55 protein-coding genes (2 of these 55 cut by a window edge) are annotated in these 56,137 nt (G+C 69.1%); 30 read left to right on the top strand and 25 right to left on the bottom strand.

What is annotated here, in order from left to right:
* The 7 genes in view from HHUB_RS02455 to mce are tightly spaced (at most 59 nt apart) and all read left to right on the top strand, a layout consistent with a single transcriptional unit that may run on beyond the window.
* On the top strand, nt 1–463 hold the end of the coding sequence (locus tag HHUB_RS02455; RefSeq protein ID WP_059055908.1) for a LolA family protein. The gene continues 731 nt to the left of window position 1, outside the view; only the last 463 of its 1,194 coding nucleotides appear in the window; its start codon lies off the left edge, out of view; it ends in the stop codon at nt 461–463.
* Between the two features lie 32 nt (nt 464–495).
* Nucleotides 496–1,149, top strand: a complete 654-nt coding sequence (locus HHUB_RS02460; protein WP_059055910.1) for a preprotein translocase subunit SecD family protein — start codon at nt 496–498, stop codon at nt 1,147–1,149.
* Between the two features lie 48 nt (nt 1,150–1,197).
* The gene (locus HHUB_RS02465; protein ID WP_059055912.1) at nt 1,198–1,782 is read left to right on the top strand and encodes a GNAT family N-acetyltransferase; all 585 of its coding nucleotides are present in this window, start codon (nt 1,198–1,200) and stop codon (nt 1,780–1,782) included.
* Nucleotides 1,783–1,827: 45 nt separating this feature from the next.
* Nucleotides 1,828–2,013: a hypothetical protein gene (locus HHUB_RS02470; RefSeq protein WP_059055913.1), complete on the top strand. Its 186-nt coding sequence runs from the start codon at nt 1,828–1,830 to the stop codon at nt 2,011–2,013.
* Between the two features lie 37 nt (nt 2,014–2,050).
* Nucleotides 2,051–3,736: an acyl-CoA mutase large subunit family protein gene (locus HHUB_RS02475; RefSeq protein WP_059055916.1), complete on the top strand. Its 1,686-nt coding sequence runs from the start codon at nt 2,051–2,053 to the stop codon at nt 3,734–3,736.
* A gap of 59 nt (nt 3,737–3,795) precedes the next feature.
* The gene (locus tag HHUB_RS02480) at nt 3,796–4,752 is read left to right on the top strand and encodes an oxidoreductase (RefSeq protein WP_059058160.1); all 957 of its coding nucleotides are present in this window, start codon (nt 3,796–3,798) and stop codon (nt 4,750–4,752) included.
* 54 nt (nt 4,753–4,806) lie between these two features.
* Complete coding sequence (gene mce / locus HHUB_RS02485) at nt 4,807–5,196, top strand: methylmalonyl-CoA epimerase (RefSeq protein WP_059055917.1); 390 nt, start codon at nt 4,807–4,809, stop codon at nt 5,194–5,196.
* Here mce and HHUB_RS02490 read toward each other — a convergent pair.
* Nucleotides 5,193–5,711, bottom strand: coding sequence for an NUDIX hydrolase (locus tag HHUB_RS02490; RefSeq protein WP_059055919.1), 519 nt, complete (start codon nt 5,709–5,711; stop codon nt 5,193–5,195). The two genes, mce and HHUB_RS02490, sit on opposite strands and share 4 nt — an antisense overlap.
* 85 nt (nt 5,712–5,796) lie before the next feature.
* Nucleotides 5,797–6,438: an FAD-dependent oxidoreductase gene (locus tag HHUB_RS02495; RefSeq protein ID WP_059055921.1), complete on the bottom strand. Its 642-nt coding sequence runs from the start codon at nt 6,436–6,438 to the stop codon at nt 5,797–5,799.
* A gap of 274 nt (nt 6,439–6,712) precedes the next feature.
* On the opposite strand from HHUB_RS02495, the gene HHUB_RS02500 reads away from it, so the two are divergent.
* The 5 genes from HHUB_RS02500 to HHUB_RS02520 all read left to right on the top strand — a co-directional run bounded on the left by HHUB_RS02500 (nt 6,713) and on the right by HHUB_RS02520 (nt 12,943).
* Entirely contained in the window at nt 6,713–8,455 is a 1,743-nt protein-coding gene (locus tag HHUB_RS02500; protein WP_059055923.1) for a 2-oxoacid:acceptor oxidoreductase subunit alpha, read from the top strand.
* A gap of 4 nt (nt 8,456–8,459) precedes the next feature.
* Nucleotides 8,460–9,329: a 2-oxoacid:ferredoxin oxidoreductase subunit beta gene (locus HHUB_RS02505; protein WP_059055925.1), complete on the top strand. Its 870-nt coding sequence runs from the start codon at nt 8,460–8,462 to the stop codon at nt 9,327–9,329.
* A gap of 213 nt (nt 9,330–9,542) precedes the next feature.
* Nucleotides 9,543–10,616: a succinylglutamate desuccinylase/aspartoacylase family protein gene (locus tag HHUB_RS02510; protein WP_059055927.1), complete on the top strand. Its 1,074-nt coding sequence runs from the start codon at nt 9,543–9,545 to the stop codon at nt 10,614–10,616.
* A 203-nt stretch (nt 10,617–10,819) separates the two neighbouring features.
* Nucleotides 10,820–12,058 carry a digeranylgeranylglycerophospholipid reductase gene (locus tag HHUB_RS02515; RefSeq protein WP_059055929.1) on the top strand — a complete coding sequence of 413 codons (1,239 nt, stop codon included), beginning with the start codon at nt 10,820–10,822 and terminating at the stop codon, nt 12,056–12,058.
* Nucleotides 12,059–12,115: 57 nt separating this feature from the next.
* Nucleotides 12,116–12,943: an aldo/keto reductase gene (locus tag HHUB_RS02520; protein WP_059055932.1), complete on the top strand. Its 828-nt coding sequence runs from the start codon at nt 12,116–12,118 to the stop codon at nt 12,941–12,943.
* A 200-nt stretch (nt 12,944–13,143) separates the two neighbouring features.
* Here the strand turns inward: HHUB_RS02520 and HHUB_RS02525 are convergent, their stop codons facing one another.
* Both HHUB_RS02525 and HHUB_RS02530 read right to left on the bottom strand, forming a co-directional pair.
* On the bottom strand, nt 13,144–14,115 hold the full coding sequence (locus tag HHUB_RS02525; protein WP_059055934.1) for a phosphoadenosine phosphosulfate reductase family protein: 972 nt from the start codon (nt 14,113–14,115) through the stop codon (nt 13,144–13,146).
* Nucleotides 14,116–14,217: 102 nt separating this feature from the next.
* Entirely contained in the window at nt 14,218–15,222 is a 1,005-nt protein-coding gene (locus HHUB_RS02530) for a phosphate signaling complex PhoU family protein (RefSeq protein WP_059055935.1), read from the bottom strand.
* Between the two features lie 226 nt (nt 15,223–15,448).
* Here HHUB_RS02530 and HHUB_RS02535 point away from each other — a divergent pair, with 226 nt between their 5' ends.
* The 6 genes from HHUB_RS02535 to HHUB_RS02560 are packed head-to-tail and all read left to right on the top strand — an operon-like array spanning nt 15,449 to nt 21,421.
* A complete protein-coding gene (locus HHUB_RS02535; protein ID WP_059055937.1) occupies nt 15,449–16,459 on the top strand; it encodes a phosphate ABC transporter substrate-binding protein PstS family protein in 1,011 nt (336 codons plus the stop codon).
* A 55-nt stretch (nt 16,460–16,514) separates the two neighbouring features.
* The gene (gene pstC / locus HHUB_RS02540) at nt 16,515–17,474 is read left to right on the top strand and encodes a phosphate ABC transporter permease subunit PstC (protein ID WP_059055939.1); all 960 of its coding nucleotides are present in this window, start codon (nt 16,515–16,517) and stop codon (nt 17,472–17,474) included.
* Nucleotide 17,475: 1 nt separating this feature from the next.
* Nucleotides 17,476–19,122, top strand: a complete 1,647-nt coding sequence (gene pstA, locus HHUB_RS02545) for a phosphate ABC transporter permease PstA (RefSeq protein WP_059055941.1) — start codon at nt 17,476–17,478, stop codon at nt 19,120–19,122.
* 2 nt (nt 19,123–19,124) lie between these two features.
* Nucleotides 19,125–20,003 carry a phosphate ABC transporter ATP-binding protein PstB gene (gene pstB / locus HHUB_RS02550; RefSeq protein ID WP_059055943.1) on the top strand — a complete coding sequence of 293 codons (879 nt, stop codon included), beginning with the start codon at nt 19,125–19,127 and terminating at the stop codon, nt 20,001–20,003.
* Nucleotides 20,004–20,008: 5 nt separating this feature from the next.
* Nucleotides 20,009–20,689 carry a phosphate signaling complex protein PhoU gene (phoU, locus tag HHUB_RS02555; RefSeq protein WP_059055945.1) on the top strand — a complete coding sequence of 227 codons (681 nt, stop codon included), beginning with the start codon at nt 20,009–20,011 and terminating at the stop codon, nt 20,687–20,689.
* Nucleotides 20,690–20,731: 42 nt separating this feature from the next.
* Nucleotides 20,732–21,421, top strand: a complete 690-nt coding sequence (locus HHUB_RS02560; RefSeq protein ID WP_059055947.1) for a TOBE domain-containing protein — start codon at nt 20,732–20,734, stop codon at nt 21,419–21,421.
* Nucleotides 21,422–21,471: 50 nt separating this feature from the next.
* On the opposite strand, the gene HHUB_RS02565 is transcribed toward HHUB_RS02560, so the two are convergent.
* From HHUB_RS02565 to HHUB_RS02575, 3 genes are all read right to left on the bottom strand, one after another.
* Complete coding sequence (locus HHUB_RS02565) at nt 21,472–21,882, bottom strand: glutaredoxin family protein (RefSeq protein ID WP_059055949.1); 411 nt, start codon at nt 21,880–21,882, stop codon at nt 21,472–21,474.
* Nucleotides 21,883–22,070: 188 nt separating this feature from the next.
* A complete protein-coding gene (gene gfcR, locus HHUB_RS02570; protein ID WP_059055952.1) occupies nt 22,071–22,706 on the bottom strand; it encodes a transcriptional regulator GfcR in 636 nt (211 codons plus the stop codon).
* Nucleotides 22,703–23,770: a glucose 1-dehydrogenase gene (locus tag HHUB_RS02575; protein ID WP_059055953.1), complete on the bottom strand. Its 1,068-nt coding sequence runs from the start codon at nt 23,768–23,770 to the stop codon at nt 22,703–22,705. The genes gfcR and HHUB_RS02575 overlap by 4 nt, the downstream gene beginning before the upstream one ends.
* Before the next feature lie 107 nt (nt 23,771–23,877).
* Here HHUB_RS02575 and HHUB_RS02580 point away from each other — a divergent pair, with 107 nt between their 5' ends.
* Complete coding sequence (locus HHUB_RS02580) at nt 23,878–25,092, top strand: HAD family hydrolase (protein WP_059055955.1); 1,215 nt, start codon at nt 23,878–23,880, stop codon at nt 25,090–25,092.
* Here HHUB_RS02580 and HHUB_RS02585 read toward each other — a convergent pair whose 3' ends face one another.
* The gene (locus HHUB_RS02585) at nt 25,093–25,362 is read right to left on the bottom strand and encodes a ubiquitin family protein (RefSeq protein ID WP_059055957.1); all 270 of its coding nucleotides are present in this window, start codon (nt 25,360–25,362) and stop codon (nt 25,093–25,095) included.
* 102 nt (nt 25,363–25,464) lie between these two features.
* Between HHUB_RS02585 and HHUB_RS02590 the strand changes: the two genes are divergently transcribed.
* Both HHUB_RS02590 and HHUB_RS02595 read left to right on the top strand, forming a co-directional pair.
* Nucleotides 25,465–26,406 carry a dihydrodipicolinate synthase family protein gene (locus HHUB_RS02590; RefSeq protein ID WP_238323993.1) on the top strand — a complete coding sequence of 314 codons (942 nt, stop codon included), beginning with the start codon at nt 25,465–25,467 and terminating at the stop codon, nt 26,404–26,406.
* A gap of 10 nt (nt 26,407–26,416) precedes the next feature.
* Nucleotides 26,417–27,655, top strand: a complete 1,239-nt coding sequence (locus HHUB_RS02595; RefSeq protein WP_059055959.1) for a mandelate racemase/muconate lactonizing enzyme family protein — start codon at nt 26,417–26,419, stop codon at nt 27,653–27,655.
* A gap of 178 nt (nt 27,656–27,833) precedes the next feature.
* On the opposite strand, the gene HHUB_RS02600 is transcribed toward HHUB_RS02595, so the two are convergent.
* The 7 genes from HHUB_RS02600 to HHUB_RS02630 form a co-directional block, all read right to left on the bottom strand.
* Nucleotides 27,834–28,604, bottom strand: a complete 771-nt coding sequence (locus tag HHUB_RS02600) for a PHP domain-containing protein (protein ID WP_059055961.1) — start codon at nt 28,602–28,604, stop codon at nt 27,834–27,836.
* Between the two features lie 92 nt (nt 28,605–28,696).
* Complete coding sequence (locus HHUB_RS02605) at nt 28,697–29,464, bottom strand: universal stress protein (protein WP_059055963.1); 768 nt, start codon at nt 29,462–29,464, stop codon at nt 28,697–28,699.
* Nucleotides 29,464–30,891, bottom strand: coding sequence for an APC family permease (locus HHUB_RS02610; RefSeq protein WP_059055965.1), 1,428 nt, complete (start codon nt 30,889–30,891; stop codon nt 29,464–29,466). The genes HHUB_RS02605 and HHUB_RS02610 overlap by 1 nt, the downstream gene beginning before the upstream one ends.
* A 48-nt stretch (nt 30,892–30,939) precedes the next feature.
* Nucleotides 30,940–31,662, bottom strand: a complete 723-nt coding sequence (locus tag HHUB_RS02615; protein WP_059055966.1) for a diphthine--ammonia ligase — start codon at nt 31,660–31,662, stop codon at nt 30,940–30,942.
* A 36-nt stretch (nt 31,663–31,698) separates the two neighbouring features.
* Nucleotides 31,699–32,853, bottom strand: a complete 1,155-nt coding sequence (locus tag HHUB_RS02620; RefSeq protein WP_059055968.1) for a DUF373 family protein — start codon at nt 32,851–32,853, stop codon at nt 31,699–31,701.
* Nucleotides 32,854–32,901: 48 nt separating this feature from the next.
* Nucleotides 32,902–33,900 carry a signal peptide peptidase SppA gene (sppA, locus tag HHUB_RS02625; protein WP_059055970.1) on the bottom strand — a complete coding sequence of 333 codons (999 nt, stop codon included), beginning with the start codon at nt 33,898–33,900 and terminating at the stop codon, nt 32,902–32,904.
* A gap of 113 nt (nt 33,901–34,013) precedes the next feature.
* Nucleotides 34,014–34,916 (bottom strand): coiled-coil protein, encoded by a 903-nt coding sequence (locus HHUB_RS02630; RefSeq protein WP_059055972.1) that lies wholly within the window; start codon nt 34,914–34,916, stop codon nt 34,014–34,016.
* 302 nt (nt 34,917–35,218) lie between these two features.
* Here HHUB_RS02630 and HHUB_RS02635 point away from each other — a divergent pair, with 302 nt between their 5' ends.
* Together HHUB_RS02635 and HHUB_RS02640 are read left to right on the top strand one after the other, a co-directional pair.
* On the top strand, nt 35,219–35,632 hold the full coding sequence (locus HHUB_RS02635) for a DUF371 domain-containing protein (RefSeq protein WP_059055973.1): 414 nt from the start codon (nt 35,219–35,221) through the stop codon (nt 35,630–35,632).
* A gap of 74 nt (nt 35,633–35,706) precedes the next feature.
* Nucleotides 35,707–36,036: a hypothetical protein gene (locus HHUB_RS02640; protein WP_059055975.1), complete on the top strand. Its 330-nt coding sequence runs from the start codon at nt 35,707–35,709 to the stop codon at nt 36,034–36,036.
* On the opposite strand, the gene HHUB_RS02645 is transcribed toward HHUB_RS02640, so the two are convergent.
* Nucleotides 36,037–37,251, bottom strand: coding sequence for an inorganic phosphate transporter (locus tag HHUB_RS02645; RefSeq protein ID WP_059055977.1), 1,215 nt, complete (start codon nt 37,249–37,251; stop codon nt 36,037–36,039). It abuts the gene before it with no gap.
* A gap of 107 nt (nt 37,252–37,358) precedes the next feature.
* On the opposite strand from HHUB_RS02645, the gene HHUB_RS02650 reads away from it, so the two are divergent.
* Nucleotides 37,359–38,222, top strand: coding sequence for an endonuclease III domain-containing protein (locus HHUB_RS02650; RefSeq protein ID WP_059055979.1), 864 nt, complete (start codon nt 37,359–37,361; stop codon nt 38,220–38,222).
* Here HHUB_RS02650 and HHUB_RS02655 read toward each other — a convergent pair.
* From HHUB_RS02655 to HHUB_RS02665, 3 genes are all read right to left on the bottom strand, one after another.
* On the bottom strand, nt 38,219–38,578 hold the full coding sequence (locus HHUB_RS02655; protein WP_059055981.1) for a hypothetical protein: 360 nt from the start codon (nt 38,576–38,578) through the stop codon (nt 38,219–38,221). The two genes, HHUB_RS02650 and HHUB_RS02655, sit on opposite strands and share 4 nt — an antisense overlap.
* Nucleotides 38,579–38,622: 44 nt before the next feature.
* The gene (locus HHUB_RS02660; RefSeq protein WP_082687152.1) at nt 38,623–39,072 is read right to left on the bottom strand and encodes a DUF7332 family protein; all 450 of its coding nucleotides are present in this window, start codon (nt 39,070–39,072) and stop codon (nt 38,623–38,625) included.
* Between the two features lie 83 nt (nt 39,073–39,155).
* Nucleotides 39,156–41,081, bottom strand: a complete 1,926-nt coding sequence (locus HHUB_RS02665) for a beta-CASP ribonuclease aCPSF1 (RefSeq protein WP_059055983.1) — start codon at nt 41,079–41,081, stop codon at nt 39,156–39,158.
* A 257-nt stretch (nt 41,082–41,338) separates the two neighbouring features.
* On the opposite strand from HHUB_RS02665, the gene HHUB_RS02670 reads away from it, so the two are divergent.
* Nucleotides 41,339–41,827 (top strand): hypothetical protein, encoded by a 489-nt coding sequence (locus HHUB_RS02670; protein ID WP_059055985.1) that lies wholly within the window; start codon nt 41,339–41,341, stop codon nt 41,825–41,827.
* A gap of 50 nt (nt 41,828–41,877) precedes the next feature.
* On the opposite strand, the gene HHUB_RS16995 is transcribed toward HHUB_RS02670, so the two are convergent.
* Both HHUB_RS16995 and HHUB_RS02675 read right to left on the bottom strand, forming a co-directional pair.
* Nucleotides 41,878–42,018 (bottom strand): hypothetical protein, encoded by a 141-nt coding sequence (locus HHUB_RS16995; protein WP_169793384.1) that lies wholly within the window; start codon nt 42,016–42,018, stop codon nt 41,878–41,880.
* A gap of 56 nt (nt 42,019–42,074) precedes the next feature.
* Nucleotides 42,075–42,797 (bottom strand): helix-turn-helix domain-containing protein, encoded by a 723-nt coding sequence (locus HHUB_RS02675; protein WP_059055987.1) that lies wholly within the window; start codon nt 42,795–42,797, stop codon nt 42,075–42,077.
* A gap of 206 nt (nt 42,798–43,003) precedes the next feature.
* Here HHUB_RS02675 and proS point away from each other — a divergent pair, with 206 nt between their 5' ends.
* The 5 genes from proS to HHUB_RS02700 all read left to right on the top strand — a co-directional run bounded on the left by proS (nt 43,004) and on the right by HHUB_RS02700 (nt 51,969).
* On the top strand, nt 43,004–44,506 hold the full coding sequence (gene proS, locus HHUB_RS02680) for a proline--tRNA ligase (RefSeq protein WP_059055989.1): 1,503 nt from the start codon (nt 43,004–43,006) through the stop codon (nt 44,504–44,506).
* A 228-nt stretch (nt 44,507–44,734) separates the two neighbouring features.
* Complete coding sequence (gene gltB / locus HHUB_RS02685; RefSeq protein ID WP_059055991.1) at nt 44,735–49,186, top strand: glutamate synthase large subunit; 4,452 nt, start codon at nt 44,735–44,737, stop codon at nt 49,184–49,186.
* A gap of 76 nt (nt 49,187–49,262) precedes the next feature.
* On the top strand, nt 49,263–50,252 hold the full coding sequence (locus tag HHUB_RS02690; protein ID WP_059055992.1) for an SDR family oxidoreductase: 990 nt from the start codon (nt 49,263–49,265) through the stop codon (nt 50,250–50,252).
* A gap of 156 nt (nt 50,253–50,408) precedes the next feature.
* Nucleotides 50,409–50,879 carry a GNAT family N-acetyltransferase gene (locus HHUB_RS02695; RefSeq protein ID WP_059055994.1) on the top strand — a complete coding sequence of 157 codons (471 nt, stop codon included), beginning with the start codon at nt 50,409–50,411 and terminating at the stop codon, nt 50,877–50,879.
* Nucleotides 50,880–50,910: 31 nt separating this feature from the next.
* Nucleotides 50,911–51,969, top strand: a complete 1,059-nt coding sequence (locus HHUB_RS02700) for an NAD(P)-dependent glycerol-1-phosphate dehydrogenase (protein ID WP_059055997.1) — start codon at nt 50,911–50,913, stop codon at nt 51,967–51,969.
* On the opposite strand, the gene HHUB_RS02705 is transcribed toward HHUB_RS02700, so the two are convergent.
* The 4 genes in view from HHUB_RS02705 to HHUB_RS02720 are tightly spaced (at most 42 nt apart) and all read right to left on the bottom strand, a layout consistent with a single transcriptional unit that may run on beyond the window.
* Nucleotides 51,966–53,000, bottom strand: coding sequence for a lysylphosphatidylglycerol synthase domain-containing protein (locus HHUB_RS02705; protein ID WP_059055998.1), 1,035 nt, complete (start codon nt 52,998–53,000; stop codon nt 51,966–51,968). The genes HHUB_RS02700 and HHUB_RS02705 overlap by 4 nt on opposite strands.
* 37 nt (nt 53,001–53,037) lie before the next feature.
* Nucleotides 53,038–54,090, bottom strand: coding sequence for a M48 family metallopeptidase (locus HHUB_RS02710; RefSeq protein ID WP_059056000.1), 1,053 nt, complete (start codon nt 54,088–54,090; stop codon nt 53,038–53,040).
* A 42-nt stretch (nt 54,091–54,132) separates the two neighbouring features.
* Nucleotides 54,133–54,318: a hypothetical protein gene (locus HHUB_RS02715; protein WP_059056002.1), complete on the bottom strand. Its 186-nt coding sequence runs from the start codon at nt 54,316–54,318 to the stop codon at nt 54,133–54,135.
* Nucleotides 54,319–54,348: 30 nt separating this feature from the next.
* Nucleotides 54,349–56,137 carry the 3' portion of a S9 family peptidase gene (locus HHUB_RS02720; RefSeq protein WP_059056004.1) on the bottom strand. The gene runs 5 nt beyond the window's last position, so 1,789 of the gene's 1,794 nt are visible here — the last part of the coding sequence; its start codon lies off the right edge, out of view; it ends in the stop codon at nt 54,349–54,351.

The following is a 56,137-nucleotide window of genomic DNA, read 5'->3' on the forward strand; positions in this document are numbered from 1 at the left end:
CACGAACGTCACCTTCGACCCCGGCCTCGGCGAGGACGCGTTCACGTTCGACCCGCCTGCGGACGCGACCGTCGAGCGCGTGGACACCCCGGAGACGACGACCTACCAGAGCGCGGCGGCGCTCCGCGACGCGACGAACGTCTCCGTGCCGTCGCCCGACGTTCCGGCGTCGTTCCGACCGACGTACGCCTCCGAGACGACCGGCGAGGTCCACGGCGTCGGCCTCCGGTACGTCAACGAGACCTCGCGCATCACGGTCGCGAAGTACAACCGCACGTTCCCCGTGGACGGCCACCGCACGGTCGAAGTCGGGGACCGTGAGGCCGCGGTGACGTACGGCCCGACGGCGTCGGTGTCGTGGAACTGCGGCGAGTACCGGTACACGGTGCGCGGACAGGGGGTTCCCGCGTCGGTGCTCGTGGAGGTCGCGCGCTCGGTCGGCTGCGACGCGTCGGCGGCGTGATATTTTAGTCCCGTGGCCGCGAACGGCCGCGCGTGACCCGAGCCCTCCTCACAGCCCTGTTGGTCGCCAGTATCGTCGCCGCCGGCGGTGGTGCGGCCGCCGCGCCCGACGCCAGCGTGGTCGCCCGCTACCCCGCGGAGAACGGGTCGATGACCGAGACGCCGGTCGTGACTCCCGACGACGTCGCCACCGCAGAACAGACGCGGACCGCGAACGGCGGCGTGGGCGTCGAGGTCACGCTCACCGACGCGGGCGCGCAGTCGTTCGCCGACACCCTCGTCGACGCCGGGTTCACGTCCGAGAACGGGACCGGGAACTGTCCCGCCGACGGCGCCGAGCGCAACGACGGGGGCTACTGCCTGCTCACCGTCGTCGACGGCGACGTCGTCTACGCGGCGGGACTGGCGCCGACGCTGGCGGAGAACGTCGAGAGCGGCGGGTTCGAGGACGACCCGCGGCTGTTGCTCACCACCGCCACCGAAGCGAACGCCACGCGGCTGGCGCGAGCGTTCGGCGCGTCACCGGAGAACGCGACCACGGCGCGCACGCAGACGGCGACGACCGACGACTCGACGGCGACGAGCGCGGCCACGACGAACACGACCGGAACCAACAGCCCCGGGTTCGGCGTCGGGGCGGCCGTGGTCGCGGTCGCGCTCGCCGCCGGCGCGCTGTTCCGCCGGTGACCGGCGGCCCCGCAAACCCTTTTCCGGGGGGCGTCCGAGGGTAGGAGTATGTACGCCCGCGACGCGAAGAAACACGAGGAGGTGTGGCTGCTCGACCGCCTCGACGAGTTCGGGTTCGAGGACCCGGCGTTCCGCTCGCGGGACTACGTGCTCGCCATCGACGGGGAGACCAACGAGCGCGCCGGGTTCGCGCGGCTTCGCGTCCACACGACCGACGACGGGTCGGTCTGCGAGTTCACGAACATCGGCGTCCGCGAGGAGTGGCGCGGCCGCGGCGTCGGCGCGCACCTCCTCGAACACCTCGTGGAGGACGCCCGCGACCAGGGCTTCGAGGCGGCGTACGCGCTCACCGACGAGCCGGCGTACCTCGCGCAGTTCGGGTTCGAGTGCGTGCCCGCCGAGGACCTCCCGGAGCCGCTCCCGGACCGCCTCGACGCCACCCGCGAGTACCAGCCCGACGCGGTGCCGGTGCGGCTGGCGTTCGCGGACTTCGAGATTCCCCAGCGGCTCCGCGAGCGGTTCGCCGAGAGCGAAGCGGACAGCGACGACGAGACCGAGCCGCCGGAGTCCGCGGAGGACTTCGGCATCGACCCCGACTCGGCGACGTACAAGTACGACACGGGCGGAACGTAACAGCAGACCGACAGCTACTTCTCCGGCGGCCGCGACCCGACGGCCATGAGCGAGTCCTCCGCGCTCGACGGCGTGCGAACCGCGCTGTCCGGCATCGCGTTCGCCCTGCTCGGTCTCCAGGTGACCCTCGTCGGCCTCTTCGACGGCGGGAGCTTCCTCGTGGTCGTCACCGGGCTGGCGCTGTCGCTGGGCGGCGCGCTCCGAACGATGGGGTCGTCCGGTCCCCGATAACGCACGAACTAAGGCGCCGTCCGCCGTCGCTCCAATCATGTTCGACGACGAGGACCTCGCGGAGATTCGCGAGTCCCGCGAGGAGTGGGAGGCGGAGTCGCTGTCTCCCACGCTCGACCGGTTCGGAGAGCGCAAAGACGAGTTCCGCACGGACACCGGCGGGCAGTCCGTCGACGCCCTCTACACGCCGGCGGACGTCGCGGACCTCGACTACGAGGAAGACCTCGGGTTCCCGGGCGAAGACCCGTACACGCGGGGCGTCTACCCGACGATGTACCGGGGGCGGCTGTGGACGATGCGCCAGTACGCCGGCTTCGGCACGCCCGAGGAGACCAACGAGCGCTTCCACTACCTCCTCGACGAGGGGCAGACCGGCCTCTCGATGGCGTTCGACCTCCCGACGCAGATGGGCTACGACTCCGACGCCACGATGGCCCAGGGCGAGGTCGGGAAGTCCGGGGTCGCCATCGACACGCTCCGGGACTTCGAGAAGGTCTTCGACGGCATCCCGCTGGACGAGGTGTCCACGTCGATGACCATCAACGCGCCCGCCAGCGTCCTGCTGGCGATGTACATCGCGGTCGGCGACCAGCAGGGCGTCGACCGCGAGGAGCTGCGGGGGACCATCCAGAACGACATCCTCAAGGAGTACATCGCGCGCAACACCTACATCTTCCCGCCGGAGCCGTCGATGCGCATCATCACGGACATCTTCGAGTTCTGTGCTCGGGAGACGCCGAAGTTCAACACCATCTCCATCTCGGGGTACCACATCCGGGAGGCGGGCGCGACCGCCGCCCAGGAAATCGCGTTCACGCTCGGGGACGGCATCGAGTACGTGGAGACCGCGCTGGACGCCGGCCTCGACGTGGACGAGTTCGCGCCACAGCTCTCGTTCTTCTTCAACGCCCACAACAACATCTTCGAGGAGGTCGCGAAGTTCCGCGCCGCCCGCCGGATGTGGGCGAAGATTATGGAGGAGCGCTTCGACGCGCAGAACCCCAAGAGCAAGCAGCTGAAGTTCCACACGCAGACCGCGGGCTCGACGCTGACCGCCCAGCAGATCGACAACAACATCGTGCGCGTCGGCTACCAGGCGCTGGCGGCAGTGCTGGGCGGCACGCAGAGCCTCCACACGAACGGGAAGGACGAGGCGCTGTCGATTCCGACCGAGGAGTCCGTGCGGACTGCGCTGCGGACCCAGCAGATTCTCGCCCACGAGTCCGGCGCCGCGGACACCATCGACCCGCTGGCGGGGAGCTACTACGTCGAGAGCCTCACCGACGAGGTGGAGGCGGAGGCCCGCGAGATTCTCGACGACGTGGAGTCCCGCGGCGGGATGCGGCAGGCCGTCGAGGACCAGTGGGTGCAACGCCAGATTCAGGACGTGGCGTTCGAGCGCCAGCAGGAAATCGAGGAGGGGGAGCGCGTCATCGTCGGCGTCAACGAGTTCGAGGTCGAGGAGGACGAGCCCGAGGTGGACATCGAAGAGGTCACCGAGGAGGACGAGCGCCGGAAAGTCGAGCAGGTCGAGTCCGTGAAAGCCGAGCGCGACGAGGAAGCCGTCGAGGCCGCGCTCGCCGCGCTGAAAGAGGCCGCGGAGGGCGAGGAGAACGTGATGCCGTACATCGTGGACGCGGTGAAGGCGTACGCCAGCGTCGGCGAAATCTGTAACGCGCTCCGGGACGTGTTCGGCGAGCACCAGCCCGGCGCCGCGCTGTAGACCCGGCCGGCGTCGCCGCGACACCCCGTATTATGTGGCTCGCGCGCGGGATTGAATACATGTTCAACGACAGCGGCTGGACCGCCGACGACCTGCCCGACGAGTCTGGGCGCACCGTCGTCGTCACGGGCGCGAACAGCGGCATCGGCTACGAGGCGACGAAGGCGTTCGCGGCGCGCGGCGCGCACGTCGTCATGGCGTGTCGCAGCGTCGAGCGCGGCGAGGACGCCAAGCGGGAAATCGAGGCCGAGTACCCGGGCGCGTCGCTGACCGTCCGCGAACTCGACCTCGCGGACCTCGACTCCGTGGCGGCGTTCGCCGACTGGTACGAGACGGAGTACGACTCGCTGAACGTGCTCGCGAACAACGCCGGCGTGATGGCGATTCCGCGCTCGGAGACCGCCGACGGCTTCGAGACGCAGTTCGGCGTCAACCACCTCGGGCACTTCGCGCTCACCGGCCGCCTCCTCGACGTCCTGCGGCGGACCAGCGGCGAGACGCGCGTCGTCACGCAGTCCAGCATGGCCCACGAGAACGGCGAAATCGACTTCGAGGACCTCCAGCACGAGCAGGCGTACGACAAGTGGGAGGCCTACGGCCAGTCGAAGCTCGCGAACCTCCTGTTCGCGTACGAACTCGACCGCCGGCTGCGCGCCGCGAACGCCAGCGTCACCAGCGTCGCCTGCCACCCCGGGTTCGCCGCGACGAACCTCCAGCTTCGCGGCCCCGAGGCCGAGGGGTCGCGGCTCCGCCTGCTCGCGATGAAGGCCGCCAACGCCGTGCTCGCGCAGAGCGCCGAAGCCGGCGCGTGGCCGCTGCTGTACGCCGCAGCCCACTCGTCTATCGACGGCGGCGAGTACGTCGGTCCCGGCGGCCTGCTGAACGCGCGCGGCCACCCCGAGGAACAGGAATCCAACGAGCGCTCCCGCGACGAGGGGACCGCGCGCCGCCTCTGGTCGGTCTCCGAGGATCTCACCAGCGTCTCCTTCGACCTGCCCGAGCCGGCCGACGACTGACGCGACCGGGCGCGCGTCGGAGCCTTGATTGTCCGCGGCCGGCCACGTTCCCGCATGCACGTCGACCACATCGGCGTCGTCACCGACGACGCGGACGCCCTCGCGGAACTGTACGGGACGCTGTTCGACGCGCCCGCCGTCCACGAAGAACTGCTGGACGGCCTCCGGGTCGTCTTCCTCGAACTCGGCGAGAACAGCTACTTCGAGCTACTCGAACCGGTCGAAGCCGACACCGACGTCGGCGCGTACCTCGACCGCGAGGGGCCGGGCATCCACCACGTCGCGCTCGCGACCGAGGACATCGAAGCCGCGCTCGCGACGGCCCGCGAGGCGGGCGTCGCTCTCATCGACGACGAGCCACGGGAAGGCGCGTGGGGACACGAAATCGCGTTCCTCCACCCGCGGGACACGGGCGGCGCGCTCGTGGAGTTCGTCCAGCACTAGCCGTCGAGAATCGCGGCGACGTGCGGGCCGACGGCGTCCGGCGGGTCCGCGGCGTCGAACCACCGCGCTTCCAGAATCTCCTCGGACAGCGCGAGGTCGCGCTCGGCGGTCTCGCCCTCGAAGAACACCCACAGGCCGGTGACGCCGTCACCGTCCTCCACGAGCGCGAACGACTGCTCGATGACGCGCGCGACGCCGGTCAGCGAACACGTCGCGCCGACGTCGTCGTGCACGCGGAACTTCGCCGTGTCCTCGTGGGACTCGCCGCGCTCGGTCGAGCCGCCCGGGAAGTCCCACGCATCGGGGTGGTCGCCGTAGCGCACGAGCAACACCTCGTCGTCGTGGCGGAGGACGACGCGCGCGCCACCCAGCGACCCCGCTTCGGCGGCCTGCAGGCAGTCGGTGTAGACGGCGCGCGGCACGACCGTCTCCTCCTCGACGACGTCGAACGCCCCGTAGTCTCGTTCGAGGCCGGCGAGCCGTCGGCGAACCCGGTTCCAGCCGCTAGACGACACGGGAGCACCAAAGGAATCCTCCGGTTTAGTTCGTTCGGCTCCGAGAGACGCTTACGATTCCGTCTGCGGGCGATTCCTCGCGGGGCTACGGCGCCGGCCCGAAGCTCTCGACTTTCGCGGCGTCGGTGTCGAAGCCGGCGGCGTCGAGCGCGTCCACCGCGGCCTCGCAGAACCCCGCGAACCCGTAGACGAACGGCACGGCGTCCGCGGGCCCGGTCAGCGACTTGACCGCGGCGTCGACGCCGTCCGCGACGAAGACGACGCGCGCCCCGGCGTTCGCGAGCGCCGCGAGCCGGTCCTCGTGGACGGGTTCGTCGTCCTGATAGACGACGGTGACGTCGGCGCCGTCCGCGAGCGCGCGCTCGCCCACCGCGACCGCCGGCCCGACGCCGGGACCGCCCGCGAGCACGACGACGCTGTCCTCGCCCTCGTAGTAGTCGTCGCCGAACGGCCCGGAGACGACGACCTCGTCGCCGGGGTCGCGCGAGGCCAGCCACGGGCCCAGCGTCCCCTCGGGGTCGACTTCGACCGTAATCTCGAAGGTCTCCTCGACGTCCGGCGAGGAGAGCGTGTAGAAGCGCCCCTCGCGCTCGCCCTCGAACTCGCCGAACACCTGTACGAACTGGCCGGGTTCGGCCGCGAACCCGTCGGGACTCTCGAACACCACGGCGACGGTGTGCGCGCCCGCGTCGCGGACCGCCCGAACCGAAACTGCTGTCTCGTCCATGCGCCGAGTTCGCGCCGACGACCCAAATGGATTCGCTTCCCGGCCGACCGACCCCGCGCGCGCCGCCGTCGTGACAGAACGACAACCCGAGAATCGGAAGTTCCCGGTAGACACGCGGGCGTAACGCGCGCGTGCAGCGGCCGTCCATCACGCCCCCCGAATCTATCATGGACGAATGATCAATTATATCGCTCTCTCGCCGAGAATCGGCTGTTTCGGAGGGTCGTACGGCTTCAGAAGCCTTTTTGCAGGGGGCACGGCTACCCCCACTCACATGCACGACGACCTGAACTGGGCCATCGGCGGCGAAGCCGGCGATGGAATCGCGTCCACCGGGAAAATTTTCGCGCAGGCGCTGTCCCGCGCGGGTCGCCACGTCTTCACCTCGAAGGACTTCGCGTCCCGAATCCGCGGCGGCTACACCGCGTACAAGGTTCGCACGTCCGTCGACGAGGTGCAGAGCGTCGTCGACCGACTCGACGTCCTCATCGCGCTCACCGAGCGCACCGTCGACGAGAACCTCGACGAACTCCACGACGACTCCGTCATCATCTTCGACGGCGACCGCACGGAGTTCTCGGACTTCGAAGCCCCCGACGACACGGTCGGCCTCGACGTCCCCCTGAAGTCGCTGGCCGAGGACGCCGGCGGCGCCATCATGCGCAACATCGTCGCGCTGGGCGCCGTCTGCGCGGTCACCGACTTCCCCATCGAGAACCTCGACGAGTCCCTCGAGAAGCGCTTCGGGAACAAGGGCGAGAGCATCGTCGAGAACAACAAGGAGGCCGCCCGGCTCGGCCACGAGTACGTCAACGAGGAGTACGCCGACGTCCAGGCCACCTACGAGCTTGAGACCACGGACAACGACTACGTCCTGCTGAACGGCGACGAAGCCATCGGCATGGGCGCCATCGCCGCCGGCTGCCGGTTCTACGCCGGCTACCCCATCACGCCCGCGACGGACGTCATGGAGTACCTCACCGGCCGCATCGACCAGTTCGGCGGCCACGTCGTCCAGGCCGAGGACGAGCTCTCGGCCATCAACATGGCGCTGGGCGCCGCCCGCGCCGGCGCTCGCGCGATGACCGCGACCTCCGGCCCCGGCATCGACCTGATGGCGGAGACGTTCGGCCTCGTCGCCACCAGCGAGACGCCGCTGGTCATCGCGAACGTCATGCGTTCGGGCCCCTCCACGGGGATGCCCACCAAGCAGGAGCAGGGCGACCTCAACATGATGCTGTACGGCGGCCACGGCGAGATTCCGCGGTTCGTTCTCGCGCCCACGTCGGTCGCGGAGTGCTTCCACAAGACCGTCGAGGCGTTCAACCTCGCCGAGAAGTACCAGCTCCCCGTCTACCTCACCGCCGACCTCTCGATGGCGGTCACCGAGCGCACCTACGAGCCCGACGAGTTCGACATGGACGAGGTCGAAGTCGACCGCGGGAAGCTCGTCGACGAGGACGAGATTTCGGCGTGGCAGAACGAGAAAGACCAGTTCAAGCCCCACGCCGTCACCGCCGACGGCATCAGCCCGCGCGCGGTCCCCGGGACCGAGGGCGGCGTCCACATGTCCACCGGCCTCGAACACGACGAACTCGGGCGCCGGACCGAGGACACCGAGGTGCGCGTCGAACAGGTCGACAAGCGCAACCAGAAAGTCGAGACCGCCGAGGAACGAGAGGACTTCGACTACCGCGAGTTCGGCGACAGCGACGCCGACAGCCTCGTCATCTCGTGGGGCTCCAACGAGGGCACCATCGTCGAAGCGCTCGACTACCTCGACGACCTCGACGTGCGCGTGCTCTCGGTGCCGTACATCTTCCCGCGACCCGACCTCACCGACGACGTGCAGGCCGCCGACGACGTGGTCGTCGTCGAGGCCAACGCCACCGGCCAGTTCGCGGACGTCGTCGAACACGACACCCTCGAACGCGTCGACCGCATCAACAAGTACGACGGCGTCGACTTCAAGGCGGACGAACTCGCCGACGAAATCAAGCAGACACTGGAGGCCTAACCCAATGAGCTCAGAGAACGTCCGATTCACCGACTTCAAGTCCGACAAACAGCCGACGTGGTGTCCGGGATGCGGCGACTTCGGCACCATGAACGGCATGATGAAAGCGCTCGCGGAGACCGGCAACAGCCCCGACGACACGTTCGTCGTCGCTGGCATCGGTTGTTCCGGCAAAATCGGGACGTACATGCGCTCGTACGCGCTCCACGGCGTCCACGGGCGCGCGCTCCCGGTCGGCACCGGCGCGAAGCTCGCCAACCCCGACCTCGAAGTGATGGTCGCGGGCGGCGACGGCGACGGCTACTCCATCGGCGTCGGCCACTTCATCCACGCCGTCCGCCGGAACGTCGACATCACGTACGTCGTGATGGACAACCGCATCTACGGCCTCACCAAGGGGCAGGCCTCCCCGACCAGCCGGCCGGACTTCGAGACCTCCACCACGCCGGAGGGCTCCAAGCAGCAGCCGGTCAACCCGCTCGCGCTCGCGATGTCCGCCGGCGGCTCGTTCATCGCCCAGAGCTTCTCCTCTGACGCGATGCGCCACACGGAAATCGTCAAGGAAGCCATCGAACACGACGGGTTCAGCCTCGTCAACACGTTCAGCCCTTGCGTCACGTTCAACGACGTCGACACCTACGACTACTTCCGCGACAGCCTCGTTGACCTCTCCGAGGAAGACGACTACGACCGCCACGACTACGACCAGGCCAAGGACGCTATCCTCGACGCCGACAAGGAGTACATGGGCGTCCTCTACCAGGACGAGAACTCCACGCCGTACCACGAAGCCCACGGCGTCACCGAGAACATGGCCGAGATTCCCGACGGCGCCCCCGACGGCGCCACCGACCTCGTCCGGGAGTTCTACTAGTACCTTTTTGCTGCGCTCGCTCGGGCGCTGACGCGCCCTCGCTCGCTGGCAAAAAGCTACGCTAAAAAGCGCCGTCGGACCCCCTGCGGGGGTCCTCGGCGCCCGAGCGCTTCGCGCTCGGTGAATCGCGCGAATACTTCTCGTTGCTTTCTCTCTTTCCACACCGCACAGCACCGCCGCCGTGTTTATCGTTGCCGGCTACGTGAAGCGAGTATGACAGACAGCGAGCCGGAGTCGTTCCGGTACGAGGGCGAGGTGCCGCCCGGGGAGAAGCGCCACGTGCGCTACGAAATCGGGGAGACGTACCTCGGCGACCCCGTGGAGATGCCGGTGACGATACTCAACGGCGAGGCCGGCGGACCGACCGTGGGGCTGGTCGCTGGCATCCACGGGGACGAACTGAACGGCGTGAAAGTGCTCCAGGAGGTCGCCGCCGAGTACGGCCCCGGCGACCTCCACGGAACGCTGGTCTGCCTGCACGTCGTCAACGTCCCGGGGTACCTCGCCCAGCAGCGCGACATCCCCATCTACGACCAGGACCTCAATCGCTCGTTTCCCGGGCGGGAGCGCGCGAACACCGCCGAGCGGATGGCCCACGAGGTCTACCGGCGGTTCGTCAGTCAGTGCGACCTCGTCGTGGACTTCCACACCTCGACGCGGAACCGGACGACGATGTACCACGTGCGGGCTGACACCTTGAACCCGGACGTCGAGCGCCTCGCGGCGGCGTTCGGCGCGAACGTAATTCTCGCGGGCGCGGGCGACGACGGGTCGCTTCGTGGGACCGCTACTCGGGACGGAATCCCCACCATCACCGTGGAGATGGGGAAGGCCCACCGCTTCCAGCGCCCGCTCGTCGAGAAGGCGCTGGAAGGCGTGGAGAGCGTGCTCGCGGCGTACGACGCGCTCCCGGACGGCGAGGTCGCACAGCCGCGGTGGCAGGAAGTGCTCGGCGGCAATCAGGAGAAGCGGTGGCTTCGAGCCGATACGGGCGGCCTCGTGCAGATGGAGTGGGGGCCGACGCCGCTGGTCCACGAGGGCGAGACCATCTGCACCATCAGCGACCACTTCAGCACCGAGGAGCACGTCGTCGAGGCGCCGTTCACGGGAATTCTCGTCGGGATACTGGAGAACCCGGTGGCGGCGCCCGGCCACCCGCTCTGTCACCTCGCGCGCATCGACGCCGACACGCACGCCGAAATCGAGCGCGAGATCGAGACCGGGGAGTTCGACGGCTACCGGCTGCTCGGCCTGCGGTGGATGGGCGACGGCGAGGAAGCCGAGTGACCCCGATTCCGCCCTCTCGCGGGCGTCAGGAACGTTCCCGCGTGTTTTTTACCTGCGACGCGACTTACGTCGAGTAACAGTGACCGCGGACGCCGACGCAGCTCCCTGCGGAGACGGGCGCCAGTCCGAGCACCGACGCCCCCCGCGCGTCCGCGAAACCACGGCGGCCGGACGGCCGCACCCACACACCGACCCTCTACGCCATGTCTGAGCACTACGACGTCGTCGTCGCCGGCGCCGGCCCGGCAGGAGCACAGTGCGCACGAGACCTCGCCCAGCGGAACTACGACGTCCTCGTCCTCGAAGCCGAACCCGAGGACGGGTTCCCGCGCCAGTCGAACAAGTCCACCGCGGGCACGTTCGCGTCGATGACCGGCGCGTTCGGGATTCCCGACGACGTCGTGATGCAGTACACCGACGAGGTCGTCCTCGAATCCCCGAACGAGCACTTCGTGCAGACCCAACCCGGCGCAGTGCTGGAGTTCGCGGAGTTCAAGCAGTGGCTCGTCGCGGAGGGCCGCGAGCATGGGGCCGAGTACCGCTTCGACGCGCGCGTGAACAACCCCATCATGGACGACGGCGACATCGTCGGCGTGCAGTACGACGGCGACGAGGAAGTGTACGCGGACATCGTCGTGGACGCGACGGGGCCGGCGGCGCCGCTCGCGAAGAAGCTCGGCGTCTGCGACCTCCAGCGGCAACACCAGGCGGTCGGCATCGAGTGGGAGATGGAGGGCGTCGATGTCGATCACCCGGACTTCGCGGACCTCTCGAACGCGATGATGTTGCGCCTCGACCACGACGTCGTCCCCGGCGGCTACTCGTGGATCTTCCACACGGGCGAGGACACGGCGAAGGTCGGGCTCTGCTACATCCAGCACGAGCGCTACCAGCAGTACGGCGACACGTCGCGGAGCATCGACGAACACCTCGAAGCGTGGCTCGACGAGGACCCGCGCTTCGAGAACGCCGAACGCATCGCGGACAAGCAACAGCACCGCGGCTCCGCGCACATCCAGATGCCCGACAGCTTCAGCACGGACAACTTCATGGCCATCGGCGACACCGTCCCCACCATCGACCCGCTGTGGGGGGAGGGCATCCACAAGGGGATGGAGTCCGCGCGCGCCGCCGCCATCACCGCGGACCGCTGCCTGATGGGGACGGAAACCGACACGTCCGCCGACGCGATGTCGATTTACGACGACCTCTGGAAGAGCCGGGTCGCCCCCGACATGCGCCGCCGGCTCGCGATGACCCAGCTCCTCTATCTCGCGCCGAACGACCGCTACGACCGCCTCATGGACGACCTCAACGCGATGGACGTGGAGACGCTCAGCGAGGCCAACGAGGGCGGACTGCGCGGAATCTCGAAGCTCGTTCACTTCGACGACCTCCCGCTGCTCGCGCGGTTCGCGAAGCAGCGCCTCGCGGAACGATAGCCCGCGGGCGCCGCCGCCTCCCCAAGCACTAACCCCGCGGCGGCCCTGCATTCGGACATGTCTCAGAACGAGCAGCGACGCGCACCGCTGGCGAACGAGATGCCGATGCTCGGGCTCGGCACGTGGCAGAACGACGACCCCGAGCAGTGCGTCGAGAGCGTCCGCACGGCGCTGGAAGCCGGCTACCGCCACATCGACACCGCGCAGACGTACGGTAACGAGGAGGACGTCGGTCGCGGCATCGCCGAGGCCGACGTCGACCGCGAGGACGTCTTCCTCGCGACGAAGGTGTGGATCGAGAACCTCGCGCACGACGACGTGATTTCGACGACCGAGGAGAGCCTGGAGAAGCTCGGCGTGGACGCCGTGGACCTCCTGTACGTCCACTGGCCGGCCGGCGAGTACGACGCCGAGGAGACGCTGTCGGCGCTCCAGCAGCTCAAAGACGACGGTCTCACCGACCGCATCGGCGTGAGCAACTTCGAGCCCCGTCATCTCGATGAGGCCCGCGACATCCTCGGCGAGGACCCGTTCGCGAACCAGGTCGAACTCCACCCGCTGCTCCCCCAGGAGGAGCTCCGGGAGTACGCCGAGGGTCGGGACCTCGAACTCGTCGCGTACTCGCCGCTCGCGCGCGGCGAGGTCTTCGACCAGCCCGAGATTCAGGCCGTCGCCGACAAGCACGGCGTCAGCGAGGCGCAGGTCAGCCTCGCGTGGGTTCGCGAGAAGGGCGTCACCGCCATCCCGAAGGCCACCAGCGAGGCCCACATCGCGGACAACTTCGAGAGCCTCGGCGTCGACCTCGACGACGAGGACGTCGAGAAAATCGACGGCATCGACGCCCGCGAGCGCGAAGTCGACCCCGGCTTCGCCCCGTGGAACTGACGACGTAGCCGCTCCGCTATCGGATTCTTCTTTCGCCGATACCGCGAGAAGCCGTAGCAGCGAGCATCGGCGCGCGGAGCGCGCCGTTCACCGCGCGAGCGAAGCGAGCGCGGGAGTTTTTAGCGTAGCTTTTTGCAAGCGGGGGTTCCCGCAGTGAGCGCGTAGCGCGAACGAGGAAACCCCCCGCTTGCAAAAAGGTACTACATGTACCCGAGGTCGCGGAGGCGCTCCATGAGGTCTTCTTTGTCTTGGGCGCGGCCGGCGCGCTCGGTCGTGTTCGCCAAGTCCTGGAGCCAGGCAGGCTCCTCGGAGGCCTTGTCCGTGGAGATCTCGCTGCCGAGCGAGCGGAAGCCCTTGAAGTACTTCGGGGAGACGGGGATGTCCTCGTGGGTGAGGCCGTTGGGGAGGTCGTCGTAGTCCTGGGGGACGTAGCCGTCGTCCGGGAACTCCTCGACGGTTTCGGGGACGACGTAGAACCAGAAGGCGTCCCAGACGGCGGCCTCGTCGAACTGGAGGATCGGCTGGATGCGGTCGTGGGGCGGGTAGACGTCGGGGTCGTGGCGGGGGCTGAAGAACGTCTCGTCGGCGCGGGCTTCCTGCTCGTCCCAGCGAATCCCGCTAAGAATGCCGTCGACGTCGTGCTCTTCGAGGGCGTTGTTGAGCGCGACGGTCTTCAGGAGGTGGTTGCCGACGTAGGTGTCCAGCAGGAACGGGAAGGTGTCCTCCTCGTACTCGAGGAGGTCGCGGACGTGGTGCTGGTTCTGTTCGTTGAGGGCGTCGATGGGGATGTCGTCGCCGGGGTCGAGGCCGTTTTCGTCGACGTAGTCGCCGACGTCCTCGTTGCGGGCGTAGATAACGTCGAGGTCCCACTCCTCGGCCCAGCGGTCGACGAAGTCGTGGAGTTCGTCGAAGTGCTGGAAGTGGTCGATGAAGATGGTCGGCGGGACTTCGAGGTCGAACTTCTCGGCGACCTCCTTGACGAAGTACAGCGTGAGCGTGGAGTCCTTGCCGCCGGTCCACATGATGGCGGGGTTCTCGTACTCTTCGAGGCCCTCGCGGGTGACTTCGATCGCCTTCTCGATTTTGTCTTCGAGCGTGGGGTAGTCCTCGGGGGACTCGCCTTCGCCGTCCGTGTAGTCGACGTCGAGGTAGTCGGGGAATTCCTCGCTCATACGCTCGGAATCGACACAGTCACGTATAGGTTTGTGGATATCGAGTCCCGTTGTCAGTGCTCGCGAACCGCGGCAGAACTTACGCGCACGTGGCTGTACGGGTCACGGGCCGGGCGTGGGCGCGGACTTCTGGAGCGCGGTCTCGGCGATGTTGCCGCCGTAGTCGGCGCTCCGGGACAGCGAGTCGACGACGAGGCCGAGGTGCTGAGCGTGCTGGGGGTCGAGGTCGTGGAGGAGGTCGTCGATGGCGCGCGTGTGCTCGTCGATGCCGCGGACGTCCGCGCGTGCTTCGTTGGCGAGCCGGGTCGCTTCCTCCGGGTCGTCGGTAAACAGTGCCTCCATCGCGGTGCCGACGATGTCGGTGGCGTCGGCTTCGAGGTCGCCGAGCGCGTCCGCGACTTCCCCGGGGACGTCGTCGTCGAGGTCGCGGGTGACGTTGGCGATTTTCGCGGCGTGGTCGGCGACGCGTTCGAGCTGGCGGGCGCTGGAGTGGTAGTCGAAGGCGGTCTCGCGGCCGAGCCCGATCTCCTGGGCGACTTTCGGGGAGCGCAGCGCGCCGCGGAAGATGCGGGAGACGACGTACCAGAGGCGGTCGACGTCGTCGTCGCGCTCGATGACGTCGGTGGCGACGTCGAGGTCGCGGTCGCCGAGCGCGTCGACGGCGTCGCCGAGCATCGACGTGGAGATGAGGTGCATCCGACGGACGGCGTTGTGAATAGAGAGCTCCGAGGAGTCCAGGAGGTCCTGAATGACGACGCGATTGCCGGTCTCTTCGAGCACTTCGAGGCCGACCAGTCCCTGCGTGGCGTTGCGGATGACGCGGCGCTGGTCGGCGGTGATGCGGTCGGCTTCCAGCGCGAGCACGTCGAAGCCGCTGACGTACATCGTCATCACCGCGCGCATGAGTTCGTCGCCCTCCATCCCGGAGATGTCAAGCGTCCCCTCCTCGGTCTCCGTGGGGGAGACCGGCGTCAACAGAAGCGACCCGCTGTCGGGGTGGAAGCCGACTTCGTCGCCGGCCTCGACGTCGTGGTCTCGCGCCCAGTCTTTCGGAATCGAGACGGTGAACGTCGATCCGCCCGTGACTTGGACCTTCCTGCGTTCCATACTTCGCGGTTGAGAGTGTACCAATATAAATTCTTCCACCCATATATATTTCTTATACCGTGTCGTGAGATGTCCGGAAGTGCCGATATAGCGACGTATACTCGCTTCCTACCCAGTATTCGGTCTCGAACGACCACCGCAAAGTACCCGTGGCAACGTCTACATAGGTATATCTATATAGATAACATAGTAGGGTATTTATCTACTTCTCCCTCACCATCAGTTGATGGCTCACAATGAGTCGGCTGTTCGTACGCGTCGTCAATTCCTGACCGGTGTCGGTGTCGTCGGAGCCGCAGCCCTCGCCGGCTGTCAGAGCACCGGCGACGGCGGTTCCGGCGACGGGCTCTCGGGCTCTATCGACATCGCGGGGAGTTCGACGGTCTTCCCGCTCGCGACGACGATGTCGGAGGCGTTCCGCGGCGACGACTTCGGCGAACCCCACTCCAACGTCGACTTCAACATGCAGTCGACGGGCTCCGGCGGCGGGTTCGCGAACCACTTCTGTCCGGGCAGCACGGACTTCAACAACGCCTCCCGGCCCATCCGGGAGCAGGAACGCCAGCAGTGCGCCGACAACGACGTCGAACCCGTCGAGCTGACCGTCGCGACGGACGCGCTCACCGTCATCGTCAACAACGACCTCGACATCGACAGCATCACCGTCGAGGAGCTGGCGACCATCTGGTCCGCCGACGAGCAGCCCGAACTGTGGAGCGACGTCAACTCCGACTGGCCCGACGAACCCCTCGAACTGTACGGCCCGTCGGACGCTTCGGGCACCTACGACTACTTCATCGAGTCCATCCTCCACAGCGGTGACGAGGAACGCAGCCACCGCCAGGACTACTCGGGCACCGAGCAGGACCGCACCATCATTCAGGGCGTCGAGGGCTCCCAGTACGCGATGGGCTACATGGGGTACGCGTACTACTCCACGAACAAGGACCGCGTGAAGGCGCTCGCTATCGACGACGGCGACGGCGAACCCGTCGAACCGAGCCTCGAAACCGCGCGCACCGGCGAGTACCAGCCGCTGTCGCGGCCGCTGTTCACGTACCCCGCGAAGTCCTCGCTGGCCGAGGAGCACGTCGCGGAGTTCGCGCGCTTCTGGCTGGAGAACTCCACCAGCGAGCAGCTCGTCGCCGAGGAGGTCGGCTACGTCCCGCTCGACGAGGAGACCCAGCAGGAACAGCTCGACGTCCTCGAGACCGCAATCGAGGAAGCGCAGAGTTAACCGCCCACACGGCCGAACAAAGAGCTTATAGGTTCACGATGACCGGAACAAATTAATGAGCGGCGACAGCCTGGCGGACGACCTCACTCGTCGGACCCAGAACGCGCCACCGGAGTTACTCTCGCGGACGTTCTTCTTCGTGTGTGCCGCGCTCTCGATAGCCACGACCATCGGTCTCATCGTCCTGTTGACGACGGAGGCCGCGAAGTTCTTCACGTTCTCCGCGCCGCTGGTCGGCGTGGAGGGCGAGACCGCGACTGTCGTCGAGTTCCTCACTGGCACAGAGTGGCAACCGACCAGCGGGCAGTTCGGCGTGCTCGCGCTCGTGACGGCGACGCTGATGGTGATGATCGGCTCCTCGCTCATCGCGTTGCCGCTGGGCGTCGGCACCGCCATCTACCTCAGCGAGTACGCCACCCCGCGCGTGCGTTCGATACTCAAGCCCGGACTGGAGATTCTCGCGGGCATCCCGACGGTCGTCTACGGCTTCTTCGCCATCATCTACATCACGCCGATGCTCCAGCCGTTCGTCCCCGGGCTCGGGACGTTCAACATGCTGTCGGCGTGCATCGTCGTCGGCATCATGATCATCCCGATGGTCGCGTCCATCAGCGAGGACGCGATGTCCGCCGTCCCCGAGGAGCTGCGACAGGCCGGCTACGGGATGGGCGCGACGAAGTTCGAGGTCTCGACGGGCATCGTCGTGCCGTCGGCGCTGTCGGGCATCTTCTCGTCGTTCATCCTCGCGCTCTCGCGGGCCATCGGCGAGACGATGGCGGTCACCATCGCGGCCGGTTCGACCGCGCAGTTCCTCAACCCCCTGAACCCCGCCACGTACACCGAGCGCGCGCTCCCGATGACCGCCGCGATGATCAAGCTCATCGGGGGCGACGTCACGGGCGGCGGCATCGCGTACCGGAGCGTGTTCGCCATCGGCATCACCCTGTTCGTCATCACGCTCGCCATGAACGTCATCAGCGACTACGTCGCACAGCGCTACCGGGAGGAGTACTGAGATGGCCACGAACAACGAACTCGAGGGGTTCGGGCGCGTCAGCCGGACGGCGGGCACGCTGTTCCGCTACCTGCTGTTGGCGGCGACGCTGTTCGGCCTCGTCTTCGTCACGATACTGCTGGTGTACGTCGCCAACGACGCCATCCAGCCGCTGACCGCCGACCCCGGCTGGCACCTGACGTTCCTCCTCACGCTCGTGTTACCGACGCTGGCGGCCGGCGCGTACGCCTACCGGCGCGGCGTCGAAGCGCTGCGCACGGGCGTGTTCACCATCGGCTTCGTCGTCGTCGCGCTGATGTTCAGCGGCGGCGCGGCGATGATATTCGTGGACATCGTCGAGCCGTTGACGTGGCTGGCGTTCCTGCTCGCGCTGGCGGTCCCGACCGCGGTCACGATGGCGGTCGTCAGCTACGACCACCGCATCTCGTTCGTCGCGCAGTTCGTCGTCACGGTCGCCGCGTTCTACCTCTCGCTGTTCGGCGTGCCCGGCCCGCTGGGCTCGCTGGCGGGCGCCTCGACGGTCGTGCCGGGCCTGTTCGGGTTCGTCTCGGGGCTGCCGTTCGCACCGGCGCCGTGGCTGATGATGGCCGTGACGCTCGGCCCGCCCGTGGCGTACGTCGGGAGCCGGTACGTCGCCGCCGACCGCGACCGACGCGCGCACGTGCTGGTCGGTGCGACCGTCTTCGCGGTCGTGCTCGCCGGCGGCGCGCTCGCCCCGTTCCTCGGCGTCGACCCCGTTCCGGGCGTCGTCGTCGCGGCGGTCGGCCTCGTGCCGCCGCTGGTCTACGCGGTCGGCACCGCCGCGAACCGCCCCACCGAACGCGTCGGCCTGCTCGTCCCTTCGACCGTCGTGGTCGGCTCGCTCGTCGGCGCCGCGGCCGCCGACGCCGCCGGGTTCGCCGGACCGCAGTCGTGGGTCGACTGGGCGTTCCTCACGGGCGCGCACAGCAGCACCGCCGCGGACGCCGGCTTCTACCCCGCCATCGGCGGGTCGATTCTGCTAATGCTGACCGTCGCCGTGCTCGCGTTCCCCGTCGGCATCGGCGCCGCCGTCTACCTCGAAGAGTACGCGCCGGACAACCGGTTCACGCGCGTCATCGACGTGAACATCTCGAACCTCGCGGGCGTCCCGTCGGTCGTCTACGGCCTGCTCGGGCTCGGGCTGTTCGTCACGTACCTGAACCAGCCCCCGGGCACGGTGCTGCTCGGCGGCGCGACCCTCGGCCTGCTCATCCTCCCCATCGTCATCATCTCCGCGCGGGAGGCCATCCGCGCGGTGCCCGAGGAGACCCGGGCGGCGTCGTACGGGATGGGCGCGACGAAGTGGCAGACCGTCAAGAACGTCGTGCTGCCGCGGTCGTTCTCCGGCATCCTCACCGGGACGATTCTCGCGCTCGGCCGCGCCATCGGCGAGACCGCGCCGCTCATCATGATCGGCGCGCCGAACGTCAAGTACTCGCTGCCCGCCGGGCTCTCGGAGGCCGCCAGCGCGATGCCGCTGCAGGTGTACGCGTGGTCGAGCCTCTACGCCGGCGACGACTTCTACCAGAAGGCGGTCCCGGCTGGCGTCGTGGTGCTCGTCGCCATCCTGCTGGCGATGAACTCCATTGCCATCGTCCTGCGGAACAAGTACCAGTCCACGGAGTAACCATGAGTGACAACACACCACAGACCGACGAATCGGCCCGCGGGGAGACCGCCGACCCGACGAACGACGACATGCTCGTGGAGACGGACGTCGCGAGCGCGACGTCCGACTCGACGGCGGGCGCGACCCCCGACCCCATCATCCGCTCGCGGGACCTCGACGTCTTCTACGGCGAGGAACAGGCGCTGGACAGCATCGACATCGACATCCCGGAGAACCGCGTCACCGCCATCATCGGGCCGTCGGGCTGCGGGAAGTCGACGTTCCTGCGCTGCATCAACCGGATGAACGACCGCATCGACGTCTGCCGCGTGGACGGCGACCTCACGCTGCGCGGGAAGAACGTCTACGACCCCGACGTGGACCCGGTGGCGCTCCGGCGGAAGGTCGGGATGGTGTTCCAGGAGCCCAACCCGTTCCCGAAGAGCATCTACGACAACGTCGCCTACGGCCTCGAAATCCAGGACGTCGAGGGCGACTACGACGAGATCGTCGAGCAGTCGCTGAAGCGAGCGGCGCTGTGGGACGAGGTCAGCCACCAGCTCGACAGCTCCGGGCTCGCGCTCTCGGGCGGCCAGCAGCAGCGACTCTGCATCGCGCGCGCCATCGCGCCCGACCCCGAGGTCCTGCTGATGGACGAGCCGGCGTCGGCGCTGGACCCGGTCGCGACCAGTCAGGTCGAGGACTTAATCGAGGAGCTCGCCGAGGACTACACCGTCGTCATCGTGACCCACAACATGCAGCAGGCCGCCCGCATCTCGGACAAGACGGCCGTGTTCCTCACGGGCGGGGAGCTCGTGGAGTTCGGCGACACCGACCAGATCTTCGAGAACCCCGAGCACAAGCGGGTCGAAGATTACATTACGGGCAAGTTCGGGTAACAACCATGCCACGCGAGAGCTACCAAGAGAAACTGGACGCGCTCCGCAACGACGTCCTCTACATGAGCGAAGTGGTCGTCGACCGCCTGCGGCTGGCGCTGGAAGCGATGGAGCAGAAAGACGAGGAGACCGCCTGGGAGGTCATCGAGGGCGACGACGAGGTCAACGAGCTCTACCTCGACCTCGAGGAGGAGTGCATCGACCTGCTCGCGCTCCAGCAGCCCGTCGCCGGCGACCTCCGGCTCATCGCGTCGTCGTTCAAGATTACGACCGACCTCGAACGCGTCGGCGACCTCGCGACGAACCTCGCGGAGTACACCCTCGACGCCGACCGCGACATGTTCCCCGAGGTCGACATCCAGGCCATCGGCGCCACCACCATCGAGATGGTCGAGGACGCGATGGACGCGTACGCCGAGGCGGACGTCGAGGCCTGCTACAACATCGCCGAGCGCGACGACGACCTCGACGAGCGCTGTCGGCAGGCCTCCGAGACGGTGATGCGGGACCTCATCGAGACCGAAATCGACACCGAGTCCAGCGAGTCGGACGTCGAAGCGCTGATGAACGACGTCTCGCGGATGCTGCTGACGGTGCGGGACCTGGAGCGCGTCGGCGACCACGCGGTCAACGTCGCCGCGCGCACTCTCTACATGGTCGAGAAGGACGACGAGCTCATCTACTGACGCGACCCAATCCTTTTGCGCGTGCTCGGGCTACAGCGGCGCATGGACGCCCGCCCCGAGTTCGACGCGTACGTCGGCAGCGACGGGGTGACCCTCGACACGCGGGACGTCGCGCTGCTGCGCGCCATCGACGACGAGGGCTCGCTGAGCAGTGCCGCCGAGTCGCTGGGCCGCTCGTACGCGCACGCCCAGCGCCGCGTCGTCGAACTCGAGGACGCGTTCGGCTCGCTGGTGGAGCGCCAGCGCGGCGGCACCGACGGCGGCGGCAGCGAACTCACGGAGGCCGCCACCGAACTGCTCGCGACGTTCGAGCGCGTGCAGACGAGCTTCGAGGGCGTCACGGAGGTCGCGGAGACCGTGCTCTCGGGGACGGTCGTCGAGCGCGACGGCGAACTCGCGACCGTCGAGACGGACGCGGGGCGCGTGCGCGCGCTCGTCCCGGAGGGCGACGGCGACGTCTACCTCACGCTGCGCGCGGACGCCGTCACGCTCACCGACCCCGCGGACGCGCCGACGCCCGAGCACACGAGCGCGCGGAACCGCTTCTCGGGCACCGTCACCAGCGTCGAAACTGGCGAGCGTGTCGCGCGCGTCACCGTCGACGTGGGCGCGGACGACCCGGTACTCGCGCTCGTCACCGAGGACAGCCGCCAGCGGCTCGCCCTCGAACCGGGTCGCGACGTCGTCGTCTCCTTCAAGGCCACCGCGACCCGCGGCGTCCCCGTCGAGTGACGGAGCCGCCGCTGCGCGGCGAGCGTCGAAGAAAACTGCCTAGGTGCGGCTCAGAACGGGGATTCGACGCCGTCGTCGGGGCTCGTCGCCGCGGCGTCCTCCTCCACGTCGGCCTCGTCGGCGTTCAGTTCGTCCGCGAGCTCGCCGCGCTCCTCGAGTTCGGCGAGAATGTCGCTGCCGCCCACGAACTCCCCGTCCACGAACGTCTGCGGGATGGTCTCCCAGCCGCTGCGCTCTTCGAGCGCGACGCGGAACTCGTCGAGGCTCTGGAGCGCGTCCACCGTATGCACGTCCGGTCGGTACTGCGAGATGAGGTTGATTGCGCGCTTCGAGAACCCGCACTGGGGCATCCGCGCGTCCCCCTTCATGAACAGCACCACGTCGTTGTTCTCGATTGCCTCGGCGACGATTTCGTCGACCGCCTCCTGCTCCATCGCGGAGTCCATCGGGTCGAAAGCCATACTCGTCTTACGGCGAGGACAGAGAAAGGCCTTGGGACGCGTGGCGCGCCGCCGGCGCGCCACGAAACGAGCGAACGCGGAGCGAAGCGATGCGTGAGCAGCGTGCTCGACCGAACGGGAGAGCACGTCAGAGCGAACGGCGAACGGAGTGAGCCGTGAGCCGCGTGCGCGACCGGAAGCGAGCGTCGTCAGTCGTCGTTGCCGACGCGGATGACTTGGAACAGGGATTCGAGGGGGACGTCGCCGACGTCGGCGATGCCCTGTTTGTCCACGAGGACGCCGCAGGCGACGGGGGTGCCGTCGGCTTCGCGGATGGCGTCGACGGTCTCGGAGATGGTGGTGCCGGAGGTGATGGTGTCGTCGACGACGAAGCACTCGCGGTCCTCGACGCTCGCGAAGTTCCGGCTGAAGCTCCCGCCGAGGTTCTCGATGTCGCCTTCCTCCCACTGGTGTTTGCGCGGCGTGTACGTCGCGAGGTCGGTCTTCAGTTCGTTGGAGACGGCGGTCGCCAGCGGCACGCCGGCCTTCTCGACGCCGACGATGAGGTCGACGTCGTGGCTGTGCTCGCGGAGCGCGTCCGCCAGCGCCACGCCGATGGCGTTGAGGCGTGCGCCGGCTTCGCCGATGTTGCTCCAGTCCACGTGGACGTCCTGGGGGCCGCCGGAGGGCTCGTCCTCGACGGGGGCGGCGGTGCCGCCCGCGCGCTCGACCAGCCAGCTCGCGGTCTCCCGGGAGACGTTCAGTTCGTCAGCGATTTCGCCGCGCGACAGCCCGCGGGCCGCGAGCTCCGAGGCGCTGTCGATGAGGTCGTCGACGTTCTTCATCTACTGTCGAATTGAACCGCCGTCTTGATGGTCGTTTCGTCGTCGACGAATGCTCGCTCGAACTCGTCGAGGCCGTAGACGCCGGTGACGAGGTCGTCGAACAGCCACTCCGGGAGCGACCGGAGGGTGTCGACGGCGTCCTCGAAGTGCTGGACGCCGGAGTTGACGCTGCCGACCAGCGCCTTGTTGTGGAGGACGAACTCGCGGTGGAGGCGGCCGCCGCCGACCTCGAAGTCCCAGTCCTCGGGGACGCCGAGGAGCGCGCCGACGCCGTTGGGCGCCAGCGCGTCGATGGTCTCGAAGGCGTGTTTGGGGTAGCCGGTGGCCTCGTAGACGAAGTCCATCGGCTCGTGTGCGGCGGGGACGTCGGGCACGGGTGTCTCCCGGGAGTCGACGTACGTCGCGCCGAGGTCCTCGATGAGGTCGATGGTGGGGTCGGGGCGGTCGCGGCGGCCCAGGCAGTACGTGCGCTCGAAGCGGTCGTCGGCTTCCAGCATCGCGAGCGTGAGCAGGCCCAGCGAGCCGTTCCCGAGGACGAGCGCGCTCTCGGGATGCCAGTCGAACGCCGACCGCGAGGCGAACGCGTGCTCGAAGCCCTTCTCGGAGATGCTGACGGGTTCGACGAGGAACCCGCGCTCGGCGAGGTCCGCGGGAATCTCCACGAGGAACTCCGCGGGGCTGGTGAAGTACTCGGCCATGAACCCGTGGGCGCCCTCGATGCCGCGCTCGTAGTACTTTCCGCCGGGCGCCATGTCGGGTTCGCCGCGCTCGAAGAACTCGTTGCCGCCGTTCGGTCGGCGGCGGACCGTCGGCACGACGACGCCGCCGGCGTCGAGGTCGGTGCCGTTGGGGTCTTCGACGACGCCGACGGCCTCGTGGCCGAGCACGAGGTGGTCGTCGCCGTCGGGGAAGCCGCCGTGGCCGCCCGCGATGACTTCGTGGTCGGTGCCGTCGACGCCGACGCGGAGCGTGCGCACGAGCGCCTCGCCCGGTTCGGGCTCGGGCCGCGGCAGGTCGACGACGCGCGGCGTCGGGTCGTCGCGGGTGACGGCGATTGCGTCCATGCACACCGCTCACACCCACACCGACTAAATATTTATTATACACCGAGTAAGTCGTGGGGTTCTCGACTCCCACCCACAGCTAAAGTGGTGCCGTCCCTCGACCCGGTATGGAACGGTACGACCGGCTGTACGCACTCTACGACGAGTTCGACGCGGAGACGCTGCGCGCGTACCAGGACCTCGTGGACCTGTTCCCGCCCGTGGACTCCCGGGTCGCGCTCGAATACTGGGAGTCCGCCAGCGACGAGCTCGCCGCGCGCAAGGACGAGGTGCGCGCGGCCTTCGAGGACGGCGACACGTACGCCGAACTGGTCGCGCGCGCGTCCCGCGAGCAGGCGTTCGCGGCGCTGGACCTCCACGCGAAGTACGACCGCGGCGTCAACGTCCTCGTGCTCGACGTCGACGAGACGCTACGCTCGGCGGGTCACACGGACAACGAGATTCCCCGCGAGACCCTGCACCTCCTGACGGAGTTCCACGAGGCCGGCGTCCCCATCGTCATCTGTACGGGGCAGACTTTAGAGAACGTCAAGGGGTTCCTGATTCAGGGACTGGGCAACGAACTCGTCCACTCGGGGAACGTCTCCATCGTCTACGAGGCCGGGACGGGCGTGTTCACGCCCGGGCACGGCCCCGACACGAAGCAACTGCTCTACGAGGGGCTGGACGAGGACGTGCGGACGGTGTTCGACGACGTTCGCGCTCGCGTTCTGTCGGAGGCTCCGGAGGGCATCCGGCAGGGCTGTCACCTCCAAGGCAACGAGTTCAACGTGACGCTGAAGCCGAACTTCGAGACGGGCAGCGAGCGCGCCCGCGGCCTCATCGACGACGCGCTCCGGTACGAACTCGAACTGCTGGCGGACTGCGTGGCGGACGCGACCACCGACCACGTGCGCGCGTTCTACGCCGAGCAGGACCCCGAAATCGCGGACGTGCTCGCCGACGCCGGCCAGCGACCCGACGACGTCACCGTCCCCGAGGACGTGCGCGCGGTGCTGGAGCGCATCGACGTGGCGTACTACGAGGCCGACGCCGCCGAAATCGCGTCCCGCGAGCTGAACAAGGTCGTGGGCGTGCAGGGCGCCTTCGACGTGCTCGACGTCGACGACCCGTTCGCGCTCGTGATGGGCGACTCCAAGAGCGACCTGCGCGTGATGGAGTGGGTCGCCGAGGAGGACGCCGGCATTGCGGCGGCGCCCGACCACGCCTCCAAGCGCGTCCTGGAGCACGTCTGGGAGACCGACGACCTAGTCTTCGACGAGGGCGCCGCCGACGAGGTTCTCAGGACCGCGTGGGCGCTGAATCGGCTGGCAGAACAGTAGCTAGTTGGCGAGCGTGAAGCGGACGGTGTCGCCCTCACGGAGGCGACTGCCGGCGGTGAGCGGCTCGCCGTCGGCGGAGTCCCGGACGACGACCGTGTCGGTGCGGAGTCGCGACCCTTCGAGGACGCCCGCGCGGACCTGCGGCCCGAGTTCGTCCGCGAGCGCGTCCACCACGTCGGCGACGGTGGCGTCGCGGGCGACGCCGACGCGCGCGCTGTGGGTGCCCGTGCGAGCGGCGAGCGTGCCGGTGAGCTTCACCTCGACGTCCATGCTAACGGGTACCGACCACGCCGGCAAAAAGTTTACTCACCTGTGGAAAAAGTCGTCGCGCGAACCGCGTCGCTTATGCTGGCGGCGGGCGACCCGCCGCACGTGCCAGACCACGCACCAGTCCCCGGCGCGGACGACCCCCTCGACCTCCACGGGGTCGTGCCGCCGACGGTGACAGCGTTCCACGACGACGAGACGGTCGACTTCGAGCGCACCGCCGAGCACGCCCGGTTCGTCGTCGACCGCGGCGTCGACGGCGTCTTCCCGCTCGGGACGAACGGCGAGTTCCCCCTGCTGACCGGCGGCGAGCGCCAGCGCGTCGTCGAAGCCGTCGTCGACGAGGTCGGCGGCGACGTCCCGGTCATCGCCGGCGTCGGCGCGCCCAGCACCAGACAGACCGTCGCCCACGCCGAACACGCCGAGGAGGCGGGCGTGGACGGCGTCGTCGTCGTCACGCCGTACTACTACCCGCTCGACGACGAGGCCACTGTCGCGCACTACGAGCGCGTCTGCGCGGCCGTCGACGTACCGGTGTACGTCTACCACATCCCCTCGAAGACCGGGAACTCCCTCTCGCTGGACGTGCTGGAGGACCTCTCGGCCATCGACAACCTCGCGGGCATCAAGGACTCCTCGAAGGACGTGCCGTGGCTCGGGCAGGCCATCGACGCCCACCCCGAGCTGACGTTCCTCGCGGGGTCGGACTCCCTGCTCGTGCCCGGCCTCGACTTGGGCTGCACGGGGATGGTGTCGGCGGTCGCGAACGCGTTCCCGGAGCTCGTCGTGGACCTCTACGAGGCCTACGACGAGGGTGACGTCGAGCACGCGCGCAACCTCCAGAGCACCGTCTACGACGTTCGCACGGCGCTCAAGCAGGGGCCGTACATGGCCGGCGTGAAGACCGCGCTCCAGCTGCGGGGGTTCGACGCCGGCCCGCTGCGCTCGCCGCTGCGCACGATGGACGACGACCAGCGCGAGCGCCTCGAAGCCCGGCTGGAGGAACTCGGGCTCCTCGAAACCATAGATTTACACCGAAACGAGTGAACGTTCACCCATGGGAATAGATTACAGCGACCTCCACGACCCGAACGCGGAGTACACGATGCGCGAGCTCTCCGCGGAGACGATGGGCGCCGACCGCGAGCGGCCCGCGCCCCGCGACCTCGAAATCACGGACGTCCAGACGACGATGGTCGACGGGAACTTCCCGTGGACGCTCGTCCGCGTCTACACGGACGCGGGCGTCGTCGGCACCGGCGAAGCCTACTGGGGCGCCGGCGTCCCCGAGCTCATCGAGCGGATGAAGCCGTTCGTCATCGGCGAGAACCCGCTGGACATCGACCGGCTCTTCGAGCACCTCGTCCAGAAGATGAGCGGCGAGGGCTCCGTCGAGGGCGTCACCGTCACCGCGATTTCCGGCATCGAAATCGCGCTCCACGACCTCGCCGGGAAAGTGCTGGACGTCCCCGCCTACCAGCTGCTCGGCGGGAAGTACCGCGACGACGTGCGCGTCTACTGTGACTGCCACACCGAGGCCGAGGCCGACCCCGAGGCGTGCGCCGACGAGGCCGAGCGCGTCGTCGAGGAACTGGGCTACGACGCCCTCAAGTTCGACCTCGACGTCCCCTCCGGCCACGAGAAGGACCGCGCGAACCGCCACCTCCGCCCGGGCGAGATTCGCCACAAGGCCGAAATCGTCGAGCGGGTCACCGAGCGCGTGAAAGACCGCGCGGACGTCGCCTTCGACTGCCACTGGACGTTCTCCGGCGGCTCCGCGAAGCGCCTCGCCAGCGAGCTCGAGGAGTACGACGTGTGGTGGCTCGAAGACCCCGTGCCGCCGGAGAACCTCGAAGTGCAGGAGGAGGTCACGAAGTCCACGACGACGCCCATCGCGGTCGGCGAGAACCGCTACCGCGTCACCGAGGAGCGCCGCCTCATCGAGAATCAGGCCGTGGACATCGTCGCGCCCGACCTCCCGAAGGTCGGCGGGATGCGCGAGACCCAGAAGATTGCGGACGTCGCGAACCAGTACTACGTCCCGGTCGCGATGCACAACGTCTCCTCGCCGGTCGCGACGATGGCGAGCGCGCACGTCGGCGCCGCCATCCCGAACAGCCTCGCCGTCGAGTACCACTCCTACGAACTCGACTGGTGGAGCGACCTCGTCGAGGAGGACGTCATCGAGGACGGCTCCATCACCGTCCCCGAGAAGCCCGGCCTCGGCCTCACCCTCGACATGGACGCCGTCGAGGAGCACATGGTCGACGGCGAGACGCTGTTCGACGAAGCGTAGCTTCGTCGTGCTCGACAGACGAGCGTAGCGAGCCTGTCGGCGTTCGACCCCAGCGGGGTCGAGCGAGTGAGTCGCAGCGCGAACGCAGTGAGCGACCGTCTCACTACGTTCGACGAAGCGTGAGCTTCATCGAGCACGCCGAGCAAATATCGGCAGCGCCGTCTCTCGTTCTGTCGCGTCACTCCGCAATCGTCACGGGTTCGAGGCCGCGTTCGACAAGTTCCGCTTCGATGCCGTCGATTCGCGGAGCGATTGCATCGGGGTCGTGGCTGTCGGTGCCGACGGTGACCTCGACGCCGCGGTCGGCGAGCGTGTCGAGGAACGCGGGCGCGGGATGGAACTCGCCGTAGTCCCCGAGCAGGCGGCCGGCGTTGATTTCGGGGACGGTGCGCGAGCGTGCGAACGCGTCGGCGACGCGCTCGTAGTGGTCGTCGGTGGCGAGCCCGCGGAGGTGGCGGTTGCGCTCGACGAGGTCGGGGTGGGCGGCGATTTCGAACAGCTCGGCGTCGGCGAGCGCGACGAGCTTCTCGAAGTAGCGGTCGACCAGCTCGCGGCGGGTCGCCGCCGAGAGGTCGGCGAAGTGCGACTCGAAGTGGACGTTCACGCCGTCGAGGTCGTGGACGCTGCCGACGGCGTAGTCGAAGTCGGCGTCGTCGAGGAACGCCGCGACCTCGGCCTCGTGGTCGGGGTGGTAGTCCATCTCGACGGCGTCGAACACCTCGACGGCCGCGTCCTCGCGGGCGTCGGCGATGGCTTCCCGGCGGCGCTCGTGCGTGATGTCGAGGTTGAACCCGAGCGCGCGGCGGTGGCGGCGGGCGTCGTCGGCGGGGAAGACGTTGCAGTGGTCGGCGATGCCGACGCCGTCGAGCCCGGCGGCTTCGGCGGCCTCCACCATGCGTCGGAGGAAGTCCCCGTCCGAGTAGTTCGAGTGGACGTGGTAGTCGTACACACCTCTCGTTGTGTCCGCCCGTGACACGTAAGTTGCGGACGCGTGCGACTACTCCACAGGGTTCGGTCGTCCCGGCGAGCCCCGCGTCGCAGTCACTCCTCGACGGTTCGGTCGCGCACGACGAGCACGGGCGCGACCGCGCCCTCCGCGACGCGCTCGGTCTCGTCGCCGAACAGCGCCGCGAACAGCGACTCGCCGCCCGCGCCCATGACGATGATGTCGAACTCGCCGGAGCGCTCGACGATGCTGCGGATGGGGTACTCCGAGGCGGTGACTTCGGTGGTCACCTGGTCGGCGGGGAGCCCGCGGTCGGCGAGCGTCTCGCGGACGTACGCGACGGCCTCGTCGGCGTCGAAGTCGCCGCTTGGCTCCGCGATGCCCCAGAGCGTGACGGTGCCTTCGGTGCCGACGAGCAGGGTGGCGACGAGGTCCGCGAGCCGGTCGGCGTCGACGGTGCCCCGAACCGGGACGACGACGTCGTGGATTTCGCCGACGGGGTTCGGGAGGAGGACGGCGGTCGCGCCGACGTCTTCGGCGACGCGCTCGACGGTCTGGTCGCGGTCGTGCGTGAACGCGACCCGGGTCTGGACGTCGCGGCCAGCGGCGCGGAACGTCTCCGCGAGGTCCTCGACGGCCTCCTGCGCGCGGTCCTCGAACTGCATGCTCGCCTGCTCGGTCGGCGTCTGCTCGGGGAGGACGTGATAGCCCAGCACGACGACGTTCGCGGGCGCGAGGAACGCCGCCAGCGACTCCGAGATGGACTCGCCCTCAAGCACTTGCACGGGCACGAGCACGCGCGGCGGCTCGCGGACGTGCAGCGATTCGTCGTCGGTCGTGAGCGCGGGTTCGTCGTCCGTCATCAGAGGACCCCCTTGAGTCGCACGTCGCTGGCGTAGTACTTGTACCACCCGGCGGCCGCGGCCATGATGGCGAGCCCGATTACCTGGGAGGCGCGCTGCATGAACCCGATGAGGCCGAAGCTCGCGACCGCGCCGACGCCCGCGACCAGCCAGTAGGCAGGCACGCGGAAGTCCGGATCGTACCACTCGGGTTCGTCCCGCCGCATCGAAATCAGCGCGACGCACATCAGCCCGTACATCACGAGGTGGAGGAACGACGCCACCTCCGCGAGTACCTCGACCTCGCCGAGCGCCACGAGCACAAGCACGGGGCCGCCGGCCATCGCGAGCGCGACGTGGGGCGTGCCGTACTTGAGGTTGAGACGGCTCGCATACTGCGGGACGAGCGCGTCCTTGCTGATTGCGAACACCGCCCGCGAGGTGGAGAGAATCGACGCGTTCGCGCTGGAGACCGTCGCCAGGAGGCCGGCGACGAGGATGGCGAGCGCGCCCGCGTCGCCGAAGTACGCCCGCGCGACCTCGACGATGGCGGTCTCGCCGAACCGCGACAGCGGCCCGCTACCGAACGCGCTCGTCGCCACGAAGATGGTCGAGACGTAGAGGACGCCGACGATGACCACGGAGCCGACCATCGCCAGCGGGAGGTTCCGTCCGGGGTCTTTGATGTCGCCGGCGACGGTGGCGACCTGCGCGAACCCCAGGTAGGAGGTGAACACCAGCGCCGCGGTCGTGAACATCGGCATCGGGCCGAACGGCATGAACGTCTCGGGCGTGCTCGCGGTCCCGAACACGCCGAGGGCGTCGAGGCCGCCGTACCCGAGGAAGAGCACGAGAATCGTCAACAGCAGGCCGACGACGTAGTTCTGGAGCTTCGCGGCGTTCTCCGTCCCGAAGAGGTTCAGCGCCGTGAGCGCCACGCCGAACACCAGCGCCAGCGGCACGACCACGGGGATGTTCCCGACGGGGACGCCGGCCTCCAGCAGCAGGGCGGCGGCGTAGTTCCCGAACCCGACGAGGTAGAACGCGGTCGCGAACACGAGCCCGAGCCAGATGCTGATGCCGACGACGGCGCCGGGGAGCGCGCCCAGCGCCCGCGAGATGAAGTAGTAGCCGCCGCCGGATTTCGGCATCGCGGTCGCCAGCTCGGAGGCCGGCAGCGCGACGAGCAACGCGATGACCGCGCCGATGGCGAACGACCCCGCGGCCGCGGGGCCGGCGTTGCCCGCGGCCAGCCCCGGGAACACGAAGATGCCCGCGCCAATCATCGTCCCGACGCCGATGGCGACGCCGCCCTTCAGGCCGATGGAGCGCTCCAGTTCCGTGCCCTCCTCGGTGACGGTCGTCTCGCCGTCCGCCGCGGTCGGCGGCGCCACCGCCTCCGGCGTCTCGCCCATCGCGTTCGTCCCGCTCTCGTCGGCCGTTCCCATACCGGATTCCCGACACGAACCCGGAATAAGCTATCGGCCAGCTGGCACCTACTCGCCGAGACTGGCTGACGTAATCTCGACGTGGCCGCGGTCGCCGTTCCAGACGGTGTCGTACTCCAACTCGATTGGACGGGACATGTGTGGGCCGTCGGTGACGAAAGTCTCGAATTCCCCGCCCTCGCCGAGCACGTGGACGCCGTACTCCTCGTTGAGGGCTTCGAGTTCGTCCAGCGCCTCGCGGTCGAGCGTGCGGCCGAGCCACGACTCGTCGAGGCCGTAGGCCGCCACCTGCACGATGGTGATTTCGAAGCCGGCGGCGAGCATCTCGTCGGCGAGGTCGCGGGGGTCCCGTTGCCACAGCGGCGCGAACACCTCGCAGCCGAGCCGCTCGGCCATCGCCTCGATGCGGGAGGTCTGGTACTCACTCTCGACGGCGCCCGCGGTGACGCCCGCGAGGCCGCCGTTGAGGTCGTCCGCGAGGTCGGCGAGCGCGGCCTCCAGCGGTTCGAGTTCGGTGTCGCCCTGCTCGCCGGACTCGCTTCCGGCCGCCGCCTCGAAGTCCGCCGGTTCGACGTCCACGAGCGGGACGCCGATGCTCTCGGCGGCGAGGCTCGCGAGGCGGGTCGCGGGCACGTGGTACATGTACGAGTCGCCCTCGGGGTGGACGGTGACGAGCCGCGCGACGTCCAGACCCTCCTCGAGCGCGCGGTAGAGCGCCCACGAGGAGTCCTTGCCGCCCGAGAACAGGCTCACCCACTGGCCGTCAGTCATACGCGTGCTTGCACCGCGGCGTTGAAATACTCCACTCTATGGCTCCACGGGCTCCTCGCCGTCCTCGACGTCGACCTCGACGCCGCTCAACCGCGTCGCCACGCGGAGACCGACCACGCTGACGAGCACGCCCGCGACCACGAACGCCGCGAGCCGCTCCTCCGGCGAGAGCACGAACCCCTCGATGGCGAGCGCGCCGACCTCCGCCGCCGGCACGACGACGGAGTCGAGTTCGCCGGCCAGCTCCATGAAGTACGCCGAGAACCCGCGGACGACGAGCCCGACCGCGAGCACGCCGAACGGGAGGTTGAGGAACGACGTGCGCACCTCCTCGCGCCGGATGAACTCGTCGAACAGCCGGCCGGCGCTGGCCGCCAGCCCGCCCAGCGTCACCCACGGCACGCTGTAGTACGTGAACGCCATCGCGGTCAACAAAAGCGGCGTCTCCGAGGGGAGGTCCGAGACGCCGAGCGCGCCCGCGAACACCCCGACGAGCGCGAGCCCGCCCGCGACGACGTACGTGACGATGGAGACCCGTCCGGAGTAGAGCGCGTCCCGCGCCTGCGCGGGGACCTCCGCGAGGTAGTTCTCGATGCTCAGTCCCTTGTAGAGGACGAACAGGCCGATGACGGCGGTGATGGCGGCGACCGCGACCGCGAGGCTACCGGTCACCATCAGCAGCGCCGGGAACACCAGCAGGACGATGCCCAGCGGCACCAGCACGGTCTGTCGGAGCTCCTCGTCGGCGAGGAACTGCTTGAGGAGGTAGTACGTGGATTCGAGGTCGCGGGCCTGCCGGACGACCACGCGGTCGACGGCGTCCACCTGGAGGCGGCTCTCCACGATGGGGACGACGCGCTCGTCCTCGGCGCTGTCGATGACGACGACCGCCGAGTCCGGCTCGTAGCGCTCGATGAGGTCGTCCAGCTGCTCGGCGACCGAGCGGTCCGCGGAGACGCCGTCCCCGCTCCCGGAGATGGCGGCGACGACCGCGTCGTCCTCGCCGTCGCGGAGGTCGCGGGTGACGCGGAGGGCCTCCAACAGGGTGTTCACCGCGGAGTCCTCGGGGTCGGCGATGCCCATCTCCACCACCAGCGACTGCACGGCCTCCCAACCGGCGACCGGCGTCTGCAGCCCGGTCTGTCGGGGGATGTCCCCGGTCCGGTCCACGCAGACGACCAGCGTGCGCATCTGTCGTCCACAGCGTCACGCTGCCGTGATAAAAACCCCGCGCTCGGGTCACCGGAGTTCGACGTTCGTCCCGTCGCCGTCGCCGACTGCGTCGGCCAGCCCCGCGCCGAGCGCGTACGCCGCGCCGACGGCCGTCCGCCGCATCCGCACGAACATCCCGCGCGGCGGCTCGAACTCCCGGACCGCGACCTCGTGGCCGAGTTCGGCTTCGAGGTAGGCTTCGGCGGCGTCCCGCGTTCCGAGGTCGTCCACGAGGTCGCGCTCGTGGGCGTCCCGGCCGACGTAGACGCGGGCTTCCGTGTCCCGAATCTGCTCGCGGGAGAGGTCCCGCCCCTCGGCGACGCGCTCGACGAACGACTCGTAGAAGTCGTCGACGAGCCCCTGGAGGTAGCGGCGGTCGTCCTCGCGCATCTCCCGCAGGGGGTTGCCGGCGTCCTTGTACTCGCCGGCGACGAAGCGCTCGTAGTCGACGCCGAGGTCGTCCGCGAGCGCCGAGGCGTTCAGCGTCGACCCGCGCACGCCGATGCTACCGACGAGGCTGTTCTCGCGGGCGACCACGTGGTCGCAGGCGCTGGCAATCCAGTAGCCGCCGCTCGCGCAGACGTCGGTGACGTACGCGACCGTCGGCCCGTCGAACTCCCGGACCGCGCGCCGGATGTCGTCGCTGGGCACGACCTCGCCGCCGGGCGTGTTCAGGCAAACGGCGAGCGCCTCCGTGTTGCTGTCCTCGTCCGCGCGCTCGATTTGCTCGACCACGGCGTCCGCGGGGACCTGTCGCGGGTCGGTCGGCAGCGACTCGCCGCCGTCCCGGGCTATCGGCCCCTCGACGCTGACTTCGGCGGTGTCGTACGCGCCGAACGCGGCTCCGGCGGCGTTGCCCGACAGCCGGAGGGACACCGCGCCGATCAGGAGCGTCAACACCACGCCGAGAATCGTGGGGCCGCCCGCCGGCACCCGCACGAACAACACCCAGCCGACGACGACGCCGACGAGCACGCCGAGTGCCAGCACGGTCAGCCGGCCGACTCGCTTGGGGAGCGTGTCCATGGCTACGGCGTCGGCGGCCGGCCCCGTAATTCACGCGGCCGACCCGGCTCCGACGCCCGGGAGAGTGCCGCGGCTACGCGCCGGAAAATACGGAGAAATCAGCAGTAGACGGCTTAGAGGTGGCCGGACTTCTGGAGCTTGCGGAGGTCCTCGGTGTCGAGGGTCTCGCCCTCCTTGAACCGCTCGTAGATTTCCTCGGCTTCCTCGCGCGCTTCGGCCTGCTCGGCGGCGCGCTCGTCCTCGCGCTCCTCCTCTTCCTGCTTGTCCAGTTCGCGGAGGCGCTTCTGGACCTGCACGAAGGCTTCGTGGTGGGCGTCGGCGGCCTCCTGCGCTTCCACGAACTTCTCGTGCATCTCGTCGGCCTCGTCACGGATGTCGTCGGCCTCGCGGTAGGCCTCGATCATCTCGTTGTGGTGCTCCTGAGCCTTGTCCGCCAGCTCCGTCACCTTCTCGTGGTGCTCGGAGGCTTCCGCGCGGACTTCCTCGGCCTCGTCGACGAGCTCTTCGAGGTCACCGGACGCGTCGAGTTTCTCCTTTCGGTCCTGGTACTCCTCGCGCTTCTGCTCGATTTTCTCGATGAGCTCGCGCTCGTCCTCGGTGGAGAGGACCTCGGTCTGCTGCTTGAACTCGAGCTGCTCGATTTCCTCCTTGAGCTCCTCGAGGTCCTTGCCCTCGTCGAGTTCGAGGTCCTGCTTGCGCTGCTCGACCTCGTCGAAGAGCTCGTTCGCCTCGGCGTTGAGCTCGTTGCGGACCTCCTTGTGTTCCTGGACGCGCTCGTTGAGCTCGTCGCGCTTCTCGCGGTGTTCCTGGGCCTCGTCGACCTTCTCGCGGGTTTTCGCGTTGAGTTCGTCGCGGTCGGAGGCGCGGGAACTGGCGAGCTGGTTCAGCTCGTTCCGGCGGTCGCGGAACTGGCCGGCGTTCTTGATGAGCTGACCCTTGGACTTCTCCTGAAGTTCCTCGTCAGTAATGAGTTCGTCTGCGCTCGATACTTCGATAGTTTGTTCTTCCTCAGCCATTGTTCAAACCTCGATGCCATACCCGCTGGGCGTTCGCGACAGCCGTCGCTCGGAGCGTGTTACTTCCCGGTCGGAAGGAGAACGTCCTGTCATTCTCTCGGGCTGTGCACGAACGCACGCAGCGTTCTGGTAACGGGTACTACTCCGCCACGCCACTTAAAATTTCCGACGGCGCGTCGCGTGCAAGCAGTTGTCAGACCCCGTTCATCGGGTGATAACGGCTCACACGACGCCCGGGGGAATTACTTAAACTCCGGGCGCAGAACGCCGCACACAAGTGCGGCTACCGGCAACCCCGGCGCATGGAAGAAGTCGTGCGGGCGACCGGCCACGAACACATCACGGCCGAACACGCGTCCACGCTGGAACTGACGACCGACGACTACCTCACGCCCGCCGGCGACTGCATCCTCGGCATCGAGGCCGACAAGGCCGCCGCGGACTTCGACCGCGAGTTCGTCGCCGCCTGCCGGGACGCGGACGCCACGATTACGCTCGTCCTCGAAGCCGACGGCCACCGCGCGGAAGTCACCGGCTCCGGCCACCCCGACCTCGAATACACCAACGACCGCAGCATCGTCGGCCGCACGAGCACGTACGTGGATGACCGCACTATCTTCGTGGACGCCGACAAGGCCGCCGCCGACCTCGACCGCGACCTCGTCGCCGCGCTCGCGGACGGCGCCGACCTCACCGCGACGCTGCGCGTCGAGTAGCCCGCCACCCGTCCTGGGGTTTGTGTTGCTCGCGCCTGCACCGGATTTATGTGACTTCGACAGCGAGCCCCGATATGGTGCTTGGCCTCGCGGTCAAGACGCACGAACCAGTCGGTGCTCGACTTCGTACGGCGTTCGAGCGCGCCACCGAACCGGAGACGCGTACCCCCGGCGATGTCGACGCGTTCTTCTCGCAACAGTTCGTCCGAGACCACACGGAGTTCCACTCTCTTGACGAGTTCTGTCGCGCGTGTCCGTGCAAGCGAGACTCGATTGGCGGCGTCAAGCGGCTCTCCCCCGACGAGCGTGACGACTTCGTCGCTGCCACGACGGAGTTCGAGTCGTGGGCGGCCATGAAAACGAGTGCGGCGACCACTGACCTCGTCACGCTCACGCAAGCGTAACTATCCCGCCCCGAGAACGGCAGCGAGTACGTTGTACAGCGCGTAACTAATCGCCGCGCCGCCGACCATCGACAGCACCCACGCGACTACCGTGTAGCCGGTCTTCCTCGCCGAGATGCCGCCCGAACGCGACGACCTGCCGACCAGCCCGCTGCCGACGATGCTGGATATCATCACTTTGTTGAACGAGATGGGGAACCCGAGGACGATTGCCGTCTGCGCGACGAGAAACGCCGGGATGAACGCGGCAATCGAACGCTTCGGGCCCAACGAAGCGTACTCGCGGGCGACTGCCTGAATCAACCGCGGCGACCGAACCCAACCGCCGAGCAAGATACCGAAACCGCCGAACGCCAGCAAGACGGCGCCGGGCAGCCCGAGAGCGGACGAGAACACCGGTTCCAACGGCCCGGTGGCGAGTCCGACCTGTGTCCCGCCGCTCGTGAACACGACGACGAGCGCGAGCGCGACGAGAATGCGATTGATGCCCGCGGTCACGTTCTTGACGAGTTGCCAGTACGTCACCGCGAGCACGGCGAGCGCGACGGCGAGGCTGACCACGACGAGGCCGAACTCGTCCGCACCGAGGAAGCCAGCGACGCCCCCGAGCTGGTGCGAAACGTAGCCCGCGACCGACCCCTGCTCGCCGCGTGGCGTCGGGATGAACGAGAGTTGCACGTTCGCCAGCGCGTAGCCGACGCCCGCGACGAGTAGCGGGATGACGACCGTGTCTGGAGCACGATCCCCGAGCAGGACGCGAGCGAGCGCGTACGCGAGCACCCCTTCGACGAACGGAATTGCGAACCAGAACCCGAGAATCTGCGCGTACGTTCCGACTGCGAGCCCGCCCCCGAGCGCGAGCCCTGCGCCTACGGCCGCCCCGCTAACGGTGAACGCGGACGGAATCGGATACCCGTAGGAGTTGCCGATGGTGATGAGCGTCGCGGCCGTCAATAGCGTCGCAGCGGCGGCTAACGGGGTGATTGTGACGCTAGTGACGAGACCGTGACCGATTGTCTCGGAGATGCTGCCGCCCTGCGCGACGGCACCAGCAGCGGCGACGATGCCGACGAGGAACGCGCCCTTGAGCGTAGACAGGGCGTTGGCCCCAACCGCGGGGGCGATTGGCGCGGAGTTACTGTTCGCGCCGACCGTGAAAGCCATGAACAGCGACGTGACGAGCGCAACCGCTACGATTCCGACAGCCGAGGGCATACTGGAGGAGAACCCTTGGGCTGCGGTTGACCAGCCACTGGTTAGTGCTTGTCGTTCTCCGCCGGGTCGCCGCGGTCCTTTTTGCGCTCGCCGACACACCTCCGCGTATGGACGACGAACCCGCGGAGAACATTTCCGGCGGCGACGCGGCCGCCGGCCGGTTCACGGAGTTCGAGCCCGGCGACGGCACGAGCCGCGCGGAAGCCGTCGTCGACCGCCTCGGCGACATGTACTGGCAGAAGGCCTACGGCGGACGGGACGCTTTCGAGTGCCTCGTCCGCACGATTCTCAGTCAGAACACCAGCGACAAGGCCAGCCAGCCGGCGCACGACGCGCTGATGGACAGGTACGACCCCGGCGACCCCGCCGACCGCCCCGCCTCCGACGACGACCGGGACGGCGCGGGCTCCCGGGGTGACGGTGACCTCGCCGAAGCACTCGCGGCCGCCCACCAGGACGAACTCGCAGAGACCATCTCGTCGGCGGGCCTCTACAACCAGAAGTCCGAGACGCTGATTCGCATCGCCGGCCGCGTCTGCGATGAGTACGGCGGTGAGGACGCCTTCGACGAGTTCGTGCGAACTGGCGACCCCGACGAGGTCCGCGACGCGCTGCTGGACATGAAGGGCGTCGGCCCGAAGACCGCCGACTGCGTGCTGCTGTTCGCGGGCGGCCGCGACGGCGTCTTCCCCGTGGACACGCACGTCCACCGCATCTCGCGGCGGCTCGGACTCGCGGCCCCGGACGCCGACCACGAGGGCGTCCGCGAAGCTCTCGAAGCCGACGTTCCGGGCGAGAAGTGCGGCTTCGGGCACACGGCGATGATTCAGTTCGGCCGCGAGTACTGCTCGGCGCGCGAGCCCGCGTGTCTCGACGGCCCAGAAGCCTGCCCGCTGTACGACCTCTGCGACAAGGTCGGCGTGGACGAACTCGCGGAGGAAGTCGTCGACCCCGCCGAGGCCGCCGATTAGAGGCTCCGCCAGCAGGTGTCGGTGAACGACGCCAGCGGGATGTCCACGTCGGAGTCGACGCTGACGAACAGTCCCTCGTACTCCCGCTCGGCGAAGTGGAACGCGGTCACCTCGTCGAAGCGGTGCATCGAGCAGTGCAGCTCGCCCGCGTCGAAGAGGTCTTCGAGGTGCTCGCGGCTGATGCCTTCGAGCACGAGGTTCCGGTGGATGGCCTCGGCGCGGTTGTCCAGCCGGGCGCCCACGCCCTCGCGGACGTAACGTATCTCGTAGCCCTCGCGGTCGTACTCGGCGACGACCCGCAGTGCGTCTCCGGCCTGCTGCTGGAGTTCTGCGACGAGTTCGTCGCCCCTTGTCATACGTTGACGTAACGACCGCGCGGGTTTGAAAGTTCGGCCCGCTGCTACGCGTTGCTTCCGTTTATCGTCTCGTTGCCCTCGTAGCTGAAGTCGTCGCCCGCCGACGGCCCCGCCGAGAGGAACGGGAGGTTCAGTTCCCACTCCCCGACGACGGAGAACCGCGAGAACGGGTTCGACAGGAAATTGCTGACGTCGCCGACGCCGTCGAAGCGCAACTGCACGTCCACCGCGACGACTCGCGTGTCCATCGCGTGCCCGACAGCGCTGAACCCGAAGTCCCCGGCCGCGCCGAGGTTCGTGAACAGGTCGAGGTGGAGCCAGAACGTGATGTTGGTCTCACTGCCGCCGACGTCGAACCGGTGGCCGCCGTCGCCCTCGACCGGCTGTTCGGCCTGCGTGGCCGCGACGGCCTGCGCGGCGACGGCGGGGCCGACGAACGCCGCCGACACCACCAGCGCCGCGACAAGTGCGCTCACCGCTCGTGTGTGCCTCACACACTACAGTATCCGAACGCGGAGTATAGTGCTGTCGGCTTCCGTAACGATGCGGCGAAAAATCCAGAGCCGGCCGGAGGCGCCTAGACGAAGCGGAACGTCTCGAGGTTCTTCGGCGCGAACGTCCGCATGTTGTAGTCGTGGTAGAGCGCGCTGGAGAGGTCCTGCGTGGAGGACTCGTCGCCGTGCACGCACAGCACCTTCTCCGGGCGCGGGTTCATCGTGCGCACGAAGTCCTCGAGACCCTGCCGGTCGGCGTGGCCGGAGAAGCCATCGACGGTTTCGGTGTCCATCTCGAGCTGGAGGCGCTCCGTGCGGCCGCTGCCGCGGGAGTCGGGCATCGGAATCTCGTCCCAGCCGGACTGGATGCGGCGGCCCAGCGTCCCCTGGGCCTGGTAGCCGACGAACGTCATCGTGGAGTCCGGGTCCGGGCCGATGTGCTGAATCCAGGACATGATGGGGCCGCCGGTGACCATCCCGGAGGTGGAGAGGATGATGCACTGGTCGCCGTCGGCGACCTCCTGGCGCTCCTCCTCGCCGCCGTCGATGTGGTTGAACTGCGGCGCGAGGAACGGGTTCTCGTCCTCGTGGAAGATGCGGTCCCGGAGGTCGTCGCGGAGGTACTCGGGGTACGTGGTGTGGATGGCGGTCGCCTCCCAGATCATGCCGTCGAGGTGGATGGGCATCTCGGGGATGTCGCCCTCCCGCATCGCCTCCTCGAGGACGAGCATCATCTCCTGGGAGCGCCCGACCGCGAACGCCGGAATCAGCACCTTCCCGCCGCGGTCGTACGTCTCGTTGATGACGCGCTTGAGCTTCTCCTCGGAGTCCTCCTGGTCGGTCTGGTAGTCGTTGCGGCCGCCGTACGTGGACTCGAGGACGAGCGTCTCCACGCGCGGGAAGTCGTTGACCGCGCCGTTGAACAGCCGCGTGTCCTCGTAGTGGATGTCGCCGGAGAACGCGACGTTGTAGAGGCCGTCGCCGATGTGGAAGTGCGAAACCGCGCTCCCGAGGATGTGGCCGGCGTTGTGGAACGTGAGCTTCACGTCCGGCGCGATGTCCGTGACGTCGCCGTACTCCAGCGGGATGGTGTGCTTGATGGCTTCGCGCACCATCTCGGAGTCGTAGGGAGGCGTGCGGCCCTCCTTGGCGGCGACGTCGAGGTAGTCCAGCGTCAGCAGACCCATCAGGTCGCGGGTCGGCTCGGTCGTGTAGATGGGGCCGTCGTAGCCGTACTTGAACAGGAGCGGGATGAACGCGGAGTGGTCGAGGTGGGCGTGCGTGAGCACGACCGCGTCGATGGAGTTCGCGCCCGCGCCCAGCGCCTCCTGCACCTGGAGGTAGGGGACTTCGTCCTCGCTGCCGGGCTTGTCGCCGCAGTCGATGAGGATGCGCGTCTCCGGCGTCGAGAGGATGAAGCTCGCGCGGCCGACCTCGCGACAGCAGCCCAGCGTGGTGATGCGGACGTACTCGTCGTCGCTCATCTCCTCACGGTGAATCTGGCGGCCGACCTTCTCGAGGATGTCACGGCGCTCGTCGCGCTCGGACTTCAGGAAGTTCCGGACGTTCGAGACCGTGGAGGACTCGATTGGCGGCGTGCGAACGACCTCGGGCGTCCAGCCGGCGGCCTCCGTGATTTCGCGGAGCGTGGAGCCGTGGCGGCCGATGACCATCCCGGGCTTCTCGGCCTCGATGACGACCTCGCCGGTGTCCTCGTGGAAGTCGAGGTCGGTGACGCCGGCGTCGTCGGGGATGACGTTCAGAATCTTCTCGCGGGCGGTCTCCGGGCGGGAGAGCACCGCGGGGTCGGGGCGGACCGTGATGCGCTTGCGGAGCTTGCTCGCGAGCTGCCGAACGAGGTCGCCGTCCTGGGCGAACTGCTTGGGGTCCCGGGTGTAGACGACGAGCTCGGGGCCCTCGTACTTCACGTCCGTCACCGAGATGTCCGGCGGAATCTCGTTCGTAATCTGGTCCTGTAACTCCTCGAGTTGCTGGTCTACAGTGCTCATAGTCAGTGAATGAGGCCTCCTGCGTCCGCGTCTCCGTCACGACCACTCACAGTCCGCCGTAGGCGGGGCGAGGAGTGGGCCGTAGAACGTGGTGAGTAGACACACGCTGTCGTCATTCCAGTATGGAGACCGGTGTTCCGGCCGAAGGCGGCCGGGCCGCGGGGATTGCTACAGGAGAACCCGCTTACTCGGCAATATGCAGTTCCGGTTATAAAAGCCTTCGCAAACTTGGTAGCCCTTGACGCACGACTGTGGGCATGGAACTGACACCAGCCGCGGTCGCGCGGGAACGCGAGTGGGTGCTCGAACGGGCCGACGTCGTCGTCCCGCTGATAAACGACGTCCGGGACGCGCTCGGCGACGCCTTCGACACCGAAGTCGCTCCCGTCAGCGACGCACAGTACCGCGGCGCCGTCGAGGACGTGTTCGCGGACGGCGACCGCGCGGTGAACGTCGCGGCGCTCGTGGCGCTGCTGCGCGACCTCGACGTGACCGACGACTACCCGGGGTTCGTCGTGGACGAGCTGCTCGGCCGCGAACTCGCCGCGATGCTCGCGGGCGAACAGCCGCTCCGGCTGCTCGCGGAGTCGACGTTCCACTACGCGGACGTCCACACCAGCGGCGACGCCGACAGCGCCGCCGGGCTGGACGACTTGGACGCGGCGCTGGCGGCGGGCGTCCAGACGCGGCTCCCGGGGTGGGCGTGGACGGACGCCGAGAGCCCGTTCGACCCCGCGCGGCGATAGCCGGGGCTACGTGGTTCGGTCGCCAAAGAAGGTTCGACGGCCGCTCGCGGCTACTCCCCGAACTCGATCTCGTCTTCCTGCGGGTCCGGCGGGTCGTCGGAGGCTGTCAGCGTGCGCTCGACTTCCTGCTCGCGGAGCTGTTCGCGCTTCTTCTGACCCTGCCGTTCGCGGCCGCGTTTCGTATCGCCCATACCGTGGGGGACGTTCTCATACCACTTAGTTCTCTCGGCGAGTGCGAGCCCGCCGCTCACGACAGCGCGTCGTCGACGAACTGGGAGACGACGAGGTCCTCGGCGCTGCGCAGCCGGTACTGGACCGTCGACCGCGGGATACCGAGGTCGTCGCTGAGGTCGCTGACCGTCACCTCCCGGGGCCGCGAGTAGTAGCCGGCCTCGACGGCGGCCTCGAGGACCGCGCGCTGCTCGGGGGTCAGCTCGGCGGCGACCCGCGACTCCGCGTTCCAGTTCCCGGCGCTGGAGAGCCGGGACAGCGACAGCGAGAGCCCGTCTCGCAGTTGGGCCTCGATGGCGTCGTAGAGCTCGCCGACCGGCTGCTCCTCGGGGTGGAGCACGCGCCACCGGTACTCGTCGCCGCTGCGGCGCGCCTCGAAGACGACGCCGTCGCCGACGTGCTCGTGGACGTAGTGGGGGACCGAGTGGCAGCCGTGGACCTCCTCGCGGAAGGTGTAGACGGTCCGGGAGTTCGCGGACTCGTCGAGGACGTGGTACTCGCGGTAGGTGTCGCAGTCGGGGAGGTCCAGGCACTCGTTGCACCGCGACTCGTCGAGGAAGACGTCGTCGAAGGCGGCCAGCGCTTCCTCTGTGCCGGTGGCGTGGTCGATGCGCCACATCCGCTCGCGGGTCGTGAAACAGACCGAGGTCCACGCCGTGAGACTGTCGTGCTCGATGAAGCAGTCCATGAGGGCGTCGCTGCCCGGTTCGTACGTCACGGTGAACTCGAACTCGCGCACGCACACCGGTACGGCCCCGTGGCTATTAGTTACTGCTAAACGCGTCCGGTGCGCGAACTACCCTTCTCTCGGCGCCTCCGCTCGTCCCGAGGCCAGTCACCTCGAACGCGACTACCGGATTAGCTATGGGCAACCGCGCTCTGCGCTCGTCGCTCGGTCGCACACCTTCACGGGTTTTAAGAGCGAGTCAGGCCACAGTTGGGGTAATGAGCGACGAACAGGAGCTCGGCATCACCGAGTCCAAAGAGCACAGTCCCGGCGACTGGTACGCGGAAGTCGTCCAGAAGGCGGAGCTGGCCGACTACGCGCCGATGGGCGGGTTCATCGTCACCCGGCCCCGGGGGTACGCCCTCTGGGAGGCGATTCAGGACAACCTCGACTCGTGGTTCAAGCAGACGGGCGTGGACAACGCCTACTTCCCGATGTTCATCCCCGAGTCGTACCTCGAACGCGAGAAGGACATCGTCGAGGGGTTCGACCCCGAGGTCGCGTGGGTCACGCAGGGCGGCCACGAGGAACTCGAAGAGCGCCTCGCCGTGCGCCCGACCTCGGAGTCCATCGTCGCGCCGTACATGGCCCAGTGGGTGCGCTCGCACCGCGACCTCCCGCTGCGTCTGAACCAGTGGAACTCCGTCGTGCGCTGGGAGGCCACGGAGACGAAGCCGTTCTTCCGCACGAAGGAGTTCCTCTGGCAGGAGGGCCACACGGCCCACGAGAGCGACGAGGAGGCGTGGGCGGAGACGACGCTCCGGCTGGACCAGTACCAGCGGCTCTACGAGGACGTCCTCGGGATGCCCGTGCTGCGCGGCCGGAAGCCCGACCACGACAAGTTCCCGGGCGCGGACACCACGACGACGGTGGAGGCGCTGATGCCCGACGGGAAGTCCGTGCAGGGCGGCACCAGCCACCACCTCGGGCAGTCGTTCGCGGAGGCGTTCGACATCACGTTCAGCGACGAGAACGAGGACGAGCGCACCGCGTACACGACGTCGTGGGGGCTGTCGTGGCGCGCCATCGGCGCGCTCGTGATGAGCCACAGCGACGACCAGGGGCTGGTGCTCCCGCCGACGGTCGCGCCCAAGCAGGTCGTCATCGTGCCCATCTGGCAGGAGGACACCAAGGAGGACGTGCTCCAGTACTCCTCGGAAATCGCCGCGGAGCTGGAGGCGCAGGGCGTGCGCGTCCACCTCGACGACCGCGACGAGCGCAACCCCGGCTTCAAGTTCAACGAGTGGGAGCTGAAGGGCGTCCCCGTGCGCTTCGAAATCGGGCCGAACGAGGTCGAGGACGAGGAGGTCACGGTCGTCCACCGGCCCGACGGCGAGGACACGGTCGAGGACCGCGCGGACGTCACGTCTGCCGTCTTCGAGCACTTCGACGACGTCTACGAGAAGCTCTACGACGCGGCCGCCGAGCGCTTAGACGAGAACGTGCGGGAGGCCGAAAGCCGCGAGGAGATTCTGGGCACCATCGGCCAGCACGGCGGCTACGTGAAGGCGCCGTGGTGCGGCGACGAGGCCTGCGAGGGCGAAATCAAAGACCAGATTCACGCCGAAATCGTGCTGGTGCCGCTGGCGGAGGACAGCGCGGCGCGCGCCGCCTCGGAGTTCGACGACGAGCACCTCCCGACGCCCGACCACGAGGGCAAAGACTGCGCGGTCTGCGGTGAGCCCGCCGAGGAGACGGCGTTCTTCGCGAAGTCGTACTGAGCCGGCGACTATTTGTCACGGTCGATTATTTAATGGGGGATGCGGTCGAAGCCAGTGACGACCACAGCCACTGGAACGACCCCCAGACGGCGCCGACGGGCGCCGACGACACGGCTCGCGGCCGGCTCGGGCGACGCGCTCGAACACCTAAATTTACCTTATACGCATCTATATTACCCTTAGTCATTCAGGAGTAGGGTTTTACTCGGTCGTGCCAGTGGGTGTCACATGCACCAGTCCGACAGTGCGAACAACCTCCTCGCAGACCCGACCGACGAGCGGTCGAACTGCGGGGTCGGGGTCGTCGTGGACCTCGACGGTGGCCAGTCCCATCGCGTTCTCTCTGACGCGCTCGACGTACTGGAGAACCTCCAGCACCGCGGCACCACCGGTGCCGAGGAGAACACCGGCGACGGCGCCGGCGCGCTCATCCAGACGCCCGACGAGTTCTTCGCCGACGTCTTCGGCGGCGTCCCCGACACCTACGCGGTCGGCTCGTTCTTTCTGCCGCAGGACGCCGACGAACGCGCCGACGTGGTCGAAACCGTCGAAGCCGCGCTCGCCGACCACGGCCTCGCCGTGGACGCGTGGCGCGACGTCCCCACGGACAACAGCGACCTCGGGCAGACCGCCCTCGACTCCGAGCCCCACGTCGCGCAGGCCGTAGTACGTCCGGAGGACGCAGATAACTTCGAGAAGGCGCTGTACGTCGGCCGACAGGCCGTCGAAGCCGCCGTCGACCACGAGCGCTTCTACGTCTGCTCGCTCGACGCGGACACCGTCGTCTACAAGGGCCTCCTGAAGGGCGACCAGGTCGCGGACTACTACCCCGACCTCACCGACGAGCGCGTCGAGACCGGGTTCGCGCTCGTGCACGCCCGCTTCTCCACGAACACGCTGGGCGCGTGGCACCTCGCGCACCCCTACCGGAACATCATCCACAACGGCGAGTTCAACACCATCCGCGGGAACGTCAACTGGATGCGCGCCCGCGAGGCCGACCTCGAGGCCGAGGGGTTCACCGACGACGAACTGGAGACCGTGCTCCCCGTCATCGACGACCCCGAGCAGTCCGACACCGCCAGCGTGGACAACGCCCTCGAACTGCTGATGCAGACGGGGCGCTCGCTGCCGCACGCGCTCCGGATGCTCGTCCCCGAGGCGTGGCAGGGCGACGACGAGATGAGCGACGCGCGCCGCGAGTTCTACGACTACCACGCCAGCCTCGTGGAGCCGTGGGACGGCCCCGCGCTGGTCATCGGCACCGACGGCGACCGCATCGGCGGCGTCCTCGACCGGAACGGCCTGCGCCCGTGCCGCTACGAGAAGCGCTCGGACGGCACGCTCGTGATGGCGTCCGAGCAGGGCGCGCTGGAGGGCGACGTCAGCGAGGTCGAGGAGCGCGGCCGGCTCCGCCCCGGTCAGCTGTTCCTCGCGGAGCCCGGCGAGGGCATCGTCGACGACGAGGACGTCTTCGCGGACCTCACCGACGACCGGTACGGCGAGTGGGTCGAAGGGAACCAGCTCCGCCCGGAGACCGGCGAGGACGTGCTGCCCAGCGACCCGACCGAGGACCTGCGCTCCGAGCAGGCGATGTTCGGGTACACGCGCGACGAACTCGACGAACTGGTCGCGCCGATGGTCCAGGACGGCAAAGACCCCGTCGGCTCGATGGGCGACGACGCGCCGCTGCCGGGCATCTCGGAGTTCAATCACCCGCTGGCGTCGTACTTCCGCCAGCTGTTCGCGCAGGTCACGAACCCGCCGATCGACTACATCCGCGAGGACCTCGTGACGAGCATGGAGACGCGGCTCGGCCGTCAGAACAACCTCCTCGGGGAGTCACCCGAGCACGCCGAGCAGGTCGTCCTCGACAGCCCGGTGCTGGCCGATAGCGACCTCGACGCGGTCGTGAACGCGGGCCTGCCGACGGCGACGCTTGACCTCTCGTTCGGCTTCGAGGAGTCGCTGGCGGACGCCGTCGAGCGCCTCCAGCGCGAGGCCGCCGAGGCCGTCGAGGACGGCGTCGAACTGCTCGTGCTCTCCCAGCGCGAGGCCGGCGAGGACGCGGTGCCGGTGCCGAGCCTGCTGGCGACCGGCGCGGTCCACCACCACCTCACCCGCGAGGGGCTGCGGGCGCGGACCGGCCTCGTCGTCGAAGCCGGCGACGTGCGCACCGTCCACCAGCTCGCGGCGACCGTCGGCTACGGCGCGGGCGCGGTCAACCCCTACCTCGCCATCGAGTCCGCCCGCGACATCGTCGCCGGGCCGGACGGCCCCGAGCCCGAGGAAGCGGTGTCGTCGTACCTGCAGGCGCTCGAAGACGGCCTGCTGAAGGTGATGGCGAAGATGGGCATCTCGACGGTTGAGTCCTACCAGGGCGCCCAAATCTTCGAGGTCGTCGGCCTCGACTCGTCGGTCGTCGACCGGTTCTTCTCCGGGACGCCGAACCGCACCGAGGGCGTCGGCCTCGACGAGCTCGAAGCCGACGTCCGCGCGCGCCACGCCGCGGGCTTCGACGACGAGCCCGACGTCGAGCGCGTCGGCGAGTTCGAGAACCGCACGTCCGGGCGGTTCCACCAGTGGAACCCCCAGACGGTCCACAGCCTCCAGGAGGGCGTGGACAACGGCGACTACGAGGCGTTCGAGGACTACGCCGAACACGTCAACGACCAGGCCGAACAGCTCCAGACGCTTCGCGGCCTCCTGAACGTCGACACCGAGGACCGCGAGAGCGTCCCCGTCGAGGACGTGGAGCCGGCGTCGGACATCGTCGAGCGGTTCTCGACCGCGGCGATGAGCCTCGGGAGCCTCAGCCCGGAGGCCCACGAGACGAACGCGGAGGCCGCCAACGCCATCGGCGCGAAGGCCAACACCGGCGAGGGCGGGGAGCCGCCCGAGCGCTTCGACACCGAGAAGGAGTGCGCCATCAAGCAGGTGGCGTCGGGCCGGTTCGGCGTGACGAGCACGTACCTCTCGGCGGCCGACGACCTCCAGATCAAGATGGCGCAGGGCTCGAAGCCCGGCGAGGGCGGCCACCTCCCGGGGAAGAAGGTCAACGAGATGATCGCGGACGTGCGGTGTTCGACGCCGGGCGTCGGCCTCATCAGCCCGCCGCCCCAGCACGACATCTACAGCATCGAGGACCTCAAGCAGCTCATCCACGACCTCCGCGCGGGCAACCCGGACGCCCGCGTGCACGTGAAGCTCGTCTCCGAGGCGGGCATCGGCACGGTCGCGGCGGGCTGCGCGAAGGCGGGCGCGGACTGCATCCACATCTCCGGCCACGACGGCGGGACGGGCGCGTCCCCGAAGACGAGCATCAAGCACGCGGGCCTCCCGTGGGAGCTCGGGCTCGCGGAGGCGAACCAGATGCTCGTGGAGACGGGCCTGCGCTCGCGGGTGACGCTGCGCGTGGACGGCGGCCTGAAGACCGGCCGCGACGTCGCGGTCGGCGCGCTGCTGGGCGCCGAGGAGTTCGCGTTCGGCACCGCGTCGCTGGTGTCGGCGGGCTGCGTGATGGCCCGCATCTGCCACACGAACAACTGCCCGACCGGCGTCGCGACGCAGGACCCCGAACTGCGGGACCGCTTCCGCGGCACCCCGGAGAAGGTCGCGAACTACCTCACGTTCGTCGCGCGCGAACTCCGCGAACTGCTCGCGGAACTGGGCTACACGAGCGTCGAGGACGCCGTCGGTCGCGTCGAACACCTCTCCCAGCCGGAGAGCGACCACCCGAAGGGCAAGCACATCGACCTCTCGCGCGTGCTCGCCGAGCCGGAAGGCGACGGCCGCACGCACACCGTCGAGCAGGACCAGCCCGACATGGCACTCGACGAGGGCATCATCGCGGACGCGCAGGCGGCCATCGCGGGCGAGGAGTCCGTCTCGCTGACCCGCGAGATTACGACCCGCGACCGCACCGTCGGCGCGCGCGTCTCCCACGCCGTCAGCAGCGAGCACGGCGTCGAGGGGCTGGCCGACGACACGCTCGACGTCACGCTCGAAGGGAACGCCGGCCAGTCGTTCGGCGCGTTCCTCGCCTCGGGCGTCACGATGTCGCTGACCGGCGCCGCCAACGACTACGTCGGGAAGGGGCTCTCGGGCGGCACGCTCGCCGTCGAGACGCCGCCGGAAGCGGGCTTCGAGCCCGCGCAGAACACGCTCGTCGGGAACGTCGCGCTGTACGGCGCGACCGACGGCGAGTGCTACGTCAACGGCGTCGCCGGGGAGCGCTTCGCGGTGCGGAACTCCGGCGCGCACGCCGTCGTGGAGGGCGTCGGCGACCACGGCTGCGAGTACATGACCGGCGGCATCGTCGTCGTGCTCGGGGACGTCGGCCGGAACTTCGCCGCGGGGATGTCCGGCGGCGTCGCGTACGTCCACGACCCCGAGGGCGACTTCGAACAGCGCTGCAACACCGGGATGGTCGCGGTCTCCCGCGACCTCTCGGAGCGTGACGAGTCCGCGATTCGCCGGCTCGTGGAGAACCACGCCGCGCGCACCGACAGCGACCGCGCGGCCGAACTGCTCGGCAACTGGGAGGAGGCCGTCTCGGAGTTCGCGGTCGTGATGCCGGACGCCTACCAGGAGGCCATCGACGAGCGGCCGGAGGCGGACGCGCGCCGCTCGCTCCCCGCCAGCGCGAGCGACGGCTCGGTCGCCGGTAGCGCCGACTGAGCGCCTCGTTCGGTTCTTCTCTCGGTTCGACTTCCGGATAGCCACCGCTTTTGTCGCGGCCACCCAATCCCCGCGTATGGATTCCGCGCTCGTGGTCGGCGGCACGCGGTTCATCGGCCGCCACCTCGTGGAGGAACTGCTCGCCCACGACTACCGCGTCACGACGTTCAACCGCGGGAAACACGACGACCCGTTCGAGGGTGACGACCGCGTCCACCACGTGCAGGGCGACCGCACGGACCGGAAGGCCCTGCTGACGGCGAAACGCGAGGTCGAGCCCGACGTCGTCTTCGACTGCGTGGCGTACGAGCCCCGCGAAGTCGAGCACGCCATCGACGTCTTCGGCGGCGTGGACGCCTACGTCTACGTCTCCAGCGGCGCCGCGTACGCCGACGAGGACGTCCCGAAGCGCGAGGACGAGACGACGCTGGAGAGCTGTACGGCCGAGCAGGCGACCGACGACTCGCCGGAGACCTACGGCCCGCGGAAGGCCGCCGGCGACCGCATCGTCTTCGAGGCCGCCGAGCGCGGCGTGAACGCGATGAGCGTGCGACCCCCCGTGGTCTACGGCCCCCACGACTACACCGAGCGGCTGGCGTACTGGGTCCACCGCGTCGCGGAGTACGACGAGGTCGTCGTCCCCGGGGACGGCACGAACCTCTGGCAGCGCGTCTACGTCGAGGACGTCGCGCGCGGGATGCGCCTCGTCGCCGAGGAGGGCGAGCCCGGCGAGGCGTACAACGTCGGCGACCGGAACGCGGTCACGCTCGACCGGATGCTCGACCTGATTGCGGACGCGCTCGGGACGGACGTCGAGCGCGCGTACACGAGCCCGCGGGAACTCGAAGTCGCCGGTCTCGACCCCGAGGACTTCCCGCTGTACCGCGACTACCCCCACCTGCTGGACACGTCGAAGGTCGAAGCACTCGGCTACGAGTCCACGCCCGTGGCGGAGGCGATGGAGCGCACCGTCGAGGCCCACCGCGAGAACGGGCGCACCGGCGAGGAGGAAGGGCCGGACCGCGAGGACGAGCAGCGCCTCCTCGACGTGCTGGACACGCTGTAGCGCGCCACTCACACCCACACCCACCGAGCACTTATTTCGCGGCGCGGCGAACGACGGCGTAGAGCGATGACCCGGCTTCTCGTCACGTGACGGCTCCCCGTTTGTGGGGGTCGTCGCAGCTCGGACCGCGTTCTGACCGCCGCCACGGACACACCTATGCGAATACGAGAAGCCACAGCCGACGACGCACAGACCGTCAAAGACGAACTGCTCGTGCCGGGGTTCCGCGAGACGGCCGCGGTCGCGCCCGAGTACAGCGAACTCGACGAGGAGGGGGTCGCCGACGCCGGCATCGACCGCTGGCTCGGCGACGACGACCGCGTGCTGTTCGTCGCCGAAGCCGACGACAGTCTCGCGGGCTACGTCTCCGGCGGCCGCCACGACAGCCCGACCATCTACGCTCGCGGGCCGTACGCGAACGTCGACGGCCTCTACGTGAAGCCCGCGCTCCGCCGCGACGGGCTCGCCGACCGCCTGCTCGACCGCTTCGAGGCGTGGGCGGCCGAGTGGGGCTGCGAGCACGTCGGCGTCTCCGCGCACGTCGAAAACGGCGCCGCGCTCGCGCTGTACGACGACCGCTACGAGCGGACGTACGTGAGCTATCGCGGCCGGCTCGGCGACGAGTAGACTTTTACTCGTCCCCGGGCGAGGCTTGGACATGTTCGAGAAGTCGAAGTGGATACGCCTCCCGCGGAGCGTCGTGCTCGGCCACGACGTGCTCTCGCAGACCCGGGAGGTCGTCGTCGAGACCCACTTGACCGGGCGGCCGCTGGTCGTCACCAGCGAGACGCCCCGCGAGGTGGCCGCCGACCGCATCGTCGCGCAGTTCGAGGCCGCGGGCGACGACCCCGAACTCGTCGTCGTGGAGGAGGCGACGTTCGAGGCCGTCGAGGACGTGCTGGAGGTCGCCCGCGGGATGGACGTCGGCTACCTCGTCGGCGTCGGCGGCGGCAAACCCATCGACATCGCGAAGATGGCAAGCGACCACCTCAACGTCGGGTTCGTGAGCGTGCCGACGGCGGCGAGCCACGACGGCATCGTCTCCGGGCGCGGTTCGGTGCCGGAGGGCGACACCCGCCACTCGGTCGCGGCGGCGCCGCCGGTCGCGGTGGTCGCGGACACGGGCGTCATCGCGGACGCGCCGTGGGAGCTGACGACTGCGGGCTGCGCGGACATCATCTCCAACTACACCGCGGTGAAGGACTGGCGGCTCGCGAACCGCCTCCAGAACGTCCCGTACAGCGAGTACGCGGGCGCGCTCAGTCAGATGACCGCGGAGATGCTCGTGGACAGCGCCGACTCCATCAAGCCCGAACTGGAGGAGTCCGCGTGGATGGTGATGAAGGCGCTGGTCTCCTCGGGGGTCGCGATGTCCATCGCGGGGTCGTCGCGGCCGGCGTCGGGGAGCGAGCACCTGTTCAGCCACCAACTGGACCGCATCGCGCCGGGGAAGGCCCTGCACGGCCACCAGGTCGGCGTCGGGTCGATTCTCGCGGAGTACCTCCACTCCGGCGAGCAGGGCCAGTGGCGGTCGGTGCGGGACGCGCTGGCGTCTCTCGATGCGCCGACGACCGCGGACGGCCTCGGCGTCACCGACGAGGAAGTGCTGGAGGCGCTGACGTCCGCCCACGAGATTCGGGACCGCTACACGATTCTGGGCTCCGGCATCAGCGAGGACGCCGCCGTCGAGGCCGCGACGAAGACCGGCGTCATCTAGTCGGCGAACCCGCCGGTCGCCGCGACGTCCAGCGTCCACAGGGAGAGCCCGCCCGCCATCACCTGCACGAGCAGCATGCTCGACCGGTAGAGCACGAGCGCGGACGCCAGTTCGCCCAGCGAGTGCGGCGTGAACGCGACGAGCACGCCGCCGAGCGCGACGTCCACGGGGCCGACGCCGGCGGGCAGGGGGACGGCGCGCGCGAACCCGGAGACGGTCACGGCGACCATCACGACCGCCGGCGACACCACCACGCCGACCGCCAGCAGGCTGACGAACAGCGGAATCATCCAGCACAGCCACGCCGCGTGGGCGGCCGCGACCATCGTCGCGAACCGCGAGCGGTCGGCGGCGAGCCGGCGCAGCGTCGCGAAGAACTCGTCGAGGCCGCGGCGCACGCGCTCAGCGTCGAGGGGCGCGTCGTAGCCGGGGACCACCCGCTCTAGCACCGGCTCCAGCGCGCCGGCGATTCGAGTGACGGCGGTGGCGACGCCCGCCCGGTAGGCGTCGAGGAGGACGCCCGCGGCGGCGATGGCCGCCAGCACCGCGGCGAACGCCACGAACAGCCCGACCGTCCCCGACGGGTCTTGGCCGACGGCGGCGACCGCGAGCACGCCGACGCCGCCGACGACCGCGGACGCGACCATCATCACGAACTCCCAGCCGGTGACGCCCGCGATGGCCTCGCTGACGGTGACGTCGCCGTGGCGGCTCACCGTGTACGCGACGAACCCGCCGCCGCCGACGTTGCCGGCGGGGAGGAAGTTCCGGACGATGGCGGCGCCGTAGAACGCCCGCCGCGCGAGCGCGCCGCGGACGCTCCACACCGGGAAGCCGAGCGCGACCCGCGTCCCCTCGCCGCCCGCGAGGAGGGCGAGCGCGGCGCCCAGCGGCGCGAACGCGTAGACGGCGAGGTTGGCGTCTCGGAGGTTGCGGAGGACGCGGTCCCAGCCGACGCCGGTGACCAGCAGGGCGGCGATGGCGACGGCGACGACGACCCGGAACGCGACGCGGCGGCGGTCGAAGTCCACGGTGGCACCTCGCAGCGAGTCAGGAAAAACGGTTGGGTCACCGGAGCCGGCCGCGGCGCCGGCCGACCGCGGGGTGGAACGAGAACAGGCGGGCGAGCCGCGAGCGCTCCGTGGGGACGAGGCCGCGGTCGGCGAGCGTGGCGAGCGCGCGCTCCATGGCGGCGTCCCCGACGCGGGCGGCGGCGTAGGCGTCCGCGTCGAACTCCGTCCACCGAACCAGCGGGCCGACCGCGAGCAGCAACGCGGCCGAGAGCGCGATTGCGGGGACGAACGCCTCGACGACGCCGTTCGCGGCGAGGAAGATTGGAGCGAGCGCGACCCCGGTCGCGAGGAAGCGCGCGAGGACGTGACCGCGGCGGTGGTGGGCAACCTCGTGGGCGAGGACGGCGGTCGTGGCGTCGGCGTCGAGCGTGTGGAACAGCGCGTCCGTCACGAACACGTACCGGGCGCCGGGCAGCACGCCCGCGGCGACGGCGTTCGCGACCGGATGGTTGCCGGTCTCGACGACGCGCACGCGCAGGCCGTCGGCGCACGCGGGCACGACGGCGGCTTCGGCGGCGGTCGGCTCCCTGACGGGACCGAAGCGCGCGGCCAGCGACGGAAGCGCGACGGCGACGACCGCGGCGGCGCCGACGACGGCGAGGAGGCTCGCGGTCCCGCTGGGGGCGGCCAGCCACGCGCCGACGACGAACAGCGCGGGCGCGACGAGGACCGCGGCGAACGCGAGGAACCGCCGGACGGTCGCGGCGTAGTCGGTCGCGTTGCCGGTGACGGCCGCCCACGCGGGCCGCGTGCCGAGGTGGACCGCGAGCGCGGGCAGAACGCCGCCGACCAGCACGGTCGCGGCGAGCACGCCGAACGCGCTGGCGGCGTCGGGCGCGGGCAGCGCGGCGGCGAGCGCGTCCGCGAACTCGGAGTCGGTGAACACGAACAGGCCGACGAGCGCGGCGGCGGCCTGCAGGAGGCGGTTCGCGCGCCGCACCCACGACGCCGCGGTCACGCGGTCTGCCGCGCGGACGGCGGCGGCGCCGGCCAGTCGGCTCGCCGCGTACGCGAGGACGGGGAGGGCGAGGACCACGGCAGCGTGCATCACGTGGCGGTAGCTCGGGCTCCTACTAACAGTTGTCGCGGGTCACGCCCGCTGGCGCTGCACGTACGCGTACACGACGGCGAACGCGAGCCCGCCGGCGAGCCCGCGGACGGCCGCGCCGGCGACGTCGCCGTCGAGGACGAGCAGTTCCGCCGCCACGAACACCGCCACCCACAGCGCGACGACGAGCGCGCCGAACACCCACGGGTTCGTCAGGTCGACTTCCATACGCGGCGCTCTCGCCGGAGACGGAAGTAGTTAGACGTGTTCGTCGAGGAAGTCCACGACCGCGCGGTACGCCGTGAGCTTGTTCTCCAGCTTCGTGAAGCCGTGCCCCTCGTCCTCGAAGACGAGTTTCTCCGTGGGGACGTGCTCGCCGGCCTGCTCGACGATTTGCTCGGCTTCCTCGACGGGGACGCGGGGGTCGTTGGCGCCGTGCAGCACGAGCAGCGGCGCGCGGATGCGGTCGGCGTTGTTGACGGGGCTGATGGCTTCAAGGAACTCGCGGTCGTCGGCGAGGCTGCCGTACTCGGCCTCGCGGTGCTCGCGGCGCCAGTCGCCCGTGTTTTCGAGGAACGTCACGAAGTTCGCGATGCCGACGACGTCCACGCCGGCCGCCCACAGGTCGGGGTACTCGGTGAGCGACGCCAGCACCATGAAGCCGCCGTAGGAGCCGCCGTACGCGACCACGCGGTCCTCGTCGACGTCGTCGCGGGCGGCCAGCCACTCGACGCCCGCCTTCCCGTCCTTCACGGAGTCCATCCGGTTGCGGACGTTGTCGAGGTTCATGTACTCGGTGCCGTACCCGGAGGAGCCGCGGACGTTCGGCTCGAAGACGGCGTAGCCGTTGTCCGCGAAGTACTGGCGCAGCGCCGTGAACCACGGGCGGCGCTGGGCCTCGGGGCCGCCGTGGAAGTCCACGACGACGGGGTGGGGGCCGTCGCCGTCCGGGAGCGTGAGGAACGCCGGAATTTCGAGCCCGTCGAAGCTCTCGTAGTGGATTAGCTCGGGCTCGCGGAACGTCTCCTTCGGGATGCCCGCGGTGGCGGCGTCGGTCCAGCGCCGGCTGTCGCCGGTTTCGACGTCCACGACGTAGACGTTCCCGTTCTCTGTCGGCGAGGACGCCGACACCGCGACGCGCTCGCCGTCGCTGTCGAAGCTCAGCCCGAACACCACGCCGTCGAGGAGGTCGGGATCGGGGTGTTCGTCGAGGGTCGCGCCGTCGCTGTCTGCGAGCGTGAGTTCGCTGTAGCCGTCGACGTTCCGGACGTACGCGAGCCGCCCGGAGTCGTGGTGGACCGCGACGGACTCAAGCGGCCAGTCGCCGCCGCGCTCGACTTCCTCGATGTCGCCGGTCTCGGGGTCGAGCAGGCCGAGGTAGTGGGTGTCCGCGCCGCGGTTCGTGCAGACGTAGACGCCGTCGCCGTCCGCCGTCCACGCCACCGAGGAGAACTGCACGTCCTCCTCGAACGGCGTCGCGTGCGTGACCTCGCCGGAGGCGACGTCGACCACGTGGAGGTCGGCGTCGAAGTTCGAGTGACTCTCGTGGAGCAACAGCCGGTCGTCGCTCGGACTCCAGCCCGCCGCCGCGAGCATGTCGTAGTCGTCACCCTCCACGAGCAACTCGGCGTCCGCGCCGGTCTCCTCGCGGCCCTGCACGTAGACGTCGAAGACGCCCTGCTCGCGGCGGTTCGCGGCGTACGCGATGCGGTCGCCGTCGTGGCTCCAGCCGCCGAAGTGGTGTTTCGCGTCCGGGTCGTCGGTGAGCGCCACGTCCTCGCTGCCGTCCGCGGCGAGCCGGTGGAGCTGCCAGAACTCGTCGCCGCCCGCGTCCTTCGCGTAGACGAGTTCGTCGCGGGTCGGCGAGAACGACGCGTGCGCCACGCGCTCGTCGTGGAACGTCAACTGGTCGGGCCACGCCTCCGGCGCGTCCACGCGCCACACCTGATTCGACCCCGTGACGTCCAGCGTGAACGCCAACTCCCCGGCCGGCCCGAACGTCGGGCCGCCCGCGCTCCGCACGTTGAGGTAGCGCTCGATGTCGTAG

This window comes from Halobacterium hubeiense, assembly GCF_001488575.1.
Lineage (GTDB): Archaea > Halobacteriota > Halobacteria > Halobacteriales > Halobacteriaceae > Halobacterium > Halobacterium hubeiense.

Bases quoted from the DNA above. Each gene is read 5' to 3' on its own strand.
- HHUB_RS02475 (WP_059055916.1), top strand. From the start codon at position 2,051: ATGTTCGACGACGAGGACCTCGCGGAGATTCGCGAGTCCCGCGAGGAG.
- HHUB_RS02495 (WP_059055921.1), bottom strand. From the start codon at position 6,438: ATGGACGAGACAGCAGTTTCGGTTCGGGCGGTCCGCGACGCGGGCGCG.
- HHUB_RS02690 (WP_059055992.1), top strand. From the start codon at position 49,263: ATGGATTCCGCGCTCGTGGTCGGCGGCACGCGGTTCATCGGCCGCCAC.
- gltB (WP_059055991.1), top strand. From the start codon at position 44,735: ATGCACCAGTCCGACAGTGCGAACAACCTCCTCGCAGACCCGACCGAC.
- pstC (WP_059055939.1), top strand. From the start codon at position 16,515: ATGAGCGGCGACAGCCTGGCGGACGACCTCACTCGTCGGACCCAGAAC.
- HHUB_RS02515 (WP_059055929.1), top strand. From the start codon at position 10,820: ATGTCTGAGCACTACGACGTCGTCGTCGCCGGCGCCGGCCCGGCAGGA.
- HHUB_RS02715 (WP_059056002.1), bottom strand. From the start codon at position 54,318: ATGGAAGTCGACCTGACGAACCCGTGGGTGTTCGGCGCGCTCGTCGTC.
- HHUB_RS02655 (WP_059055981.1), bottom strand. From the start codon at position 38,578: ATGACAAGGGGCGACGAACTCGTCGCAGAACTCCAGCAGCAGGCCGGA.
- HHUB_RS02650 (WP_059055979.1), top strand. From the start codon at position 37,359: ATGGACGACGAACCCGCGGAGAACATTTCCGGCGGCGACGCGGCCGCC.
- HHUB_RS02465 (WP_059055912.1), top strand. From the start codon at position 1,198: ATGTACGCCCGCGACGCGAAGAAACACGAGGAGGTGTGGCTGCTCGAC.
- phoU (WP_059055945.1), top strand. From the start codon at position 20,009: ATGCCACGCGAGAGCTACCAAGAGAAACTGGACGCGCTCCGCAACGAC.
- HHUB_RS02580 (WP_059055955.1), top strand. From the start codon at position 23,878: ATGGAACGGTACGACCGGCTGTACGCACTCTACGACGAGTTCGACGCG.
- HHUB_RS02610 (WP_059055965.1), bottom strand. From the start codon at position 30,891: ATGGGAACGGCCGACGAGAGCGGGACGAACGCGATGGGCGAGACGCCG.
- HHUB_RS02505 (WP_059055925.1), top strand. From the start codon at position 8,460: ATGAGCTCAGAGAACGTCCGATTCACCGACTTCAAGTCCGACAAACAG.
- HHUB_RS02620 (WP_059055968.1), bottom strand. From the start codon at position 32,853: ATGCGCACGCTGGTCGTCTGCGTGGACCGGACCGGGGACATCCCCCGA.
- HHUB_RS02640 (WP_059055975.1), top strand. From the start codon at position 35,707: ATGGTGCTTGGCCTCGCGGTCAAGACGCACGAACCAGTCGGTGCTCGA.
- mce (WP_059055917.1), top strand. From the start codon at position 4,807: ATGCACGTCGACCACATCGGCGTCGTCACCGACGACGCGGACGCCCTC.
- HHUB_RS02700 (WP_059055997.1), top strand. From the start codon at position 50,911: ATGTTCGAGAAGTCGAAGTGGATACGCCTCCCGCGGAGCGTCGTGCTC.
- pstA (WP_059055941.1), top strand. From the start codon at position 17,476: ATGGCCACGAACAACGAACTCGAGGGGTTCGGGCGCGTCAGCCGGACG.
- pstB (WP_059055943.1), top strand. From the start codon at position 19,125: ATGAGTGACAACACACCACAGACCGACGAATCGGCCCGCGGGGAGACC.
- HHUB_RS02695 (WP_059055994.1), top strand. From the start codon at position 50,409: ATGCGAATACGAGAAGCCACAGCCGACGACGCACAGACCGTCAAAGAC.
- HHUB_RS02480 (WP_059058160.1), top strand. From the start codon at position 3,796: ATGTTCAACGACAGCGGCTGGACCGCCGACGACCTGCCCGACGAGTCT.
- HHUB_RS02645 (WP_059055977.1), bottom strand. From the start codon at position 37,251: ATGCCCTCGGCTGTCGGAATCGTAGCGGTTGCGCTCGTCACGTCGCTG.
- HHUB_RS02535 (WP_059055937.1), top strand. From the start codon at position 15,449: ATGGCTCACAATGAGTCGGCTGTTCGTACGCGTCGTCAATTCCTGACC.
- HHUB_RS02530 (WP_059055935.1), bottom strand. From the start codon at position 15,222: ATGGAACGCAGGAAGGTCCAAGTCACGGGCGGATCGACGTTCACCGTC.
- proS (WP_059055989.1), top strand. From the start codon at position 43,004: ATGAGCGACGAACAGGAGCTCGGCATCACCGAGTCCAAAGAGCACAGT.
- HHUB_RS02630 (WP_059055972.1), bottom strand. From the start codon at position 34,916: ATGGCTGAGGAAGAACAAACTATCGAAGTATCGAGCGCAGACGAACTC.
- HHUB_RS02585 (WP_059055957.1), bottom strand. From the start codon at position 25,362: ATGGACGTCGAGGTGAAGCTCACCGGCACGCTCGCCGCTCGCACGGGC.
- HHUB_RS02525 (WP_059055934.1), bottom strand. From the start codon at position 14,115: ATGAGCGAGGAATTCCCCGACTACCTCGACGTCGACTACACGGACGGC.
- HHUB_RS02470 (WP_059055913.1), top strand. From the start codon at position 1,828: ATGAGCGAGTCCTCCGCGCTCGACGGCGTGCGAACCGCGCTGTCCGGC.
- HHUB_RS02670 (WP_059055985.1), top strand. From the start codon at position 41,339: ATGGAACTGACACCAGCCGCGGTCGCGCGGGAACGCGAGTGGGTGCTC.
- HHUB_RS02500 (WP_059055923.1), top strand. From the start codon at position 6,713: ATGCACGACGACCTGAACTGGGCCATCGGCGGCGAAGCCGGCGATGGA.
- HHUB_RS02710 (WP_059056000.1), bottom strand. From the start codon at position 54,090: ATGCACGCTGCCGTGGTCCTCGCCCTCCCCGTCCTCGCGTACGCGGCG.
- HHUB_RS02595 (WP_059055959.1), top strand. From the start codon at position 26,417: ATGGGAATAGATTACAGCGACCTCCACGACCCGAACGCGGAGTACACG.
- HHUB_RS02575 (WP_059055953.1), bottom strand. From the start codon at position 23,770: ATGGACGCAATCGCCGTCACCCGCGACGACCCGACGCCGCGCGTCGTC.
- HHUB_RS02520 (WP_059055932.1), top strand. From the start codon at position 12,116: ATGTCTCAGAACGAGCAGCGACGCGCACCGCTGGCGAACGAGATGCCG.
- HHUB_RS02560 (WP_059055947.1), top strand. From the start codon at position 20,732: ATGGACGCCCGCCCCGAGTTCGACGCGTACGTCGGCAGCGACGGGGTG.
- HHUB_RS02605 (WP_059055963.1), bottom strand. From the start codon at position 29,464: ATGACGGACGACGAACCCGCGCTCACGACCGACGACGAATCGCTGCAC.
- HHUB_RS02635 (WP_059055973.1), top strand. From the start codon at position 35,219: ATGGAAGAAGTCGTGCGGGCGACCGGCCACGAACACATCACGGCCGAA.
- HHUB_RS02565 (WP_059055949.1), bottom strand. From the start codon at position 21,882: ATGGCTTTCGACCCGATGGACTCCGCGATGGAGCAGGAGGCGGTCGAC.
- sppA (WP_059055970.1), bottom strand. From the start codon at position 33,900: ATGGACACGCTCCCCAAGCGAGTCGGCCGGCTGACCGTGCTGGCACTC.
- HHUB_RS02615 (WP_059055966.1), bottom strand. From the start codon at position 31,662: ATGACTGACGGCCAGTGGGTGAGCCTGTTCTCGGGCGGCAAGGACTCC.
- HHUB_RS02665 (WP_059055983.1), bottom strand. From the start codon at position 41,081: ATGAGCACTGTAGACCAGCAACTCGAGGAGTTACAGGACCAGATTACG.
- gfcR (WP_059055952.1), bottom strand. From the start codon at position 22,706: ATGAAGAACGTCGACGACCTCATCGACAGCGCCTCGGAGCTCGCGGCC.
- HHUB_RS16995 (WP_169793384.1), bottom strand. From the start codon at position 42,018: ATGGGCGATACGAAACGCGGCCGCGAACGGCAGGGTCAGAAGAAGCGC.
- HHUB_RS02510 (WP_059055927.1), top strand. From the start codon at position 9,543: ATGACAGACAGCGAGCCGGAGTCGTTCCGGTACGAGGGCGAGGTGCCG.